This is a genomic window from Planomonospora parontospora (assembly GCA_014647935.1).
Classification (GTDB): Bacteria; Actinomycetota; Actinomycetes; order Streptosporangiales; family Streptosporangiaceae; genus Planomonospora; species Planomonospora parontospora.
In genome coordinates this window covers 107,568-164,863 of record BMQD01000009.1, presented here as the reverse complement: position 1 = coordinate 164,863, position 57,296 = coordinate 107,568, and the positions used below count along the sequence as shown (strand labels likewise).

45 protein-coding genes (2 of these 45 cut by a window edge) are annotated in these 57,296 nt (G+C 73.9%); 20 read left to right on the top strand and 25 right to left on the bottom strand.

Annotated features, from left to right (window positions below):
- Window positions 1-803: the 3' portion of a hypothetical protein gene (locus tag IEZ07_RS16220; protein WP_191895516.1), read on the top strand. The gene continues 580 nt to the left of window position 1, outside the view; 803 of the gene's 1,383 nt are visible here — the last part of the coding sequence; its start codon lies beyond the left edge, outside the window; its stop codon occupies window positions 801-803.
- A gap of 266 nt (window positions 804-1,069) precedes the next feature.
- Window positions 1,070-2,587 carry a glycerol kinase GlpK gene (gene glpK, locus IEZ07_RS16215; protein WP_191895515.1) on the top strand — a complete coding sequence of 506 codons (1,518 nt, stop codon included), beginning with the start codon at window positions 1,070-1,072 and terminating at the stop codon, window positions 2,585-2,587.
- A gap of 33 nt (window positions 2,588-2,620) precedes the next feature.
- On the opposite strand, the gene IEZ07_RS16210 is transcribed toward glpK, so the two are convergent.
- Window positions 2,621-3,274 carry a response regulator gene (locus tag IEZ07_RS16210; RefSeq protein ID WP_191895514.1) on the bottom strand — a complete coding sequence of 218 codons (654 nt, stop codon included), beginning with the start codon at window positions 3,272-3,274 and terminating at the stop codon, window positions 2,621-2,623.
- Window positions 3,262-4,392 carry a sensor histidine kinase gene (locus IEZ07_RS16205; protein WP_191895513.1) on the bottom strand — a complete coding sequence of 377 codons (1,131 nt, stop codon included), beginning with the start codon at window positions 4,390-4,392 and terminating at the stop codon, window positions 3,262-3,264. The genes IEZ07_RS16210 and IEZ07_RS16205 overlap by 13 nt, the downstream gene beginning before the upstream one ends.
- A gap of 131 nt (window positions 4,393-4,523) precedes the next feature.
- Between IEZ07_RS16205 and IEZ07_RS16200 the strand changes: the two genes are divergently transcribed.
- Entirely contained in the window at window positions 4,524-5,408 is an 885-nt protein-coding gene (locus IEZ07_RS16200; RefSeq protein ID WP_191895512.1) for an ABC transporter ATP-binding protein, read from the top strand.
- Window positions 5,401-6,141 (top strand): ABC transporter permease, encoded by a 741-nt coding sequence (locus tag IEZ07_RS16195; RefSeq protein ID WP_191895511.1) that lies wholly within the window; start codon window positions 5,401-5,403, stop codon window positions 6,139-6,141. The genes IEZ07_RS16200 and IEZ07_RS16195 overlap by 8 nt, the downstream gene beginning before the upstream one ends.
- Before the next feature lie 77 nt (window positions 6,142-6,218).
- Here the strand turns inward: IEZ07_RS16195 and IEZ07_RS16190 are convergent, their stop codons facing one another.
- Window positions 6,219-6,515: a putative quinol monooxygenase gene (locus IEZ07_RS16190; protein ID WP_204054433.1), complete on the bottom strand. Its 297-nt coding sequence runs from the start codon at window positions 6,513-6,515 to the stop codon at window positions 6,219-6,221.
- An 87-nt stretch (window positions 6,516-6,602) separates the two neighbouring features.
- Between IEZ07_RS16190 and pdxR the strand changes: the two genes are divergently transcribed.
- The gene (pdxR, locus tag IEZ07_RS16185) at window positions 6,603-8,021 is read left to right on the top strand and encodes a MocR-like pyridoxine biosynthesis transcription factor PdxR (RefSeq protein WP_191895510.1); all 1,419 of its coding nucleotides are present in this window, start codon (window positions 6,603-6,605) and stop codon (window positions 8,019-8,021) included.
- Window positions 8,022-8,155: 134 nt separating this feature from the next.
- On the opposite strand, the gene IEZ07_RS16180 is transcribed toward pdxR, so the two are convergent.
- From IEZ07_RS16180 to IEZ07_RS16165, 4 genes are read right to left on the bottom strand one after another with little or no spacing between them, the layout of a single operon-like run.
- On the bottom strand, window positions 8,156-9,376 hold the full coding sequence (locus IEZ07_RS16180) for an ABC transporter permease (RefSeq protein WP_301549327.1): 1,221 nt from the start codon (window positions 9,374-9,376) through the stop codon (window positions 8,156-8,158).
- Window positions 9,376-10,221 (bottom strand): ABC transporter ATP-binding protein, encoded by an 846-nt coding sequence (locus IEZ07_RS16175; protein WP_191895509.1) that lies wholly within the window; start codon window positions 10,219-10,221, stop codon window positions 9,376-9,378. The genes IEZ07_RS16180 and IEZ07_RS16175 overlap by 1 nt, the downstream gene beginning before the upstream one ends.
- Entirely contained in the window at window positions 10,218-11,339 is a 1,122-nt protein-coding gene (locus IEZ07_RS16170; RefSeq protein WP_191895508.1) for a peptidoglycan-binding protein, read from the bottom strand. The genes IEZ07_RS16175 and IEZ07_RS16170 overlap by 4 nt, the downstream gene beginning before the upstream one ends.
- Complete coding sequence (locus IEZ07_RS16165) at window positions 11,339-11,857, bottom strand: hypothetical protein (RefSeq protein WP_239320188.1); 519 nt, start codon at window positions 11,855-11,857, stop codon at window positions 11,339-11,341. The genes IEZ07_RS16170 and IEZ07_RS16165 overlap by 1 nt, the downstream gene beginning before the upstream one ends.
- A gap of 319 nt (window positions 11,858-12,176) precedes the next feature.
- On the opposite strand from IEZ07_RS16165, the gene IEZ07_RS16160 reads away from it, so the two are divergent.
- Both IEZ07_RS16160 and IEZ07_RS16155 read left to right on the top strand, forming a co-directional pair.
- The gene (locus IEZ07_RS16160) at window positions 12,177-12,833 is read left to right on the top strand and encodes a response regulator transcription factor (RefSeq protein WP_191895507.1); all 657 of its coding nucleotides are present in this window, start codon (window positions 12,177-12,179) and stop codon (window positions 12,831-12,833) included.
- A gap of 100 nt (window positions 12,834-12,933) precedes the next feature.
- A complete protein-coding gene (locus tag IEZ07_RS16155) occupies window positions 12,934-14,181 on the top strand; it encodes a sensor histidine kinase (protein WP_191895506.1) in 1,248 nt (415 codons plus the stop codon).
- 138 nt (window positions 14,182-14,319) lie between these two features.
- Here IEZ07_RS16155 and IEZ07_RS16150 read toward each other — a convergent pair whose 3' ends face one another.
- The gene (locus IEZ07_RS16150) at window positions 14,320-15,420 is read right to left on the bottom strand and encodes an alpha/beta hydrolase (protein WP_191895505.1); all 1,101 of its coding nucleotides are present in this window, start codon (window positions 15,418-15,420) and stop codon (window positions 14,320-14,322) included.
- A gap of 252 nt (window positions 15,421-15,672) precedes the next feature.
- On the opposite strand from IEZ07_RS16150, the gene IEZ07_RS16145 reads away from it, so the two are divergent.
- The 3 genes from IEZ07_RS16145 to IEZ07_RS16135 are packed head-to-tail and all read left to right on the top strand — an operon-like array spanning window position 15,673 to window position 19,369.
- A complete protein-coding gene (locus IEZ07_RS16145) occupies window positions 15,673-16,182 on the top strand; it encodes a PadR family transcriptional regulator (protein ID WP_191895504.1) in 510 nt (169 codons plus the stop codon).
- On the top strand, window positions 16,179-16,880 hold the full coding sequence (locus tag IEZ07_RS16140) for an ABC transporter ATP-binding protein (RefSeq protein WP_191895503.1): 702 nt from the start codon (window positions 16,179-16,181) through the stop codon (window positions 16,878-16,880). Before IEZ07_RS16145 ends, IEZ07_RS16140 begins: the two co-directional genes overlap by 4 nt.
- Window positions 16,880-19,369: an ABC transporter permease gene (locus tag IEZ07_RS16135; protein WP_191895502.1), complete on the top strand. Its 2,490-nt coding sequence runs from the start codon at window positions 16,880-16,882 to the stop codon at window positions 19,367-19,369. The genes IEZ07_RS16140 and IEZ07_RS16135 overlap by 1 nt, the downstream gene beginning before the upstream one ends.
- Before the next feature lie 92 nt (window positions 19,370-19,461).
- On the opposite strand, the gene IEZ07_RS16130 is transcribed toward IEZ07_RS16135, so the two are convergent.
- Complete coding sequence (locus IEZ07_RS16130; protein ID WP_239320190.1) at window positions 19,462-20,772, bottom strand: alpha/beta hydrolase; 1,311 nt, start codon at window positions 20,770-20,772, stop codon at window positions 19,462-19,464.
- Between the two features lie 266 nt (window positions 20,773-21,038).
- On the opposite strand from IEZ07_RS16130, the gene IEZ07_RS16125 reads away from it, so the two are divergent.
- Both IEZ07_RS16125 and ccrA read left to right on the top strand, forming a co-directional pair.
- Window positions 21,039-27,674, top strand: a complete 6,636-nt coding sequence (locus IEZ07_RS16125; RefSeq protein ID WP_191895501.1) for a type I polyketide synthase — start codon at window positions 21,039-21,041, stop codon at window positions 27,672-27,674.
- The gene (gene ccrA, locus IEZ07_RS16120; RefSeq protein ID WP_068902168.1) at window positions 27,671-28,981 is read left to right on the top strand and encodes a crotonyl-CoA carboxylase/reductase; all 1,311 of its coding nucleotides are present in this window, start codon (window positions 27,671-27,673) and stop codon (window positions 28,979-28,981) included. Before IEZ07_RS16125 ends, ccrA begins: the two co-directional genes overlap by 4 nt.
- Before the next feature lie 67 nt (window positions 28,982-29,048).
- On the opposite strand, the gene IEZ07_RS16115 is transcribed toward ccrA, so the two are convergent.
- The 4 genes from IEZ07_RS16115 to IEZ07_RS16100 all read right to left on the bottom strand — a co-directional run bounded on the left by IEZ07_RS16115 (window position 29,049) and on the right by IEZ07_RS16100 (window position 33,724).
- Window positions 29,049-30,302, bottom strand: coding sequence for a PucR family transcriptional regulator (locus IEZ07_RS16115; protein ID WP_239320200.1), 1,254 nt, complete (start codon window positions 30,300-30,302; stop codon window positions 29,049-29,051).
- Window positions 30,303-30,418: 116 nt separating this feature from the next.
- Window positions 30,419-30,619: an EF-hand domain-containing protein gene (locus IEZ07_RS16110; protein WP_189237951.1), complete on the bottom strand. Its 201-nt coding sequence runs from the start codon at window positions 30,617-30,619 to the stop codon at window positions 30,419-30,421.
- A gap of 206 nt (window positions 30,620-30,825) precedes the next feature.
- A complete protein-coding gene (gene secD / locus IEZ07_RS16105) occupies window positions 30,826-33,171 on the bottom strand; it encodes a protein translocase subunit SecD (RefSeq protein ID WP_191895499.1) in 2,346 nt (781 codons plus the stop codon).
- 175 nt (window positions 33,172-33,346) lie between these two features.
- Window positions 33,347-33,724 carry a hypothetical protein gene (locus tag IEZ07_RS16100; protein ID WP_191895498.1) on the bottom strand — a complete coding sequence of 126 codons (378 nt, stop codon included), beginning with the start codon at window positions 33,722-33,724 and terminating at the stop codon, window positions 33,347-33,349.
- 156 nt (window positions 33,725-33,880) lie between these two features.
- Between IEZ07_RS16100 and IEZ07_RS16095 the strand changes: the two genes are divergently transcribed.
- Window positions 33,881-35,542: an alpha-amylase family protein gene (locus IEZ07_RS16095; protein ID WP_191895497.1), complete on the top strand. Its 1,662-nt coding sequence runs from the start codon at window positions 33,881-33,883 to the stop codon at window positions 35,540-35,542.
- Window positions 35,543-35,997: 455 nt separating this feature from the next.
- Here IEZ07_RS16095 and IEZ07_RS16090 read toward each other — a convergent pair whose 3' ends face one another.
- The 7 genes from IEZ07_RS16090 to IEZ07_RS16060 form a co-directional block, all read right to left on the bottom strand.
- Complete coding sequence (locus IEZ07_RS16090; RefSeq protein ID WP_191895496.1) at window positions 35,998-36,852, bottom strand: cytochrome d ubiquinol oxidase subunit II; 855 nt, start codon at window positions 36,850-36,852, stop codon at window positions 35,998-36,000.
- Between the two features lie 151 nt (window positions 36,853-37,003).
- On the bottom strand, window positions 37,004-38,320 hold the full coding sequence (locus IEZ07_RS16085; protein WP_191895495.1) for a cytochrome ubiquinol oxidase subunit I: 1,317 nt from the start codon (window positions 38,318-38,320) through the stop codon (window positions 37,004-37,006).
- 215 nt (window positions 38,321-38,535) lie between these two features.
- Window positions 38,536-40,401: a CASTOR/POLLUX-related putative ion channel gene (locus IEZ07_RS16080; RefSeq protein ID WP_191895494.1), complete on the bottom strand. Its 1,866-nt coding sequence runs from the start codon at window positions 40,399-40,401 to the stop codon at window positions 38,536-38,538.
- 237 nt (window positions 40,402-40,638) lie between these two features.
- Window positions 40,639-42,258, bottom strand: a complete 1,620-nt coding sequence (locus IEZ07_RS16075) for a methyl-accepting chemotaxis protein (RefSeq protein ID WP_191895493.1) — start codon at window positions 42,256-42,258, stop codon at window positions 40,639-40,641.
- A 271-nt stretch (window positions 42,259-42,529) separates the two neighbouring features.
- Entirely contained in the window at window positions 42,530-43,402 is an 873-nt protein-coding gene (locus IEZ07_RS16070; protein WP_191895492.1) for a hypothetical protein, read from the bottom strand.
- A complete protein-coding gene (locus IEZ07_RS16065) occupies window positions 43,402-43,980 on the bottom strand; it encodes an RNA polymerase sigma factor (RefSeq protein ID WP_191895491.1) in 579 nt (192 codons plus the stop codon). Before IEZ07_RS16065 ends, IEZ07_RS16070 begins: the two co-directional genes overlap by 1 nt.
- A gap of 208 nt (window positions 43,981-44,188) precedes the next feature.
- Window positions 44,189-45,859, bottom strand: a complete 1,671-nt coding sequence (locus tag IEZ07_RS16060) for an FAD-binding dehydrogenase (protein WP_191895490.1) — start codon at window positions 45,857-45,859, stop codon at window positions 44,189-44,191.
- A 332-nt stretch (window positions 45,860-46,191) separates the two neighbouring features.
- Between IEZ07_RS16060 and IEZ07_RS16055 the strand changes: the two genes are divergently transcribed.
- Window positions 46,192-46,791, top strand: coding sequence for a hypothetical protein (locus IEZ07_RS16055; protein WP_191895489.1), 600 nt, complete (start codon window positions 46,192-46,194; stop codon window positions 46,789-46,791).
- 88 nt (window positions 46,792-46,879) lie between these two features.
- Here the strand turns inward: IEZ07_RS16055 and IEZ07_RS16050 are convergent, their stop codons facing one another.
- On the bottom strand, window positions 46,880-47,716 hold the full coding sequence (locus IEZ07_RS16050) for an NAD(P)H-binding protein (RefSeq protein WP_191895488.1): 837 nt from the start codon (window positions 47,714-47,716) through the stop codon (window positions 46,880-46,882).
- A 125-nt stretch (window positions 47,717-47,841) separates the two neighbouring features.
- On the opposite strand from IEZ07_RS16050, the gene IEZ07_RS16045 reads away from it, so the two are divergent.
- Entirely contained in the window at window positions 47,842-48,783 is a 942-nt protein-coding gene (locus IEZ07_RS16045; RefSeq protein ID WP_191895487.1) for an AraC family transcriptional regulator, read from the top strand.
- Window positions 48,784-48,821: 38 nt separating this feature from the next.
- Here the strand turns inward: IEZ07_RS16045 and IEZ07_RS16040 are convergent, their stop codons facing one another.
- The 3 genes from IEZ07_RS16040 to IEZ07_RS16030 form a co-directional block, all read right to left on the bottom strand.
- On the bottom strand, window positions 48,822-48,971 hold the full coding sequence (locus tag IEZ07_RS16040) for a hypothetical protein (protein WP_191895486.1): 150 nt from the start codon (window positions 48,969-48,971) through the stop codon (window positions 48,822-48,824).
- Window positions 48,968-49,345, bottom strand: a complete 378-nt coding sequence (locus IEZ07_RS16035; protein WP_191895485.1) for an ATP-binding protein — start codon at window positions 49,343-49,345, stop codon at window positions 48,968-48,970. Before IEZ07_RS16035 ends, IEZ07_RS16040 begins: the two co-directional genes overlap by 4 nt.
- A 140-nt stretch (window positions 49,346-49,485) precedes the next feature.
- Window positions 49,486-49,773, bottom strand: coding sequence for a hypothetical protein (locus tag IEZ07_RS16030; RefSeq protein ID WP_191895484.1), 288 nt, complete (start codon window positions 49,771-49,773; stop codon window positions 49,486-49,488).
- 246 nt (window positions 49,774-50,019) lie between these two features.
- Between IEZ07_RS16030 and IEZ07_RS16025 the strand changes: the two genes are divergently transcribed.
- The 4 genes from IEZ07_RS16025 (at window position 50,020) to IEZ07_RS16010 (ending at window position 55,793) form a co-directional block, all read left to right on the top strand.
- On the top strand, window positions 50,020-50,877 hold the full coding sequence (locus IEZ07_RS16025) for a helix-turn-helix domain-containing protein (protein WP_068902196.1): 858 nt from the start codon (window positions 50,020-50,022) through the stop codon (window positions 50,875-50,877).
- Window positions 50,870-51,076, top strand: coding sequence for a DUF397 domain-containing protein (locus IEZ07_RS16020; RefSeq protein ID WP_191895483.1), 207 nt, complete (start codon window positions 50,870-50,872; stop codon window positions 51,074-51,076). The genes IEZ07_RS16025 and IEZ07_RS16020 overlap by 8 nt, the downstream gene beginning before the upstream one ends.
- Window positions 51,077-51,248: 172 nt before the next feature.
- Window positions 51,249-54,290 (top strand): DEAD/DEAH box helicase, encoded by a 3,042-nt coding sequence (locus IEZ07_RS16015; protein ID WP_191895482.1) that lies wholly within the window; start codon window positions 51,249-51,251, stop codon window positions 54,288-54,290.
- A 243-nt stretch (window positions 54,291-54,533) separates the two neighbouring features.
- Window positions 54,534-55,793 (top strand): MFS transporter, encoded by a 1,260-nt coding sequence (locus tag IEZ07_RS16010; RefSeq protein WP_239320202.1) that lies wholly within the window; start codon window positions 54,534-54,536, stop codon window positions 55,791-55,793.
- 23 nt (window positions 55,794-55,816) lie between these two features.
- Here the strand turns inward: IEZ07_RS16010 and IEZ07_RS16005 are convergent, their stop codons facing one another.
- Window positions 55,817-56,935 carry an FAD-dependent oxidoreductase gene (locus IEZ07_RS16005; protein ID WP_191895481.1) on the bottom strand — a complete coding sequence of 373 codons (1,119 nt, stop codon included), beginning with the start codon at window positions 56,933-56,935 and terminating at the stop codon, window positions 55,817-55,819.
- A gap of 52 nt (window positions 56,936-56,987) precedes the next feature.
- Between IEZ07_RS16005 and IEZ07_RS16000 the strand changes: the two genes are divergently transcribed.
- Window positions 56,988-57,296, top strand: the 5' portion of a protein-coding gene (locus tag IEZ07_RS16000) for a TetR/AcrR family transcriptional regulator (protein ID WP_189237976.1). It continues 270 nt past the right edge of the window; only the first 309 of its 579 coding nucleotides appear in the window; the start codon lies at window positions 56,988-56,990; its stop codon lies beyond the right edge, outside the window.

Below are 57,296 nucleotides of genomic sequence, written 5' to 3'. Positions count from 1 at the left end.
CCGTCGCCGCGGCGCGGGCCACGGGCCTGCGGGTCTGGCTGGACACCGAGCTGGCCGACGACTGGAAGGCGGGTCCCGCGGCCTTCGCCGCCGCGGTGAAGAGGATCGGCGCCCTGGCCGCTCGCCCCGAGGTGGCCGGGATCAGGTTCTCCACCCAGCTCGGCTACGACACGACGTTCACCACCCACGAGGAGGTCACGGCCTTCGTCGCCGCCGCCTCCGCCGCGCTGCGCCGGGCGGCCCCCGGCAAGCAGCTCGGTGTGCACACGGTCGTGCCGGAGTTCGCCTGCGGCGCCGTCGAGGCGTGCAAGACGGAGACGGCGAAGAGGTACCCGCTGCTGGCCCCGGAGTGGATCGAGTCCTACCTGAGCACCGGGGGCGTCGACCAGCTCACCCTGGACGGCGGGCTGCTGCGCGGCGGCTACACGGCCTGGGGGATCGACGCGAAGACGGCCCGGCGCAACCAGTCGATCCAGCTCCGCGCCCGCGCCTGGGACGTGCTCACCCGGGTCGCCGCCGAGGAGGCCGGCCTCGTCGGCGACGTGAGCGCGCAGGAGGTCGCCGACCGGGTCGCCACCCCGCTCCGCGACGGCGCCGCCCAGCAGGTCAACGTCTGGACCCGGCTCCAGGACGCCCAGGGCGGAGTCGAGCGCCTGACCGCCTGGGACGCGTTGAAGAGGCTCGCCCCGCTCCAGCGCCGGATGGCCGCGGTCTACGACCCGGCCACGCCCGAGACGGACCCGGCCGCCGACCTCAAGAAGCTCGCCGAGGTCTTCGGCCAGGTGTACCTGACCACCGCCTGAGGATCAGCCGGGCACCCGGCTGATCCGGCGAGGCACGGTGCCGTACCGCGTCCCGCCGTCCGTGCCGACTGTCGATACCGGACGCCGATGCCGGTCGTCCACGCGTGTCGCGCCGCGCGCCGCCCACGGGCGCCGTGCCGCGCGGACGCCGGAGGGTCCTTGTGGCCCGCTGCGCGCGGGCCGAAGATGATCCGGGGACCGCGCGTGCCGGCTGGGGCGCGTACGGAGTCGTCCGAGAAGCCGATCCCGCCCGAGGAGTGCGATCCATGCCCGATTTCGTCGGAGCCGTCGACCAGGGGACGACGAGCACCCGCTTCATGATCTTCGACCACGGCGGCAACGAGGTCGCCCGGCACCAGCTGGAGCACGAGCAGATCCTGCCGCGGGCCGGCTGGGTGGAGCACAACCCCACCGAGATCTGGGAGCGCACCAGGGCGGTGATCGAGACCGCGCTGAACCGGGCGGACCTCACCGCCTCCGACCTGGCCGCGCTGGGCATCACCAACCAGCGGGAGACCACCCTGGTGTGGAACCGCAGGACCGGCAGGCCGTACTACAACGCCATCGTCTGGCAGGACACCCGGACCGACCGGATCGCCGCCGCGCTGGACCGCGACGGCCGGGGCGACGTCATCCGGCGCCGTGCCGGGCTGCCCCCGGCGACCTACTTCTCCGGCGGCAAGATCCAGTGGATCCTGGAGAACGTCGACGGCGTGCGCGCGGCGGCGGAGGCCGGCGACGCGCTCTTCGGCAACACCGACACCTGGCTGCTGTGGAACCTCACCGGCGGCCCCGACGGCGGCGTGCACGTCACCGACCCGACCAACGCCAGCCGCACCATGCTCATGGACCTGGAGACCCTGGACTGGGACGACGAACTGCTCTCGTTCTTCGGCGTCCCCCGCGCGATGCTCCCGGAGATCAAGCCGTCGTCCCACCCGGGCCTGTACGGCGTGACCCGGGCGGCCGGGCCGCTCGGCGGCGAGGTCCCCCTCTCCGGCGACCTCGGCGACCAGCAGGCCGCGACCGTCGGGCAGGTCTGCTTCGCCCCCGGTGAGGCCAAGAACACCTACGGCACCGGCAACTTCCTGCTGCTCAACACCGGCCAGGAGCTCGTCCGCTCCGAGCACGGCCTGCTCACCACCGTCTGCTACCGGTTCGGCGACGACAAGCCGGTCTACGCGCTGGAGGGCTCGATCGCGGTCACCGGATCGGCGGTGCAGTGGCTCCGCGACCAGCTCGGCATCATCTCGGGCGCGGCGCAGAGCGAGGCGCTCGCCCGGCAGGTGGACGACAACGGCGGCGTCTACTTCGTGCCCGCCTTCTCCGGCCTGTTCGCGCCGTACTGGCGCTCCGACGCCCGCGGCGCCATCGTCGGCCTGTCCCGCTACAACACCAACGCGCACCTGGCCCGGGCCACGCTGGAGTCGATCTGCTACCAGACCCGCGACGTGGTCGAGGCGATGCAGCAGGACTCCGGCGTCGTGCTCGACGTGCTCCGGGTGGACGGCGGGGTCACCGCCAACGACCTGTGCATGCAGCTGCAGGCCGACATCCTCGGCGTGCCGGTCTCCAAGCCCGTCGTGTCGGAGACCACGGCGCTCGGCGCCGCCTACGCCGCCGGGCTGGCCGTCGGCTTCTGGTCGTCGACCGAGGAGTTGAGGAGCAACTGGCAGGAGGACCGCCGCTGGGAACCGGGCTGGTCCGACGGGCAGCGCTCCCGCGGCTACGCCGGCTGGCGCAAGGCCGTCACCCGGACCCTGGGCTGGGTCGACGTCGACTGAGGTCCGCGGCCCCCGTCCCACGACGCGGGCCGGTCAGGCGAGGCCCGCGTCGTGGGCGAGGAGCGCGATCTGGGTGCGGTTGTCCAGGCCGAGCTTGGTCAGGATGCTGGAGACGTGGGCTTTCACGGTCGTGACGCCCATGGCCAGATCGGCGGCGATGTCGGCGTTCGTCCTGCCCAGAGCGATCGCCAGGGCCACCTCGTGTTCGCGCGGGGTCAGGGCGGCCAGCGCGGCGCGGGCGCGCTCGTAGGCGCCGGCCTGGGCGACCGTGCGCTCCATCAACCGCCGGGTGATGCGCGGGGACAGTATCGGGTCTCCGGCGGCGACCCGGACGACCGCCTCCACGATCTGCGGCGGCGGGGTGTCCTTGAGCAGGAACCCGGCGGCGCCCGCACGGAGCGCGTGCAGGACGTTCTCGTCGGTGTCGAACGTGGTCAGCACGATCACCTCGGGCGGCCGGGCGCGGGCGCGCAGCCGGCGGGTGGCGGTGATGCCGTCCACGCGGGGCATGCGCAGGTCCATCAGGACGACGTCGGGGGCGTGGGCGTCGGTGGCCGTGACGGCTTCCTGGCCGTCGGCCGCCTCGGCGACGACGGTGATGCCGGCGGCGCCGTCGAGCATCATGGACAGTCCGGCGCGGACCAGGGCGTCGTCGTCGACCAGCAGCACGCGGATCACGCGGGCCATGGTAGCCGGGCCTGCAGCCGGAACTCCGCGGCGGTGCCGTGGTGGTCCAGCTGCCCGCCGGCCAGCCGTACCCGCTCGGTGAGCCCGATCAGGCCCAGCCCGCTGCCGGGTGCGAGGGGGACGGCCTCCGCCGGGGGCGGCGGGTTGCGGATGTCGATCAGCAGGGGCGTGCCCGGAGCCCCGCGCAGCAGCACGTCGACCGGCTGGCCGGGGGCGTGCTTGCGGGCGTTGGTGAGCCCCTCCTGCACGACCCGGTAGGCGGTCCGGGACGCGGCCGGCGGCAGGGCGGCGGTGTCGGCGACCTCCTCGTGCAGCCGTACCGATTGGCCCGCCCGCCGCGCGTCGGCGATCAGGTCCGGCAGGTCGGCCAGGCCCGGCAGGGGTCCGGCCCCGTCCAGGTCGTCGTCCTGCTCCCGGAGCAGGGTGATCACCTGGCGCAGTTCCTCCAGCGCCTGGTGGACCCCGGTGCGGACCACCCCGGCAGCCGTGGCGAGCCGGTCGGGGGAGGAGTCCGGCCGGTATTCCAGGGCTCCGGCGTGGGTGGCCACCAGAGACAGGCGGTGGGCCAGCACGTCGTGCATCTCCCTGGCGAGCCGGCGGCGTTCGGCCATGCGGGCCTCGGCGATCCGCCTGCCCTGTTCGGCCTCGGCGCGGTCGGCGCGCTCACGCAGGGAGGTGAGCAGGGCACGGCGGGAGCGGGCCAGCGCGCCCCAGCCGAGCAGCGCGCCGTAGGCGGCGCAGATCAGCAGCCACCACCATGACAGGGAGATGCCTGAGTTGGGCCGCCACAGCCCCTGGACCAGGTGGGCCGCCATGCCCACGGCGGTCACCGCGGCCGCGACGGGCAGACGCCGGCGCTGGGCCACCTGCAGCGCCCCCGCCGTCGCCGCCGGCGTGGCCACCGGGGAGAGCGCGGCGAGGAGGGTGGCGGCCAGCGCCCCGTGGACCGGCCACCACAACTGGGCGAGTGCGGCGACCAGGCTCACCGCCGCGATCGCCACGTCCAGCCCCCAGGTGGGCCGGCCGGCCTGGCCCCACAGCGCCACCGTGGTCAGCACGCCCATCCCGACGGCCATGCCGGCCACCGCGAACGGGTGCGGAGATCGGATCTCGCTCATCGGCTCAGGCTAAACGGCGGTACGGCGGACCCGTCACCTACCAAAGTAGGACCCGTACCCCACCGGGGGAGGGCGTGGCGCGACCACGCGCCCGATGCGGCGGAGCGGGCCGCCGGGCGAGGCTGACCGGCATGAACACTTCTCTCGCCCGAGCGATCGAGGTCACCCGCCGTTACGGCGACGTGCTCGCGCTCGACCGCGTCTCGCTCGACATCCGGGAGGGCGAGCTGATCGGGCTGCTCGGCCCGAACGGCGCGGGCAAGTCCACTCTCATCAACCTCCTCGCGGGACTGCGCCGGCCGACGTCGGGCACGGTGGAGCTGTTCGGCGGCTCGCCGCTGGACCCGGTCGTGCGGCGCGGCATCGGCGTGACGCCGCAGGAGACCGGACTGCCCGCCTCCCTGCGCGTCGGCGAGATCACCGACTTCGTATCCGCGCACTTCCCCGAGCGCGTCGGCACGGCGGAACTGCTGGACGGATTCGGTCTCGGTGATCTGGTCAGGCGGCAGGTCGGAGGGCTGTCCGGCGGGCAGCGGCGGAGGCTGGCGGTGGCGCTGGCCTTCGCGGGTCGGCCGCGGCTGGTGTTCCTCGACGAACCCACGACCGGGCTGGACGTCGAGGCCAGGAGGGCACTGTGGGACGGCATCAGGGCCTTCCACGACGAGGGCGGCACCGTGCTGCTCACCAGCCACTACCTGGAGGAGATCGAGGCCCTGGCCGAACGCGTCCTGGTGGTCGGTCACGGCCGCGTGCTGGCCGACGACAGCGTGCGGGCCGTCCGCGGCATGGCGGGCACACGGCGTGTCTCCCTCGTCGCCGAGGACCTGCCCGAGCTGCCGGGCGTGCTCGGCGCCGAACGCACGGACGGCCGGATCGACCTGCTCGTCACCGACCCCGACCGGCTGGTCGTGGAGCTGGTGCGCAGCGGGGTGCCGTTCTCCGGCCTGGAGATCAGACCGGCCACGCTGGAGGAGGCCTTCCTCGCCCTCACCTCGAAGGAGTCCGCCCGTGCCTAGCCTGATCCTCGCCCACACCCGCTACCTCGTGATCGAGCAGATCAGAGTCCCGATCGGGATCCTGGCCGGCACGTTCTTCCCGGCCGTCACGATGCTGGCGTTCGTGGTGCCGTTCACCGGCCAGGACGCGGCGACCGCGACGACGGCGACGGGCTCGCTGGTGTTCTTCGGCGCCATGTCGTCCGCGCTGACCGGGCTCGCCACGGCGGTCTCCCAGGACCGCGAGCTGCCGTGGGACCCGTACCTGCGCACGCTGCCCGCGGGTCCGCTGCCGCGCTTCGCCGGGCGGATCCTGTCGACGCTCGCCGCCGTGCTGATCTCGGTGGTCCCCGTCCTGGTGATGGGGGCGCTGCTCACGGAGGCGGCGATCACGCCGGCCAGGCTGCTGCTGGGGCTCGGCGCGCTGGTCGTGGGCGTCGTGCCGTTCATGCTGATGGGGTTGTTCGTCGGCTTCACGCTGGTGTCGAAGGCCGCGATGGCGGTCTCGCAGCTGCTGTTCTTCCCGATGGCCATCCTCGGCGGGCTGCTGCTGCCGCCGCAGGTCCTGCCGGAGCCGGTGCAGGCCGTCTCGCCGTACGTGCCCACCAGAGGCGCGGCCGAGCTGATCTGGTGGGCGATCGCGGGCGTCCGTCCGGACGCGGTGTCGCTGGTCATGCTGGCCGTCTGGACCGGCGCCATGGCGGTCGCCGCCGCATGGGCCTACCGACGCGACGAGGGCAGGCGTTTCTCCTGACCCCTCCCGGCCCGCTGCAGCCGGGTGGCGGACCCGGAGCCGCCGGCCAGGCCGAGGCTCCGGAGTCCGTACGGGCCCTACGCGAGGAAGTGGACCTCCAGGTCACCGTCGAGCAGGTCCGCCGCCTGGCCGAGGAAGCCCGTGATGTGCGGAGCCTCCAGGTTGGCGGCATGGTCCTCGCGGCGGCGCCACACCTCGTAGAACCAGAACCGGGCGGGCTCGCCCACCTCGGTGTGGAGGTCGTAGGCCAGGCAGCCCGGCGCCTGCCGGGTCGGGGCGACGAGCGCCGTCAAGGCGTCGTGCAGGGCGGCTTCGCGGCCGTCCTTCGCGCGCATCCGCGCGATGACCGTCAAGGGGGTGTTCGTCGATGTCACGGCGTTCTCCTCGGTGGTACGGGCCCTGCGGAAGAGGGCCGGTCCAGAGGCTAGGGGCGAACTGGTCCGGTGATACAGTCCACTTGCATGCCGCAGAACCGGACCAATCGCATCACCGGTCTCCTCCTCGACGTGCCCGACGACGGACGGGCGCTGCACGAACGCCTGACGGCCGCGATCAGGGCCGCCGTCCTGGCGGGCCGCCTGGGACCCGGCGACGCACTGCCCCCGAGCCGGGCGCTCGCCGAGGAGCTGAGCTGCTCGCGCTGGGTCGTCAACGAGGCCTACGCCCAGCTCGTCGCCGAAGGGCACCTCACGGCGCGGCAGGGGTCGGGCACGCGGGTGGCGCCGGAGGCGTCGACGCGACCGGCCGCCCCGCCGGCCGTACCCGCCGCGCGGGCGCCCTTCCCGGTCGTGGCCGACCTGCGGCCTGGCGCGCCCGACGTGGCGCGCTTCCCCGCCGCCGCCTGGAGCCGGGCCGTCCATCACGCCCTCGTGACCGGCGGGGGCTCGGACGTCTTCCCCCCGGCCGGGGGCGTACGGCGGCTGCGCGAGGTCGTGTCCGGCTACCTGGGACGGACCCGGGGGGTGGCGGTCTCGCCCGAGGAGGTGGTCATCACCTGCGGCACCACGCACGCGGTGGGGCTGCTGGCCGGTGTCCTGGCCCGGCGGTCCGCGTCGCGGCTGGCGGTGGAGGACCCCGGCTGGAGCCGGCTCGGCGACGCGGCCGCCCACGCCGGGCTGTCGGTCGAGCCGGTGGCCGTCGACGGCGAGGGAATCGACGTCGGGCGGTTGCGGCGGACGGGCGCGGACGCGGTGCTCTGCTCGCCCGCCCACCAGTTCCCCACCGGCGCCGCCCTGTCGGCGGGGCGGCGCCGGGCGCTGCTGGCGTGGGCGAAGGAGCGCTCGGCCGTCGTGCTGGAGGACGACTACGACGCCGAGTTCCGGTACGACCGCAAGCCGATCGGGGCGCTGGCGGCCCTCGACCGGGACAGCGTCGCCTACCTCGGCTCCGTGAGCAAGACCCTGCACCCGGGCCTGCGGATGGGTTGGATGGTGCCTCCCGCACGCCTGAGGGACCCGGTGACCGAAGCCCTCGAACGGTCGGGCGCGGGTCCCGGCGTGTTCGACCAGCTGGCGCTCGCCCGGCTCATCGACGCCGGCGACTACGACAGGCACCTGCGCCGCGCCCGCACGCTGTACCGCGAGCGCCGGGAGGCGGTGCTCGCGGCCCTGCGCGGCCACCCCGTCATCCGCGACGGCGGTCCCGCCGGCGGGATCGCCGCGGGGCTGCACCTGGTGCTCCCGCTGCCGTCCGGGCATGACGACCGCGACGTCGCCGACCGCCTGGAGCGCCGGGGCGTGGCCGTGATGCCCCTGTCGCGCTACGCCCGCCGCCGTCTCAGGCCCGCCCTGGTCATCGGGTACGGCCGGCTCTCACCGGCCCGGGCCCCCTTCGCCGCGGCGGAGATCGCTGCGGTGCTCGAAGGCCGTCCCCGCCGGTAGCGGGCGGTCTACGGCGCGGCCGGTGCTTCGGTCGGGGAGAGCCGGGCGGTCTACGGCGCGGCCGGTGCTTCGGTCGGGGAGAGCCGGGCGGTCTACGGCGCGGCCGGTGCTTCGGTCGGGGAGAGCCGGGCGGTCTACGGCGCGGCCAGCGCCTCCGTCGGGGAGAGCCGGGCGGCGCGGACCGCGGGGTAGAGCCCGGCGAGGGCGCCGATCGCCAGGGTCGCCGCGAGGCCGCCGGCCGTCGCCCAGGCGGGCACCACGACCGGCCAGCCGGCCTGCAGCGCGTACCCGGTGGTGGCGGCGGCGCCCAGGAGCACCCCGCCCGCCCCGCCCAGCGCGGACAGCAGCAGTGACTCGGCGAGGAACTGCGTGCGGATCTGGCCGCGGGTCGCGCCCAGGGAGCGGCGCAGGCCGATCTCCGCCCGCCGTTCCAGCACCGAGACGACCATGGTGTTGGCCACCCCGACGCCGCCGACGAGCAGCGCGACGCCGCCGACGCCGAGCAGCAGCCCGGTGAAAGCCCGGCCCGCGGCCTGCTTGGCGGCGAGCGCGTCGGACGGGCGGGAGACCTCCACCTCGTTGGGCGCCTCCGGACTGGCCGTGGCGGCCAGGACCTCGCGGACGGCCTCCAGCCGCGCCTCCTCGCAACGGGTGTAGAGGATCGTCGGGTGCCCGTCGAAGTCCAGGACCTCCTCGGCCACGGGCCAGCCGACCAGCGCGGCGGCGTCCAGCTCGGCGGCGAGCGGCACCGGGTCCAGGACGCCGACGACGGTGAACCGCTCGCCGCCGACGACCACCTGCACGTCCGGCCCCGCGGCGCCCACCCCGAGCCGTCGCGCCGCGGTCGCCCCGAGCACCACGGCCGGGTGGCGCAGGGTGGCGCCGTCGAGCCAGACGCCGCTGCGCACCGTCGCGCCCACCGCGGCGAGCAGGTCCGCGCGGGCGGCGTACACGGAGATGCCGCCGGTCTGCTCCTCGGGGATCTCCTCGCTCCGGTACACCTGGGCGCCGTCGACGCGGCCGACGGCGGAGGCCGACTCCACGGGGCCGATCCGCTCGATCATCGCCTCGGCGTCCGGCGGCATCTCCGCCTCCTCCCCCAGGAGGGTGCGGCCCGACGAGACGGTGAGCAGGTTGGTGCCGAGCGCCGAGAGCGTGCGGTCGAGCTCGGCCCCGGAGGAGGACGAGACGCCGACCACGCCGACCGTCGCCGCGATGCCGATGGCGACGCCGAGCGCCGACAGGAACGCCCGCAGCGGGCGGGTGCGCAGGCCGGCCGCGCCCACCCGCAGCACGTCGCGCGGACGCATCCGGGCCGGGGCCGGCTCGGGCCGTTCCGTACGGCTCGCCGCCATCACGCCGCCTCCGATCCGGGCACGGCCCCGGCAGCGGGCCGCCCCCCGGAGTCCCCGGAGTCCGTGGAGCCAGTGGGGTCACTTGGGTCAGTGGGTTCACTTGGGTCAGTGGGACGAGTGGGCTGATTGGAGCGAGTGAGGTCCGAGGGGTGGGAGGGGTGCGAGGGGTCCGCTGCGGAGTCGGAGACGATCCGGCCGTCGCGCATCCCCACCCGCCGGGGCAGGCTCGCGGCGATCTCGCGGTCGTGTGTGATGATCACGATGGTGGTGCCCGAGGCGTTCAGGTCGTGCAGCAGCTCCATCACCCCGGCCCCCGACACGGAGTCCAGCGCGCCGGTCGGCTCGTCGGCCAGGAGCAGCGGCGGATCCCCGGCCACCGCCCTGGCGATGGCGACCCGCTGCCGCTCGCCGCCCGACAGCTCGTGCGGCTCGTGGTCGAGCCGGTGCCCGAGCCCGACCCGCTCCAGCGCCGCCGCGGCCCGCCGCCGCCGCTCGGCCCGGCCGAGACCGCTGTAGAGGAGGCCGCCGGCCACGTTGTCCAAGGCCGTGACCCTGTCCGCGAGGTGGAAGTGCTGGAAGACGAAGCCGATCGTGGTCGCCCGCAGCGCGGAGAGCCCGCGGTCCGACAGCGCCGGGACGTCGTACCCGTCGATGCGCACGGTCCCGGACGTGGGCCGGTCCAGCGTGCCGATGACGTTGAGCAGCGTCGACTTGCCCGAGCCGGAGGGGCCGGCGATCGCGATGAGTTCGCCGCGCGCGATCTCCAGCGAGACCCCCGCCAGCGCGGTCACCCCGCCGGGATAGGTGCGGCTCACATCCACCAGGGAGACCGTGGGAGGCGTCATCTCGGCATCCCCACGATCGTGCCCTCGGCGATCCCTGCGCCGGAGACCTCGACGCGCCCGCCCGCGAACAGGCCCGTCTCCACCGCGGCGTAGCGGGTCTTGGAGCCCTCGACGACCTCGACGCCGAACCCGCCCTCCCGCAGCGCGACGAGCGCGGCGACCGGCACGGTCAGCACGTCCTCGCGCCGGGAGGCGGTGAAGGTCACGTCCACCGCGGCCCGGTCCAGGCCGGGTGCGGCCTTCCGGCCGAGGGAGACGAGCACCTCCAGCCGGGTCTCAGGCTCCGCGCCCTGCCCGTCCCCCGGCTCTATGACCGTGGAGACCTCGGTGACCCTGCCGCCCGCGCGCTTCCCGTCCGGCAGCGTCACCGACACCTTCGTGCCCTCCTTCGCCATCCGCTGGTCCCCGGGGTCCAGCCGTACGGTGACCACCTTGGCGGTGCCGGTGCTGGTGAGCACAGCCTGACCCGGTGCGGTGGGCCGGCCGGTCTCGGTCTCCAGGCTCTCCACCCGGACCGGGCCGTCGGCGAAGACGACCCGGCCCAGCTCGACCACCCCGGTCTCCGCGAGGCCCCGGTCCTCCTGCCACTCCATGACCGCCGCGGCCGTCGCGTAGGTGTACTCGCCGTCCACGGTGAAACCGTCGTAGCCCAGCTCCTCCAGGTTGCGCTCCAGGGCCTCCACGTCCCGGCCCTCGGAGCCGATCCGCAGGTCGCGGTAGGCGGGGGTGGAGCCGTACATCAGCACCACCGGGTCGTCGTCGGCCCGGTACAGCGGCCTGCCGCGGGTGATCCGGGCGCCGCTCTCCGGGAGCCAGGTGATCGTGCCGGGCCTCCGGCTCACCACGGTGGCGGCGGGACCGTGGCCGAGTTCGCCGTCGGCCTCGTGCGTGTCGTGGAGCGTCTCCCGGGTCACCCGGGCGGTGGCCGGGGGCGGCGGCGCGGCGGCCCGGTCCTCCCCGGCCCCGCCGCCCAGGACGCCCGTGGCGCTCACCGCCACGGCGGCCGCGCCGGTGAGGGCGGCCACGGCGAGCAGCCCGGCGGTCCTCCCGCCGCGACGGCGGCGCGGGCGGGCGGCGGGGTCCGCGCCCGTCCTGTCGTCGAGGGTGGCCGCTCCCATCAGGAACCCCCGGCGTCCAGGCGGCACTTCTGCTGCGCCGCCTCGAAGTCCGGGTCGTCGGCGACGCCCTTGCCGATCCGGACGAGGCCGTCGGGCTGCGGGTCCGGGAACTCCGGCACGCCGTTGTCGCGCATGCACCGGGCGAGCTCGCGCATCCGCTCGGAGTCCTGCGCGGCGCCCGGCCCGTCGCCGCCCGCCGGCGCGTACTGCTTGCAGGCCTCCTGGGCCTTCTCCATGACGGCTCTGTCGCCCTTCAACTTGATCATGACGCCCTTGCCGGGCTCGGGGTCGGCCATGTCGACGCCGTTCTCGCGCATGCACCGGGCGAACCGGAGGTTCCTCTCGTCGCGGTCCAGGGCCGGGGTGGCGCTCGCGGCGGGCGCGGTGCGGTCTCCGCCGGAGCCGCTCGCGGACGCCACCTCGGGGCCGCCCGGGTCGGCGGCGCATCCGGCCAGCGGCAGGGACAGGGTCAGGGCGAGCAGCAGCGGGGCCGCCGCCCGCGCGTCGGGGATTCGCACGGTCTTCTCCTCTTCCGGTCCTCCGGCGGCCGGGCGTCCACCCGGCCGTTCGAGGGGAGATGCAACCGGCCGGCGCGTTTCCGGGCCGTTTCCGTCCGCGCTAACGCGGAGCAAACACCCGGTGCGCCACCATCGCGGCAGGTGCCGGGCCGCACCCGGGAGTCCGTACGGGTGCCGGGCCGCACCCGGGAGTCCGTACGAGTGCCCGTGGGTCCGTGGCCTGCCGGTCCGCGGGCGATGGTCCGCGGGCCGGAGGTCGAGGGGTGGCCTTGACCGGTCCGCGGGCCGGGGTGCGGGTGGGAAGGATCGTGGAGGCGGGATGCGGGTGCTGGTGGTGGAGGACGAGCCGATGCTCGCCGACGCGATGGCCGAGTGGCTGCGCGAGGAGACGCACGCGGTCGACACCGCGCACGACGGCGCGGCGGCGCTGGAGCGGATCGCAGTCAACGACTACGACGTGATCGTCCTCGACCGTGACCTGCCGAGGGTGCACGGTGACGACGTCTGCCGGGAGCTGGTCGGGTCGGAGTCGGCCGCGCGGGTGCTGATGCTCACCGCCGCCGCGGAGATCGATGACCGGGTGGCCGGGTTGTCCCTCGGTGCGGACGACTACCTGACCAAGCCGTTCGCCTTCCCCGAGCTCGCCGCCAGGGTCCAGGCGCTGGGCCGGCGCGCCCGGCCGGCCGTTCCGCCGGTTCTGCGGCGGGCCGGGATCACCCTGGACCCCGCGCGGCGGGAGGTGTTCCGGGACGGCCGGTACGTGCCGCTGTCGAAGAAGGAGTTCGCCGTCCTGACGGAGCTGCTCCGAGCCGACGGGGCCGTGGTGTCCGCCGAGCACCTGCTGGAGAAGGCCTGGGACGAGCACGCCGACCCGTTCACCGGGGTGGTGCGGCTGACCGTCCTCAAGCTGCGCCGCAAGCTCGGTGACCCGCCGGTCGTCGGGACGGTGCCGGGATCCGGGTACCGGATCGCATGAGCCTCCCGCCGAAGCCCGTACCGGCCTCCGAGCCGGCCTCCGTACCGGTCCCCGCGCCGGCCTCCGAGCCGGAGCCCGCAGCCGCCCCGTGGCGAAGCCCGTGACGGGCCCTCCGGGCAGCGGTGCGCCGGGGCGCCGTTCGCCCACCCTGCGGGCACGGCTCACCCTCGTGTACGGCACGCTGTTCCTCCTCGCCGGACTGACCCTGCTCGGCGTCACCTACCTGCTCTTCGACCAGCAGCTGACCGCCTCCTTCACCGACAGGTACGGCGGGGACGAACCGGGGCGGCTGCCGAGGAAGATGACCCTCATCTCCCGCAACGGCGACGTGCTCGTCGGTCCCGAGGCGCAGCGGTTCCTGCTCCAGGAACAGGAGTCGCTGCGCGATGCGGCGGTCACCTCGCTGCTCACCCAGGGGGCGGTCGCGCTGGTCGTGGTCGGAGCCGTCGCGGTGGCGCTCGGCTGGGTGGTCGCGGGGCGGGTCCTCGCCCCGCTGCACCGGGTGACCGAGACGGCACGGCGGATCTCCGCCGCGCCGGTCGCCGACCACGGCCTGCGCGAGCGGATCGCGCTGGACGGCCCGGCGGACGAGGTGAAGGAGCTCGCCGACACCTTCGACACCATGGTCGAACGGCTGGACCGCTCCTTCGACGGGCAGCGCCGGTTCGTCGCCAACGCCTCGCACGAGCTGCGCACCCCGCTGACACTGAACCGGGCGCTGGTCGAGCTGGCCATGCACCGGAAGACGGCCTCACCCGATGTCAGACGGCTCGGCGAGAGCCTGCTGGAGATCAACGCCAGGCACGAGCGGCTCATCTCCGGGCTGCTGTTGCTGGCCCGCTCCGAACACGAGATCGCCGACCGGTCGCCGGTGGACCTGGCCGACGTAGTCTCGCACGTGGTCGCGCAGACCGCCGGGGAGGCGCGGGAGGCGGGGATCACCGTGCACGAGAGCGCGGGCCCGGCGCCCACCGCGGGGGACGCCCTCCTGCTCGAGCGGCTGGTGCACAACCTCGTGGAGAACGGGATCCGGCACAACACCGGTGACGGCGCCGGCTGGGTGCGGGTCGCCAGCCGTACGGTGCGCGACGGGCCGGGCGGGCGGGGCGGGCACGTCGAGGTGGAGGTGAGCAACACCGGGCCCGCCGTGCCGCCCTACGACATCCCGCGGCTGTTCAAGCCCTTCCGCCGCCTCGGCGCGGACCGCGTGGTCACCGGGAAGGGCACGGGCCTGGGCCTGTCCATCGTCCGCTCCGTGGCCCTCGCCCACGGCGGCGACGTCACCGCCCGCCCGCGCGAGGGCGGCGGCCTGGTGGTGACGGCGGTCCTGCCGCGCGGCGAGGAGTGAGGGGACGCCGTGTGACGAGGCGCGGGGGGACGTCGTGTGACGAGGCGCGGGGGGACGCCACGCGACGAGGCGCAAGGGGGCGTCGCTCGGCGGGAAGCGAACGGACGCCGCGCGGCGAGGGGGGGACGGTGCGGCGGGTCACCCGCCCTGTGGTAGACCGAGGGCGGTCCTGATCATCGGGAGGGATCTGGTGAACTCGCGCTCCCAGTACGGCCAGCTGTGGGTGCCGTTCCGGTAGAGGTTCACCGTCGGCTTGATCCCGTACAGGCGCAGCTTGGCGACCAGGTGCCTGGTCGTGTAGGCCGACACCGGTTCACCCAGGTGGGCCGGGTCCCAGTCGGCGCCGGGCGGGTCGAGCTCGCCGTTGAGGCTGGTCGTGCCGCTGGAGATGTAGATGCTGACGCCGCGCAGGTTCCTGGCGTGCGCGGCGGGGTCGTTGTCCCTCCAGACCCGCCAGTCCCTGATCGGGTCGCCCCACATCGCCTTCGGGTCCTGCCCGGCCTTCTTCTGCGTGTACATGATGATGTCGGGCACGCCGGGCAGCCGGGTGGACATGATGCCGCTGTGCGCGCCGACGAAGCGGAACATGCCGGGGTGGCGCGCGGCGTACTTCATCGCGCCGTAGGCGCCCATGGACAGGCCGGTGACGGCGCGGCGGGTCCCGGCCCGGTACCCGGACTCCAGCACGCCGGGCAGTTCCTCGGTGTGGAAGGTCTCCCAGCCGGGCGGGCCGCCCTTTCCGCCGTTGTGCCAGTCGCTGTAGTTGCCCGATCCGCCGCCCTCGGGCATCACGACGATCGCGTCCAGGTCCTCGGTGAGCTCCTCGACGCGGGTCATCCGGGTCCAGGAGGTGTAGTCGTCCACGCCGCCGTGCAGCATGTAGAGCACCGGCCAGGTGCGGTCGGCCTGCTTCGACCAGCCCTCGGGCAGCAGCAGCCGGACCGGGAGCCGGGCGTTCACCGCCGGGGACGAGATCGTGAGGTCGAGCGTGCGCGGGCCGAGCCGGTTCTCCCCGACGACCTGCGGTCCGCCGGGCAGCGCGGCGGGCCAGGGCGCCGAGGCGCTCCCGCGGGTCGCGGAAACCGGGGCCGCGGCGGCGCGGGCGAGGGCCACCGGAACCTGCGCGGGGGCTGCTTCCAGCGGAGCCCGAGCCTGCGCGGGAGCCGCGTACGCCGCGGCCGGCAGGCCCGCGGCCGCCGCGGTCGCGAGCGCCAGGAGTCCGTGTCGGGCAGATCGCATGGTCGTCCCTTCCGTCCGGCCGGATACGGAGGCCGTGGCAGGCGACCTTAGGCCGGTGACCGAGCGGTCGCCACACCCGTCCGGCGCGAAACGGCGGCGGCCGTTGTGCCCCGCGGATGAATTCGCCGCATCTCGCGGGCGGGGCGTGGGCGAATCCGCTCGATCCGCGGAGCCGAGGCGGGATCGGTACCGACCTTGCATCCGCGGCGAACCCCTTGAGGATCGCATACTGAGTATGCATACTTAGTATTTATGCCAGTCAGGCACGGATTGCTTGCTCTGCTCAGCGGAGGCCCCCGGCACGGCTACCAGCTGCGGGCCGAGTTCGAGGCGTCGACAGGGGCGATCTGGCCGCTCAACATCGGCCAGGTCTACACGACGCTCTCCCGCTTGGAGCGCGACGGCCTGGTCGAGCAGGAAGAGTCGGACGAGCAGGGACGGGTCGTCTACACGATCACCGCGGCCGGCCGGGAGGAGACGGCACGATGGTTCGGCACCCCCGTCGTCCAGTCCGACCGGCCGCGGGACGAGCTGGTCATCAAGCTGGCCATGGCCGTCGCGGCCAAGGAGGTGAACGTCGCCGAGGTCGTCCACCGGCAGCGGACGGCGACCATGCAAGCCCTCCAGCAGCTGACCGTGGCCAAACGGGCCGCCGCGGAAGACACGGCCCGACGGCTCGTGCTCGATTCCATGATCTTCCAAGCCGAAGCCGAGCAACGGTGGCTGGACCACTGCGAGGCCGTCCTCAAGGAGGAGAGATGACGTTCGTACGGCTGGCCGAGGTGGCCAGGATCCATGGTGAAGGGGCGACGGCCGTACACGCTCTGAAGGGTGTGAGCCTCGAGATCGGCGAGGGAGAGCTGGTCGCGGTCATGGGTCCGTCCGGGTCCGGCAAGTCGACCCTGCTCAACCTCGCGGGAGGGCTCGACCGGCCCACGTCGGGGACGGTGCACATCGGCGGGCGGGACCTGGCCGCGGTGCGCGACCTGGCGGCACTGCGGCGCCGCAGTGTCGGCTACGTCTTCCAGGACCTCAACCTGATCACGTCGCTGACGGCGGTGGAGAACGTGATGCTGCCGCGTGAGCTCGACGGTGTGCGGTCACGCCTGGCCCGGCAGGAGGCCATGGCCGTGCTGGCGGAGGTCGATGGGGCGGACCTGGCCGACCGCTTCCCCGAGGAGCTGTCCGGTGGACAGCGCCAGCGGGTCGCGATCGCCCGCGCCCTGGTCGGCGATCGGCGCCTGCTGCTGGCCGACGAACCGACCGGCGCGCTCGACACGCGTACCGGCGACGAGATCCTGCAGACGTTGCGGGCCCGCTGTGACGCGGGCGTGACGGTCCTGCTGGTCACCCACGAGCCGCGCTACGCCGCCTGGGCCGATCGTGTGGTGTTCCTCCGCGACGGGATGATCGCGGACACCACGGACACCACGGACACCACGTCGGTGAGGAGCGCCTGATGAGCGTCGTACCGGCCGCGCTGCGCCTCGCCCGCCGGAACGCGTGGCGTTCCCGGGGGCGAAGCGCACTCATCATGGTGATGATCGGCCTGCCCGTCCTGGTGATCACGGGGGTCCTCACCCTCACCGAGACCATGAGCGTCACGCCGAGGGAAGGGCTGGTGGCCGAGTTCGGCTTGGCCGACGCCCGCCTCGTCCGGATACCCGAGGGCACGGTGATCCGGCAGCAACCGAACGGGGGGAGCTGGACCACGGGCGACGGCGACGGAGCGGCCGGTCCCGAGCTCGGCGCCGCCGAGGCGGCGGCCCTGCTCGGGCCGGGCACCCGGTTGGTCCCCTTCAGCACCGGCGTGCTCCGGCTGGGCGCCGACCGGGTCGACGCGTTGGAGCTCGACCTGCGCGATCCCCTCACCAGGGGGATGCGGACATTGAGCGAGGGCAGGTTTCCCGCCGCCCGCGAGGTCGCGGTGACGCCCGCACTCGGCCTGCACCCCGGAGACCTCCTGCGTCCGTCCGGCGCGGCGCCGCTGACGGTGGTGGGCGTGGTCGAGCACCCGCACCGCCCCTCTCTCCGCGAGGTCGTGGGTCCGGACCTGCCGCTGGCGCCCCTGGACGGCTTCTGGTCCCCCGGCGAGTACGGCCCCGGCTGGCTCGCCGACACCGCGAAGCCCGTGTCCTGGGCCGACGTGCCCGCGCTGAACAGGGCCGGCCTGTACGTCAGCTCCCGCGCCGCCGTCCCGGACCCGTCACGCGCCCCGGTCCGGGATGTCCAGCACACGGTCGGGCTCGGCACCATGGCCGTCATGGTGGTGCTGGAGACCGTGCTGCTGGCCGGGCCCGCCTTCGCGGTCGGGCTCAGGAGACGGCGCCGGGAACTCGCCGGGATCGCGGCTCAGGGTGGTTCGGCCGGGCACCTGCGGACGATCGTGCTGGCCGACGGACTGATCCTCGGCGGTACGGCCACTTTCGTGGCGACGGTGCTGGGTATCGGGGCCGGAGTGCTGGGCGCCCCGTTCGCGGCGCGCTGGGGAGGGCAGGTCGGCCCGCCGGAGGTGCCGTGGCCGCAGGTTCTGGGTGTTGCCGCGCTGGGCCTGACCGCCGGGATCGTGGCGGCGCTGGTGCCTGCCGTGCAAGCGGCCCGGCAGGACACCGCGACCGTGCTGGCCGGCCGAGCTTCCCCGGTGGCAGATCGGCCGGGCCGGCCCCTGGCGGGGACCGCGCTGGTGCTGGCCGGGCTGGGGGCGACCGTGGTGGCGCGGCGCCAGGCGGGTCCGGTGTGGGTGTGGGCCTCCGCGGTGCTGGTCATGATCGGGCTGGTGGCGTTGACGCCATGGCTGGTCCACTTCACGGGACGGGTGGCCACGCGGTTGCGGCTTCCGCTGCGGATGTCCGTCCGTGACGCGGTCCGTCACCGATCCCGGACGGTGAGCGCCGTGGCGGCCGTCATGGCGGTTACGGCCACGGTCGTGGCGATGGGCATCGGCGCCCATAGCGAATCCACGGACCGGCGCAACGCCTACACCTCGGCGCGGCCGACCGGCATGCTGGCGATCTGGGGCGGCAGTATGAGCGACGCGACCTGGAGCCGGATTCGCGCCGAGACGGGCCGCCGGTTGCCGGGCGTGCCGCTGGCCGCCGGCCATCAGGTGAAGGACGCACAGGGCCGCCGTTACGCGCTGCGGTACACGGTGCGATGGAACGGGACACGGACGCGCCGTACGGTGGCCGTCGGAGACCAGGATCTGCTCAGGCTCCTGCAGGGGCGCCATGATCCGCAGGCGGCCGCGGCGCTGGCGAGCGGCAAGGCCGTGGTGTTCGACGCGGCCGCGGTGCGGAACGGCAGGCTGGCGCTGCGGGCGAGCTCCACGTCCGGTCCCGCGCGCAGGATCGAAGTGCCGGCGGTGCCGGCCGCACCCGCCGACGAGCACCAGGGCGGGGCCCTGCTGCCGCGTGCCCTGGTCGAACAGGCCGGCTTCTCGACGGCGGAGCGTCAGCTCTACGCCATGCACCGGCTGCCGGCCGACTCGACGCTGTGGCGCGATCTGCACAAGGTGACCCCCCGCGTGACGGTCGCCTCCGAGGAGGGCTACCGCAACATGCCCGACCCGGACCTGTGGGGCTGGCTCGGTGGCGCTCTCATTCTCGTCGTCGGCGGCACGCTGGCCGTCACCCGTCTGGCGGCCGCCGACATGCGGCCTGAGCGGGCGGCGATGGCGGCCATCGGCGCACCGTCGGGGACGTTGCGGATGGTCGTGGCCGGCCAGGCCCTCTACGTCTCCGGGCTCGGCGCGCTGGTGGGGCTGGCCGCGGGAACGGTGACGGGCGCGGCGCTGAGCCGGCCGATGACGACGCACGGCGTCGGAGATCCCGCCACGATCGCCATACCCTGGCCGTTCGTGATCGCCGTGGTGGTGGGACCGCCCGTTCTGGCGACGATGGCGGCGCTGATCACCCGGACCGGGCCGCCCCTCGTCCGCCGGCTCCCGTGACCCGGGTCCCGGGTTGCTCGCGACCACCACAGGAGCGGGGTGACGGTTCGCCGCGTCACCCCGGACGGCGCCGCCCGCCTCCGGCCGGAGGGTCACGAGCCCGGAGCGACGGTCTCCTCCGGGCCGTCCTCGGGTGAACCGGATCGGGAGCCGGCGGAGGCGAGCTCCGAGATCGGGGCGGGGTCGTCCTCGCCGGGCGGGGACGGCCGATCGTCCCGGGACAGGCCGAGGGCGGTCAGGATCATCGGGTAGGAGCGGGTGAACTCGCGCTCCCAGTACGGCCAGCTGTGGGTGCCGTCCTTGTAGAGGTGGACCACGGGCTTGATCCCGTACCGGCGGAGCCTGGCGACCAGGTCCTTGGTGGTGTAGGCGGAGACCGGCTCGCTCAGGTGGGCGGGCGACCAGGGGGTGCCGGGCGCGTCCAGCTCGCCGGGGAGGCTGGTCGTGCCGCTGGAGATGTAGATGCCCGTCCCGCGCAGGTTCCGGGCCAGGTGCGCAGGGTCGTTGGCCTTCCAGACGTTCCGGTTCCGGACCGGGTCGCCCCACAGCGCCCTGGGATCCGCGCCCTCGGCGGCCTGGGCGTTCATGATCAGATCAGGGATGCCGGGCAGCCGGGTGGACATGACCCCGCTGTAGGCGCCGACGAAGCGGAACATGCCGGGGTGGCGCGCGGCGTACTTCATCGCGCCGTAGGCGCCCATGGACAGGCCCGCGACGGCGCGGCGGGTCCCGGCCCGGTAGCCGCTCTCCAGCAGGCGGCGCAGTTCCCCGGTGTGGAAGGTCTCCCAGCCGGGCGGGCCGCCCTTCCCGCCGTTGTGCCAGTCGCTGTAGTTCCCGGCCCGCCCGGCCTCGGGCATCACGACGATCGCGTCGAGGTCCTCGGTGATCTCCTCGATGTCGGTCATCCGGGTCCAGGAGGTGTAGTCGTCCGCGCCGCCGTGCAGCAGGTAGAGCACCGGCCAGGTGCGGCCGGCCCGCTTCGACCAGCCGCTGGGGACCAGCACCCGGACCGGGAGCCGGGCGTTCACCGCCGGGGACGAGACCGTGAGGTCGACCATGCGCAGGCCGAACCAGCGCTCCTTCACCACGCGCGCCCTGCCGCGCAGCGCCGCCGGCCAGGGCCCCGACGGGCTCCGGCCCGCCTTCGCGGCGGAGGCCGGTCCCGCGGACGGGCGCGGGGACGCGCTCGGGTCCGGGCTCGGCTCGGCGGAGGCACTCGGCTTCGCCGCCGGGGCCGCCGCGTGCGCGGTCGCCGGCGGTCCGAGGAGCAGCGAGGCCGACAGCGAGATCACCAGCGCGACCGACAGCGGGACCGACAGCGGGACCGGCGAGACCGACAGCGGGACCGGCGGGACGGACAGCGGGATCGAGGGGATCGGGAGTCCGCGTCGGGCAGGGCGCATCGTCATTCCTCCACCGGCCCGGAGCGGTGAGGGCCGTGGGAGGCGACCTTAGGTCGGGCGGCGGGGCGCCGATATGGGCGTCCGCAACGAATCGCCGGGCCCGCTTGAGCTCCGGCGACAAACCCGTCCGCACCCCGGGCGCCGTACCGGCCCGTTGTCACGCCCATGACAAAACGCCCTGGTGGATTGTGGTCCGCCAGGGATCCCTCCCGGCGACCCCCTGGGTAAGTTGGCCGATCACCTCGGCTGTTCTCAGGAGTCGCCCCGTGGACCTGCTCGGTGAAGACGACATCCGCCGCTTCCTCTCGGAGCGGATCGCCGCACGCTGCCGGCTGCCCCTCGCCGACGTCGACGCCGACCGTCCCCTGGAGGAGTTCGGGCTGTCCTCACGTGACGCGGTCGCCGTGGCGGGGGAGCTGGAGGCGCTGCTCGACAGGGCGCTGGGCCCCACGCTGGTCTGGGAGTACCCCACGATCGACCGGCTCGCCCGGGGCCTCGCCGCGCGGACGGCGGACCCGGTCTCGCAGGCCGTACGGCGGGCGGCCTCGGGCGAGCCGGTGGCGGTGGTCGGCCTCGGCTGCCGCCTGCCCGGCTCCGTCCGCGGGCCCGGCGACCTCTGGCGGCTGCTCCTGGCGGGCGGCGACGCGGTCGGCGAGGTCCCCGAGGGCCGGTGGGAGGAGTTCGACGACGGCTCCCCCCGCACCGCCGAGGCGCTGGCCCGGACCACCAGGCACGGCGGCTTCCTCGACGACGTGGCCGGGTTCGACGCCGACTTCTTCGGGATCGTCCCCGGCGAGGCCGAGACCATGGACCCGCAGCAGCGGCTGCTGCTGGAGACGGCCTGGGAGGCGCTGGAGCACGCCGGGATCGCGCCGCGCTCGCTGCGCGGCAGCCGTACCGGGGTGTTCGCCGGCGTCTCCGGCCACGAGTACGCCTACCTGACCACCGCGGACGTCTCCCGGGTGGACGCCTGGACGGCGACCGGGGCGGCGTCCAGCATCGCCGCGAACCGGCTCTCCTACCTGCTCGACCTGCGCGGGCCCAGCCTCGCGGTGGACACGGCCTGCTCCTCGTCGCTGGTGGCCGTCGACCTGGCCGTGCGCAGCCTGCGGGAGGGGGAGAGCGACCTGGCGTTGGCGGCCGGGGTGAACCTGCTGCTCTCGCCGGTGGTCACGATGGCGTTCGACCGGGGCGGCGGGACCGCGCCCGACGGCCGGTGCAAGGCGTTCGACGCGGCGGCGGACGGGATGGTCCGGGCCGAGGGCTGCGGCGTGGCGGTGCTCAAACGCCTGTCCGACGCGCTGCGCGACGGCGACCGGGTGCTGGCCGTGGTCCGCGCCACGGCGGTGAACCAGGACGGCCGCTCCAACGGACTGGTCGCGCCCAACCCCGAGGCCCAGGAGGAATTGCTGCGCGCGGTCTACGCGGGGCTGGAGCCGCCGGACTACATCGAGGCGCACGGCACCGGCACCTTCCTCGGCGACCCGATCGAGGCGCGGGCGATCGACGCGGCCCTGCCGCCGGGGCACCGGGTCCTGCTCGGTTCGGCCAAGAGCAACCTCGGCCACCTGGAGGCCGCCGCCGGGATCACCGGCCTGATCAAGACCGTCCTCGCCCTGCACCACGGGGTCGTCCCGCCCAGCGCGCACTTCCACCGCCCCAACCCGCACATCCCCTGGGACCGGCTGGAGGTCGTCACCGCCCCCACCCCCTGGCCGGGCGGGCCGGGCGCACGCCCGCGGGCGGGTGTCTCCTCCTTCGGCTTCGGCGGCACCAACGCCCACGTCGTCCTCGACGCCGCCCCCCGGGAGCCCGCCGTTCCGCCCGGAGCCGAAACCGGAACCGAGCCCGCCGTGCCGTCCGTAGCCGGACCCGAGCCCGTGCCCGAAGCCACGTCCGAAGCCGATCCCGAAGCCGGACGCGGGTCCGGGGCCGAAGCCGCGGCCGGAGGCGGGCCCGGAGCCGAGCCCGAGGCCGGGGCGCGGGGCGCGCGGGTGTTCCTGCTGACGGACGCCTCGGCCGACCGGGTACGGGAACACGCCGGACGGCTCGCCGAGTGGATCGGCGGCGCCCCGGCCGGACTGGACGACGTCGCCCGCACGCTCGCCCGGCGCGCCGGGCGGGGCCGGGCCGGGGCCGCCGTGGTCGCCCGGGACGCGCGGGAACTGGCCGCCGGGCTGCGGGCCGTACACGAGGGACGGCCCGCGGGCACTGCGGTGGGCACTGCGGTGGGCACTGCGGCCGGTGGACGGGGGCCCGTCTGGGTGTTCGGCGGGTACGGCTCACAGTGGGCCGGGATGGGAGCGCGCCTGTACACGCTGGAGCCCGTCTTCGCCGGCGTGATCGATGAGCTGGACCCCCTCTTCCGCCAGGAGGCGGGCATCCCGCTCAGGGAGGTCGTCGCCGCGGGCCGCGACCCCGGGGGAGTGGCCACCGCCCAGCCGCTGATCTTCGCGGTGCAGGTGGCGCTGGCCCGGCTGTGGAACTCCCACGGCGTACGGCCCGCGGCGGTGGTCGGGCACTCGATGGGCGAGATCGCCGCCGCGGTGGTCGCGGGCGGGATCGGCCTGCGGGACGCGGTCCGGGTGGTCTGCCGCCGGGCCCGGCTGCTGGGCACCCTCGGTGGCGGCGGCGCGATGGCCGTGCTGGAGGTGGCGGCCGAGGAGGTCCCGGCCGATCTGCACGTCGCCGTCCACTCCTCGCCGAGGCAGTGCGTCGTCACCGGGGATCCCGGCCGGGTGGCGGCCTTCGCCGCCGAGGTGGAGGCGCGGGGCCTGCTGTCCCGGCTGCTGACCGCGGAGGGCGCCGGGCACTCGCCCCAGGTCAAGCCGCTCCTGCCGAGGCTGCGTGCGGAGCTCGCCGGGATCGAGGGGGGGAAGCCCGGCATCCCCTTCTACTCGACCGTGTTCGACGACCCCCGTGAGGTGCCCGTCTTCGAGCCCGCCTACTGGGCCGCCGGGGTCCGCCGCCCGGTCCGGCTGATGGCCGCCCTCCGGGCCGCCGCCGAGGACGGGCACACCGTCTTCACCGAGATCGGCCCGCACCCGGTCCTGGCCGCGGCGCTGCGCGACACCCTCCCGGCGGGCACCGTGGTCACGCACTCGCTCCGCCGGGGGCACGACGAGGAGTTCACCGCCCAACTGGCGGCCGTGGCCGTGGCGCTGCCCTCATCTGAGCTGGCCCCGTACGGCGCCGTCACCGACCTGCCCCTGCCCGCGTGGCGGCACGAGCGGCACTGGGTCTCCCCCGCCCGGCGCGCCGCGCTCCCGCCGGGGGCGCACCCGCTGCTCGGCACGCACGTCGAGAGTCCCGCCGGGCACGTGTGGACCGCGACCGTCGACGACCTCGCCGATGCCCCCTGGCGGCTGGACCCCGCGCACTGGCGGGTCCACGGCCTGCCGGTGCTGCCGCTGGCCGCGGTGGCCGCCCTCGCCCAGGCCGCGGCCGCGCAGGCCTGCGGCCGGGCCGAGCTGACCGACGTCGTCCTGGAAGGACTGCTCCCGCTGCCCGCCGAGGTCGTCACCACCGTCACCCCGTGCGGCGAGGTGGAGATCGACGCGAGGAACGCCGCGGGGACCTGGATCCGGTACGGCACCGCGACCATCGTCACCGACGCGCCCCCGGCCGGAGCGGTCCCGAGCCCGGCGGAGCTCGCCGCCCGGCTGCACGGCCGGGCGGAGGAGGAACCGGGCGGCGGACGGGCCGGGACACCAGGCGGCGGGGCGGGCAGGACACCGGACGGTGGGGCGGTCGGCGGGGTGAGTGGTGGCCCGGCCGGGACACCGGACGGTTGGGCGGGCGGCGGAGCGGGGGCGGAGCAGGGCGTGCCGGTGCCCGTCGAGATCGGGTACCTCGGTCCGGACGGTGCCCCGGAGGACGTGCGGGTCCGGTGGGTCCCGGCCACCGCCGTGCCGGTCCCGCTCGCGGCCAAGCTGGTCGCCCGTGAGTGGGTGGAGGCGCCGGAGGCCGGGATCCCGGACGTGTCCGAGGCGGATGCGGGCCCCGCCCGGTCCTGTGCGGGCCCCGCCCGGTCCTGGCTCCTCGTGGCGGCGGAGGGGGACCCGCGGACCGGACGGCTCGCGGCGGGTCTCACGGGCGCGGGCCACACCGTCCACCACGCGCCCCTGCCCCTGCCCCTGCCCCTGTCTCTGTCTCTGTGCCCGCCCCGGATGCGGCCCGCGCCCCCTCGCCCTTTCCGGGCCCCGAACCTCGTCCCGCTCCAGCGTCCCGCTCCTCACCCGGCCGGGGCCGTCGGCCCCGTGCCGGTCGTGGAGGGACTGGAACCGGTGCGGGTCGTGGAGGGGACGGAACCGGTGCGGGCCGCCGAGGAGGCGGGCCCGGCTCCGGGCGCCGACGAGGTGGTGGTGCTGGTCCCCGCCGGGCTGGACCCGGCCGGGGCCGAGGGCGTGGTGCTCGCGGTCACCCGCCTCGTCCGCGACCTCGCCGGGACCGGCGCGCGGCTGCGGCTGGCCACCGAGCGGGCGCAGGCCGTACTGCCGGGGGAGCGCGCGGATCCCGGGGCGGCGGCCCTGCGCGGCCTGGTCCGGGTGCTGGCCTTCGAGCATCCCGGCCTGCGCGCCTGCCTGGTCGACGCCGACGACCCGGCCGCGCTCCTGACGGAGCTGACCCGCGGTACCTCCGGTGCATCGAGCACGTCCGGCGTACCCGAGGCACACGCCATGTCCGGCATGCATGACATGTCCGGCATACGGAATGTTTCAGGCATGCGGGGCGTCTCCGGCGGCTCCGACGACGAGGTCGCCTGGCGCGGCGGCGTCCGCCGGGCCGCGCGCCTGGCGGCTCTGCCCCTCCCCGCCGCACCACCGCCCGGTACGGCGAGGCCGGTGGTGCGGCGGGGCGAGAGCTACCTGATCACCGGCGGGTACGGCGGGCTGGGGCTGGTGGTGGCCCGCTGGCTGGCCGAGCGGGGGGCCGGGCGGATCGTGCTCGGCGGCCGTTCGGGGCCCGGGTCCTCGGGGATCGCCGCCATCGAGGAGTTGCGGGACCTCGGGACGGACGTCCGGTTGGTGATCGGGGACCTGGCCGCGCCGGGGACGGCCGGGCGGATGGTGGACGCGGCCGTCGCGGGGGGCCTGCGGCTGCGCGGGGTGGTGCACGCCGCTGGCGTGCTGGACGACCGGCTGGTCGCCGACGTCGGGGCCGCGGACCTGCACCGGGTCTGGTCGGCGAAGGTCCACGGCGGCCTGGCGCTGCACGAGGCGACCCGGGGGTCCGGTCTGGACTGGTGGGTGGCGTTCTCGTCGGCCGCCGCACTGCTCGGCTCGCCGGGGCAGGCGGCCTACGCCGCGGCGAACGCCTGGCTGGACGCCCTCTGCGAGCTGCGCCGGGCGGAGGGGCTGCCCGGGACGACGGTCGCCTGGGGCACCTGGGCCGAGGTCGGCGGGGCGGGGCGGGCGGCGCTGCCCGCGGTCGCGCCGATCACCCCCGACGAGGGCGTCGAGGCGCTGGAGGCCCTGCTGGCCAGGGGCGTGTCCGCGGCCGGGGTGGTCCGCCTGGACGCGGCGGCGGCCGTGGCGGCCTTCCCCGGGATCGCGCGCATGCCGTACTTCGCGGAACTGGCGGGTACGGCGGGCGGTTTCGGGGAGGGCGCCGGGACCGGTTCCGGACGGCCGGGCGCGGAGGCGCTGGAGGACCTGGACCCGGACGCGGCCGTGGCGGCGATCACGGCCAGGCTCACCGAGCGGACGGCCGCCGTGCTGGGCTTCGAGCGGGACCGGCTCCGGGAGGGCACGGTGCTGACCGAGGCGGGGCTCGACTCGCTGGCGGCGACCCGGGTGCGCGGCGCGGTGGAGCTGGACTTCGGGGTGACGCTCCCGGCGGCCCTGCTGCTGAACGGGGCGACGCTCGGCGACCTCGCCGCGGCCGTGGCCGCGGAGCTCGGCGTGCGCGCCCCGGAGCCGCCGGCCGGGCTGCGGCGGGCCGATCCCGCCCGGCACACCGGGGACGCCGGGGACGCCGGGGACGCCGGGGACGCCGGGGACGCCGGGGACGCCGGGGACGCCGGGGACGCCGGGGACGCCGGGGACGCGGAGGAGACCGCGCGAGGCGTCGTCCGGCCGCTCAACCTGGCGGCCCGCGCCCACCTGGCGGGGGAGACCGGGACGGGGACGCCGCTGTTCCTGGCGCACGCGGCGGGCGGGACCACGGAGGTCTACGCGCGACTGGTGGAGCTGCTGGGCCCCGGCACGGCGGTGTTCGGGCTGGAGCGGCTGGACGGGCGGGGGGTGGCGGAGCGCGCGGAGCGCTACGCGGAGGAGATCAGGAAAGTGCGGCCGGAGGGGCCGTACCGGCTGGGCGGCTGGTCGTTCGGCGGGGTCCTGGCCTTCGAGACCGCGCGGCGGCTCGGCGAGCGGGACGTGGAGCTGGTGGCGATGATCGACTCCGGCCTGCCGGACGAGACCGGCCCGGGGGAGCGCACCCGGATCACCGCCCGCCGGTACGCCGACTTCGCCGTCTACCTGCACCAGACGTACGGCGTGCCCGTCGAGCTCGGCTACGAGGAGCTGGCGGTCCTGGACGAGGACGGGCAGCTCGCGCTCACCGAGGCGCGCGTCGCGGCCTCGGGGGTGGCCGGACTGCTGGGCGAGGCGATCCTGCGCCACCAGGTCACCTCGCACGCCGACACCCGGGCGCTGGAGGCCTACCGGCCGGGGGTCTACACCGGCCGCGTGATCCTCTACCGCTCCACCGAGCCAACCCCCTGGGCGGTCCACGACGTCCGGTACGTCCACGACGGCGACCCCGCCCGGGGCTTCGGCCCGTACAGCCCGGCCCTGGAGGTCGTCACCGTCCCGGGCTCGCACCACCTCGACCTGCTCGACCCGCCCCACGTCGAAGTCATCGCCGCTCACCTCGCCGAACACGCTGGAGGCCAGCCATGACCCTCGCCCAGGCCGTCGTCGACGGCGCCGACCCCGAAGAGCTCGCCCGCCTGGAGGTCCCCTCCTCCTTCCGGGCGGCCCACACCCGCAAGGACCAGGTCGGCGTGTTCGGCCGGGTCCCGCACGGCACCGACGGCGTGGACAAGGACATCACGAAGTCGGTCCACGTCGGCGAGGTGCCGATGCCCGAGCTCGCCCCCGACGAGGTGCTGGTCGCCGTCATGGCGAGCGCGATCAACTTCAACACCGTGTGGACGGCCATGTTCGAGCCGATCCCCACCTTCGCCTTCCTGGAGCGGTTCGGCCGCACCGACCCCCGGCACGACCGGGACTTCCACGTGCTCGGCTCGGACGCCTCCGGGGTGGTCGTCCGGATGGGCGCGGCCGTACGGCACTGGCGGATCGGCGACCGGGTCGTCGTCTCGCCCGCCTACGTCGACGCGCAGGACCCGATCACGCACGCCGACTCGATGCTCGGCGAGGACCTGCGGGCCTGGGGGTTCGAGACCAACTACGGCGGGCTGGCCGAGTTCGCCGTGGTCAAGGCCACCCAGCTGCTGCCCAAGCCCCGGCACCTGAGCTGGGAGGAGGCCGCCTGCAACATGCTGTGCGCCTCCACCGCCTACCGGATGCTGGTCAGCCCGCGCGGCGCCCGCATGAAGCAGGGCGACGTGGTGCTCGTCTGGGGCGCCGCCGGCGGGCTCGGCGCGTACGGCGTGCAGCTGGTGCGCAACGGCGGCGGCATCCCGGTCGGCGTGGTCGGCTCGGAGGAGAAGGCGGACCTGCTGCGCAGGCTGGGCTGCGAGCACATCGTGGACCGCTCGCAGTTCGAGCACCTCGACGACGAGAAGGCCTGGCGGGCCTTCGGCGCGGAGATCCGCCGCCAGGTGGGCGAGGACCCGCACATCGTCTTCGAGCACACCGGCCGGGACACCTTCGGTGCGTCCGTCTACGTGGCCCGGCGCGGCGGCTCCGTCGTCACCTGCGGCTCCTCCAGCGGGTACGCGCACTCCTACGACAACCGGCACCTGTGGATGAAGCTGAAGAGCATCGTCGGCTCGCACGGCGCGAACTACCAGGAGTGCCACGAGGTCAACCGGCTGCTCTCGCTGGGCATGCTGCAGCCGACCCTGTCGGCGGTCTACCCGCTGGCGCGGACCGGCGAGGCGGCCCGCGCCGTGCAGCTCAACCGGCACGTCGGCAAGGTCGGCGTGCTGGGACTGGCCCCCGCCGAGGACCTCGGGATCGAGGACCACGCGCTGCGCGAGCGCATCGGCGAGGACCGGATCAGGACGTTCCGGAGCTGACGGGCCGGTGCGGGGCCGGAGGCGCCGACCGGATCGGCGGGCCCGCCGGACGGGCCGGACGCGCGGGTCAGGCCGGGCGGGAGCCGACCGCCTGCCGGGCGCGCAGCACGATCTCCAGCTCGAAGCGGATGTCGGGGTCGGAGAGCTGGTCGCCGTAGAGCTCCTCCAGCTGCCGCAGCCGGTAGCGCACGGTCTGCGGGTGCACGTGGAGCCGCGCGGCGACCTCGCCGGCGCCCCGGCCGTGCCGCAGCCACGCCAGCAGCGTCTCGGCCAGCCGGTCCTGCTGGCTGGGGCGCAGGTGGGCCAGGGGGGCGAGCCGTACCTCGGCGAGGGCGTTGACCAGTTCCTCGTCCCTGAACACGACCAGGGTGGCCATGTGGTCGGAGCAGCGGACCAGGCCGCGCCTGCCGGAGAGCACGCCGCGCCTGCCCAGCTCCAGTGTCTCGCGGGCCCAGCGGAGCGAGGTGGCGGCGGCGGACAGCGGTACGGCGGGACCGATCGCCGCCTTCCAGCCGCGCAGCCCGGTCTCCAGGGTCTGCGCCCGGCCGGGTCCGCCGGGGTCGGGCACGATCAGGCAGGGATCGGGCCGGTCGAGCCCGGCCAGCACGTCCGGCGGGAGCGAGGGCGGGCGGTAACCGCCGCACCGCTCGTCCAGCGCGACCCCGGCGACCGTCCTGGGCAGCCGCCAGCCGGCGGTCCTGGCCAGGTCCGCGATGGCGTCGGGGGAGGCCGGGGGCCGGCTGAGCAGCAGGTTCAGCAGGCGGTGGCGGCGGCGCTCCATCTCGCCCGCGGCGCGCGCCCGGGCCTCGTCGAAGCCCTCGGCGGCGGCGTCGGCGAGCTGGTCGAGGTAGACGAAGATGGCCTCGCCGAGGTCGTACAGCTGCTGGGGGGTGAGCCCGAGGTCCTCGGCCTGCTCGGTCAGGCGCCGCCAGGCCACCCGGGCGCCCAGGCGCATCGCGGTCTGCAGCGGGTCGAGGTTGCGGCCCTCGTTGGCCTCGCCGCGCCCGATCGTGCGGAACACGTCGGCCTCCAGCGGTCTGCTGGGGTTCTCGATCCGGTCCACGAACTGGCGCAGCGCCTCGTCCACGGCCAGCCGTACGATCTTGACGTACGTCTCGTCGGCCGGCCGGGAGTATTCGGGGATGCGGAGGACGATCTCGCCGATCACCTGCTCGGCGATCCGGGACAGGCCAGGCCGGAGCAGTCTGGCCACCGCGGACGGGGTGGAGCCCCAGAGCCTCTGGTCGGATACCGGGTCGTCCGGTCCGCCGCGGCCGCCCGGTCCCCGGACCGCGATCCTCGTGTGTTCCTTCGTCGCCACAGACCCTCCCGTCGGAGTGCGCCTCATGTTCTGACGTGATAACACCTGGCAGTAAGCAAACGCTTGTTAGTGTCGCAGGCGCAACACCTGGCGCATCCGGCGGGAGGGATTGAGACCTATCCGAGATAGGCGGCGAACTCGTCCAGGGAGATGAGCCCGTCGCCGTCCTCGTCCATCCTGGAGATCGCCGCGGCGGCGGCCTCGGGGGTGAGGGGCTGGCCGAGCACCTCCATGAGACGCGCCAGCTCGACGGCCGAGATCAGGCCGTCGCCGTCGACGTCGACCATGCTGAACGTCAGCGCGTAGTCGTTGGCCATGGGTGGATCCGCCTTCCGGATGCGGAGGAATCAGACGGATGCACATTAGCGGCCCGGACCCGGGATCCCGGCGGGTCTCCCGGGATCCCGGGCCGGACAGACCCCGCGCGGGCGCCCCGGGGGCCGAGCCCCGGAGCGTCCGCGCGGATCCCGGTGCGGCGGGCGGTACGGCCCCGCCGCCGGTCTCGGATGGCCGCCCCGGAACCCTAGACGACCGCCCCGGAACCCTCCCGGGGACGGGCGGTCCGCTTCAGCTTCGGCTGCGGCGGCGGGGCCGGGTTGCGCTTCTCGAACCGGATCGCCAGCGGCGCCGCGACGAACGCCGACGACAGGGTGCCGACGATGACGCCGATCAGCAGCGCCACCGCGAAGTCGGTGAGCGACGAACCGCCGAGCACGGCCAGCGCGGCCAGGATGAAGATCGCGCCCAGACCGGTGTTCACCGTACGCGGCACGGTCTGCAGGATCGCGGTGTTGGCCACCGCGGCGAACGGTTCCTTGCGCCGCTCCCCCCACAGCTCGCGGACCCGGTCGAAGACCACGACCTTGTCGTTGACCGAGTAGCCGATCACCGTCAGCATGGCCGCCAGGAACACCCCGTCGATCGGCTTGTTCAGCCACGCGAACGCGCCGACCACGACCGACGCGTCGACGGCCAGGGTCAGCACGGCCGCCAGGCCGAAGGTCCAGCGGAACCGGAAGGCCAGGTAGGCCAGCTGCGCGGCGAGCGCCACGGCCAGCGCGATCAGGGCGTTGCGGCGCAGCTCCGCGCCCATGCTCGGGCCGATGAGCTCGTCGCGGACCTTGTTCACCTGCCCGGCCCCGCGCTCCAGCGACGCCTCGATCCGGTTCACCTCGGCGTTGCCGATCTGACCGGTCCGCACGGAGATGTCCTTGCCCGAGGTCTGCACCACGGCGCTGGGGAACCCGGCGTCGGCGACCAGCTCGCGGGCGGTGTCGGCGGTGATCGCCTGAGTGGTGGAGTACTCGACGATCCGGCCGCCGGTGAACTCCACGCCGTAGTTCAGCCCGCGCACCGCGAGCCCGGTCAGCGCCGCGACCGCCACCACGGCGGCCACCACGAGGTAGGCCACGTGGTGGCGCATCAGGTCGGGGCCGTGCTCGTTCAGCCAGGTGCGGAGTCGCCCGATCCCGGCGATGCCGGTGATCGCCGGCCGGGAGGCGACGGCCCGGCGGTTGACCGCCCACTGGGCGATGACCCGGGTGATGACCATCGCGGTGACCATGGAGGCGAGCACGCCGATGGAGAGCGTCACGCCGAAGCCGCGCACCGGCCCGGAGGCCAGGAAGAACAGCAGCCCGGCGGCGAGCAGCGTGGTGATGTTGGAGTCGGCCACCGCGCTCCAGGCGTTGCGGAAGCCCTTCTCCAGAGCCTGCCGGAGCCTCGTCCCGCCCCCGGCCGCCGCGGCCTCCCGCCGCTCCCCGGCCTGCTTCGCGGCCGCGGACCCGGTCCCGGGCCGCGACCGGGCGGCGTACTCCTCCCTGGCCCGCTCGAAGACCAGCACGTTGGCGTCCACCGCCATGCCGATCGCGAGCACGAAGCCCGCCAGGCCGGGCAGCGTGAGGGTCGCGCCGAGCGCCACCAGCGCCGCGTAGGAGATCAGCCCGTAGGTGGCCAGCGCGAAGGCGGCGACGAGCCCCACCAGCCGGTAGGTGATGACGATGAACAGCGCGGTGAGCGCGACGCCGATGACGGCGGCCTGGGCGCTGGCGGCGATCGCGGCGGCGCCGAGGGTCGGGCCGACGGTCCGCTGCTCGACGGTCACGACCGGGACCGGAAGCGAACCGCCCTCGATCAGCACGGCCAGCTCCTTGGCCTCCTCGGCGGTGAAGGAGCCGGTGATCTGGGTGGAGTTGCCCGGCAGGCCCACGTTGCAGGCCACGTCCTCGTTCACCTGGGGCGAGACGAGCACCTTGCCGTCGAGCACGATGGCGACCCGCCGCTTGGGGTCGCCGGAGGGGTTGCAGGCCGCCTCGCCGGTCAGTTTCGGCCACTCCCGGGTGCCCTTGCCGCGGAAGTCGATGGTGACGAACCAGCCGCCGCCCGACTGCGGGTCGATGCCCGCCTCGGCGGCGCCGACGTCGTCACCGCTGAGCCGGGCCGGGCCGACGAGGATGCGGGAGCCGTCCTCGTCGGCGATGACCTGCTCGCCCTTGCCGGGCTTGGTGTTCGCGTCGGCCACCGCGATGACGGGGTGGATGGTCAGCTGGGCGGTCTTGCCGATGACCTCGGCCGCCTTGCTCGGGTCCAGCACACCGGGCAGCTCGACGATGATCCGCTGCTCACCGGAGCGGGCCAGGGTCGGCTCCGACACGCCCAGCGCGTCGACGCGCCGGCGGAGCACCTCCAGGGTGCGGTCGGTGGTCTCGGCGTCGGCCTTGACCGTCGGGGAGTCCCTGGTCTCCAGGACGATCTGGGTCCCGCCGCGCAGGTCGAGACCGAGGGTCGGGCGCATGGTCAGGGCTACGTAGAGAGACGCGGCGATCACGGCGAACGCCGCTATCGCGCGTATCAGCGGGGCACGCGACATGGAAGCCTCCACAGGCTCGGAGAGGATGAGGAGCGGTCCCGCGCACGGCCGGGCGCCCCGGCGCGGGCCCGCGGGACTCCGCCGGGTACGGCGGAGCACCCGGAGGACGGGTCCGGGGGGACGTCGGTCGGACGGGTACGGCGCAGCACCCCGGAACGCGGGAACGCGGGGTGCCTCAGCCGCCTGTGGAGGGAGGCGCGCGGCCGGACCTGACGAGCAGGGCCGCGAGCGGGCGGGGGTCGTCGTCCCGGGCCGGGCGCGCGGCCGGACCGTGGGAGGACGGCGGATGCGGCAGCGCGCGCGGCGGCGGCGCGGCCGGGTGGCCGCCTCCCGCGCCGGTCCCGGTGAAGGCGGAGGCGGCCGAGAGATGCCGCTCGCCCAGAGGGGTCTGGCGGGAGAAGGGGTGGTGGTCGCCGGGGGCTTTGGCGACGGACGGCCGGTGCTGCGCGCCGTACGACAGGGCGGCGGGCGCGTTCAGCCCGCCTGAGACGAACAGCGGGAGCAGCAGGGCGAGCAGCCAGCCGAAGGGCGCACCGCACCTTCGCTGCCGCATGACGCCCTCCGGTGGACCGGGACCACCCCGTGTGATCCCACCCACCATAACCGGTCACCGCCACGACGGCCGGGACACGCTCCGGCCGACGGGCCGCGGCGGGTCGCGATGCCGCCGCATCCTCATAAAAACCCCACGGGAGGGTAGTGCGCCCGCATGCGACTGACCTACACCGGAGACCTGTGGTGGAAGAACGCCGTGGTCTACTGCCTGGACGTCGAGACCTACAAGGACGGCAACGGTGACGGCATCGGCGACTTCCGGGGCCTGACCCAGCAGATCGACCATCTCGACCGCCTCGGGGTGACCTGCATCTGGCTGATGCCGTTCTTCCCGACCCCCGGCCGCGACGACGGCTACGACATCACCGACTACTACTCCGTGGACCCCCGGCTGGGCACCCTGGGCGACTTCGTGGAGTTCGTGCGGACCGCCAGGGACCGGGGCATCCGGGTCATCGCCGACCTGGTGGTCAACCACACCTCCGACGAGCACCCGTGGTTCAAGGAGTCGCGCTCCAGCCGGGACTCGGCCAAGCGCGACTGGTACGTCTGGCGGGACGAGCCGGAGCCCTTCGACCCGAAGGCCATCGTCTTCCCGGACGAGGAGGACAGCCTCTGGGAGCTCGACGAGGGGACCGGCCAGTACTACTACCACAGCTTCTACCGCTTCCAGCCGGACCTGAACACCGCCAACCCCGAGGTCCGCGACGAGATCGCGCGCATCCTCGGCTTCTGGATGGAGCTCGGCCTGTCCGGCTTCCGGGTCGACGCGGTGCCGTTCCTGATCGAGGACATCGACGGCGGCCCGCACGAGTTCCTCGCCGACCTGCGGGCCTTCATGAACCGGCGGGACGGCACCTCGATCCTGCTGGGCGAGGTCAACCTGCCCTACCCGGAGCTGACGGAGTACTTCGGCGACGGCAACGGCGACGAGGTCACCCTGTGCTTCGACTTCGTCGCCATGCAGCGCTTCCATCTGTCCATGGCCCGCAAGAACCCGAAGGCGCTGGCCGAGGCGCTGCGCGAGCGGCCCAAGGCGCCCGACGACGCCCAGTGGGCGATGTTCATGCGCAACCACGACGAGCTGACCCTGGACAAGCTCACCGAGGCCGAGAAGCACGAGGTCTTCGACGCCTTCGGCCCGGACAAGGACATGCAGCTCTTCGACCGGGGACTGCGCCGCCGCGTGCCGCCGATGCTCGGCGGTGACCTGAGCCGCCTCAAGCTGGCCTACAGCGTGCTGTTCTCCCTGCCGGGCACCCCGGTGCTCTTCTACGGCGAGGAGATCGGGCTGGGCGAGAACCTCGAGGCCAAGGGGCGCATGGCCGTGCGGGTGCCCATGCAGTGGGCGCCGAGCGGAGGCTTCTCGCGGGGCGAGGTGCGCACCCCGGTGCCGCCGGTGACCGGCGAGTTCGGCCCGCGCCACGTCAACGTCGAGGACCAGCGCCGCGACCCCGACTCGCTGCTGCACTGGGTGACGATGCTGATCGAGCGCTACCGGGAGTGCCCGGAGCTGGCCTGGGGCGACTACGACGTCCTGGACGCCGGGGACGAGGCCGTGCTGGCCCACCGGGCTGACGCCGAGGGCGGCACCGTGGTCGCCGTGCACAATTTCGCCGACCGCGAGGCGGAGGTGGAACTGGTCCTGGAGGGCCTGGGCGACCCGTGCGTCCTGGTCGACCTGCTGGTGGACGGGACGCTGGACGTCGGGCCCGGCGGGCGGGTGGGCTTCACCATGGGCCCGTACGGCTGCCGCTGGTTCCGGGTGGCCGAGCCCGACGAGTTCCCCGAGGACGCCTCGGCCAAGGGCCACTGACGATCCGGCTCAGCCTCCACCGGCGATATCGGCCATCTCAATGGGCCGGCTCGCCGGTTGCAGTGTCCCTCGGGAGCCCGGGATTCCCTCAAGCCCGTATGCTACGGGCCGATATTGTCATCGACCCGGTTCCCCCAGAGAAGGAAGTTCACCGTGTACAAGGAGTTCGCGATCGAGGCCGTGGTGTGGCTGATCCCCGTGGCCGTGCTCCTCGGCCTGGCCTGGATGATCACGGCGACGGCCTGATCTGGACGGCGCCGCGATCCGGGCGCCGAAGCAGGGGACGACGGGTCCTTCTCGAGACCTCATGATCTCCGCGACACGGCCGCGTCCCGCCCTCCGGCGGGGCGCGGCCGTTCCGTGTCCGGCGGTGTCGGTGTCGGTGTGCCCGGTGTTCCAGGCTTCGGCCGTGGGCCCGGCCGGGTCCTCCCACCGCCGGACGCGTTGGGCGAGGGTCATGACGTCGCGATCGCGGTCTCCCTCGCCGTCCTCGACCCGGGGTGTCCGAGGACCCGCCAGAGCCACACCTGCGTTCCCACCAGCAACGGCGTGAGGATCGCGGCGGCGGGGGTGAGCAGGGCGAGCGTCGCCGGGTCGGCGAGGTGCTCTGCCAGCGGCAGGCGGGATCCGGCCGCCAGCCCGGCCGACACGATGGCGGCCGAGGCCAGGGCATAGGCGGCGTGCTCGCCCAGCGCGCCGAAGGGCCGCCTCGCCCGCCGCCACGGCATCTCCGCCTCCCCGCCGGACGCCTTCTCGGCCTCCCCGCGCAGCGTCTCCCCGCCGGATGCCTTCCCTGTCTCTCCGCGCGAGGTCTCCCCGCGCAGCCGGAGCGCGGCCAGCGCCAGTCCCTGGGCGCAGAACAGCCCGGCGGCGGCGACGACCGCCGCGACCAGGACCGGTGGCGCCGCTCCCGCGCTCCCCGCCAGGACGAACCCCCAGCTCAGTGCCACCGCCCAGCTCCCGGCGACCACGGCCGCCTCGCACCCGGTCCGCCACGCCGCCCGGTCCGCCCGTCGCCGCAGCAGGATCCCCGCGTCCCGCGCCACCCAGCCGAGCAGCAGCACGGTGAACGCCGCGTAGTTCTCCGCGAGGAACTCGCCCTCCAGGACGGGGAAGGCCCCGGCGAAGAAGCCGACCGCGACGACCAGCCAGACCTCGTCGGCCAGGAAGAACGGCGTGATCGCGTCCAGCACCCGGCCGCGCTCGCCGGGGGAGCGCCCGAGGTACGGCAGGAGCATGCCGATCCCGAAGTCGGCCCCCGATAGCACGAGGTACCCGGCGGTGAAGAAGGCGAGGAGGGCGATTTCCATCGTGGTTCCTTCGTGGTTCCTTGTCGGGAAGGGTGGGGACGCCGGAAGGCGGCTCGGCGCACGGCCGGCGCACGGCCTCCCGGACGCGGCCTCCGGAACACGACCGGGACACGACCGGGACGCGGCCTCCGGAGGAGGCTCGGGACGCTGCTCAGAAGACGGCCGCCGGGATCGGCTCGTCCCGGGCGGCGGAGGAGCCGGACGGGAGGTCCGGAGCGCCGTCCGCCGGGCCGTCGGCCGGGTCCGGGCCCCGCCGGGCGGCACGGGCGAGCATCCAGACGTTGACCGCGACCAGGACCGCGAACAGCACGGTGAAGGCGGCCAGCGAGAACCGGAGCAGGCCGGGCGGCAGGTCGCTCAGCGCCTCCTCGGTGGTCAGCAGCCCCTGCACCGCCCACGGCTGGCGGCCCGCCTCCCGCAGCACCCACCCGCCGAGCACGGCGGCGAACGGCAGCGGGACCGCCGCGGTCAGCAGCACGTGCCAGGCGCGCAGCCCCCGGACCGCCCGGGAGGAGAGCGCCAGCGGCACGCTCACCAGCGAGACGAGCGCCATCACCCCGAACAGCCCCAGCATCACGATCCCCCCGGCCTGCACCGGGAGCGCGGGCGGCACGTGGTCCACGAGGCCCGCGGCCCCTCCCACGCTCTCCCGGACCGCCTCGTACGCCGCCGCGGCCTCCGCCCGGAGCCGCTCGATCTCCGCCGCGTCCCCCTCGAAGACGGCCCACTTCATCGGCTGCACCGTGGAGAAGCTCAGCTCGCCGAAGGCGAGGACGGCCGCCAGGCCGGGCAGGCCGGTGAACACGCCGATCCGCAGCGAGCGGCGGAAGAACTCCTGCTCGGCGGTCCGGCGGCGCAGGTGGTGGGCGCTCACCCCGGCCAGGAAGAACCCGGCGGCGACCAGCGAGGCGGCCAGGACGTGCCCGAAGGCGGTGAGCGCCGCCGGGTTGGCCAGCACCGCCGCCGCGTCGGTGAGCCGGAGCGTCCCGCCGGAGAGCTCGGCGCCGACCGGGTTCTGCATGAAGCCGTTGGCCACCAGCACCCAGTAGGCCGAGGCGTAGGCGGTGAGCGTCACCACCCAGAACACCGCCAGGTGCGCCCACCGGTTCAGCCGCCCCCAGCCGAAGATCCACAGCCCCAGGAAGGTGGACTCCACGAAGAACGCGACCAGCGTCTCCATCGCCAGCGCCGCCCCGAAGACGTTGCCGGAGAAGTGCGAGAGCCCGTTCCACGCCATCCCGAGCTGGAACTCCATCACCAGTCCGGTGACGATGCCCATCACGTAGTTGATCACGTAGAGCCGTCCCCAGAACCGCGTCATCCGCTCGTGCACGGCGGAGCGGGTCAGCGTGGCCCGCGTCTGCACGACCGCGATGAGCGTGGCCAGGCCGAGGGTGAGCGCGACGAACAGGAAGTGCGTCCCCGCGGTGAGGGCGAACTGCAGCCGGGCCAGGTCGAGCGTGTCCATGGCCTCAGCGTCCCGGTACGGCCCCGCCCGCGCGTCCCCCCGGGGATGGCGCCCGCCGTACCCCACCGGTTGCGGTCTCCCGCGGGCCGTCTACGCCGGCGGCACTCCCGCACCCGCCAGGTGTCGGCGGACCGCAGCCGCAGCCACAGCCGCAGCCGCGGTCCGGCCCGATATCCGGGCCGCGGTCCGGTCCGCCGCCCGGCTCAGTGCTCGGCTCAGTGCTCGGCCAGGACGATCACCGAGTCGCCGGGGCCGAGGCGGACCAGGCGGGACTTGTCGGGGTTGAGGACCACGCCGAAGTGCGGGGCCTCGCCGACCCGGTCGGCCAGGCGGTAGCCGATCGCGGTCTCGCCCCGGCGGGCGGCCGACTCGATCACCGTGGCGAAGCTGACCGGCGCCCCGGAGCGGACGTACCGCTCGGCGGGGCGGGGGTAGATCTCCGAGCCGCGCGAGTCGAAGAGATAGCCGAACACGTCGGCCAGGTGCCGGTTCTCGGTGAGCTGGGCCAGGAGCAGGCCGATCACCGTGTCGCTGATCACGATGTCGTCGGCCCGGGTGACCTCGGCCAGGGCCCGGTTGTTCTCGTCGTGCATCTCGCTGACGATCGAGTAGCGCTCGCCGAGCGAGGTCTGCATGTCGCGCAGCTGCAGCAGGGTCATCAGCGTCCGGGTGTCGGCGTGCCCGGCCTCGTAGCGGTCGTCGGACAGCACGATGACGTGCTGGTAGACGCCCAGGCCCAGTGACTCCAGCGCGTAGCGGTCGGTGGTCTCGCAGTCCTTGACGTTCACCGTGAGGTTGACCAGGCCGTCGACGCCGGTCGCCGCGTCGGGGTGGTCGGAGGCGACGTCCAGGATCGAGCCGGGGGCGGCGTAGCCGTCCAGGCAGCGGACGATCTGGCGGCCCCGGCCGTTCCAGTTGAGCACCAGGGTCCGCTCGGGTCCGGGCACGGGGTGCGGGGTCATCACGATCGCGTCCTCCTGGGCCTTCGGCATGCCGTCCGCCAGGCGGATCATCGAGTCGTCCTGGGCGATCACGATGATCTCGTCCTCGGCCTCGACCACCGTGTCCGCCGGCGGGTTCAGCATGGTCCGGCCGCCGCGGCGCAGCCCGATGACCGTGGCCGCCTGGTAGGCGTGGAGCGCCCTGCCGTACGGCGTGCCCGCCAGATCGGGGTCCGAGCGCAGGTAGATCTCGCCGCCGGCGAAGTCCAGCAGGTCCATGCAGACCACCGACGTGCCCGACTGGCGGGAGGACTGCACGATGAGCCGGGAGGCGGTGTCGTCGGAGTCGACGAGGTGCACGTCGGGGCCGCCGGCGAGCCGGGCCGCGGCCATGTTGGCGGTGTCGGCGATCGCGGCCACCACCGGCGGGTGGTCGCCGGCGCGCTTGTCCAGGGCGAGCAGCGTCTTGATGACGTGCGCGTCGGGGTCGTCGCCCTGCGGGGAGAGCACGACGACCGAGCGGGCGGAGTCGAGGTTCATCAGGTCGAGGTCGGCCGGTTCGACGGGCCGCCCGGTCCGGCAGACCACCTTGGTCGCGCCGGTGTCGCCCACGTGCGTGCGGAGCGCGTCCTCCATGGCGACCTTGTCGAGGTCGGCGAGGATCGCGATGACGGAGCCGCGCTGGCTCGCGTGCGCCTGGACCAGCTCCCGGACGATCGTGAAGACCTGGTCTGACCAGCCGAGGATCACCGTGTGCCCGCGCTCGATGATCCGCGACCGGCCCTTGCGGAGCTGCTCGAACCGCTCCTTGAGCCCGTTGGCGAGCACGCCGACCAGGGCGCTGACGATGAAGAGGCCGCCCAGCGACGCGACGAACATCAGCGCCACGAACGGCGCGCTCCCGGTGTCGCTGGCCACCTTGCCGGGGCTGAGCGTGCGCATCAGCGTCGCCCAGAGCACGCCCGCCACGCCGTGGTGCTGCGCGGCCTCGACCGGCGTCAGCCAGAGCACGAGCCCGGTGACCACGGCGATCAGCGCCGCGGAGATCGCCGCGAGCCACCCGATCAGCGCCACCGTGCCCCGCGACATGGTGTTGTCGAACCAGTAGCGGACCCGCTCCCGGCGCGTCGGCCTGGACACCGGCATACCTCCCCGTTCGGTGAATCCCGATCAACGATCGCACAAAAAGTACATGTCGCTCAGGTGTTCGCACATCCGGGTCCGCCGGTACGGCATGCGGGCAGGTGGAGGCCTCGGCCTCCCGTGGGGGAGCCGGTGTTCCCGCAGCGGGGAGACGGCGCGGGGCCGGGAGCGCACCGCGTGCGCCCCCGGCCCCGGGAGGGTCGTGCGCCGGCCGGACGGCCGGTCGTGCGGTGGTCAGACGCGGAAGCGTCCCACCAGCGCGTTGAGGTGCGTGGAGTTCTGCGCCAGCTCCTCCGACGCCCGCCGCACCTCGCCGATGCTGCTCACCATCGCGTGCGCGGTGGTGGCGATCTCCTGGACGCTGTGCGCGATGGCGGTCGCGCCGGTGGCGGCCTCGGAGATGTTGCCCGCCATGCTGTCGGTGGTGCTGCTCTGCTCCTCCACCGCACCGGCGATGCTGCCCTGGTGGTCGTTGACCTCACCGATCACCTGCGCGGTCGTGGAGATCGACGCCACCGCCGCGGCCACGTCCGCCTGGATGGCGGTGATGCGCGCGGTGATGTCCCCGGTGGCCTTGGCGGTCTCCTGGGCCAGGTCCTTGACCTCGGAGGCGACCACGGCGAAGCCCTTGCCGGCGTCGCCTGCGCGGGCCGCCTCGATGGTGGCGTTGAGGGCCAGCAGGTTGGTCTGCTCGGCGATCGAGTTGATCAGCGCGACCACGCTGCTGACGGCCTCGGACGACTCGCCCAGCCGGGTGATCGCGGTGCTGGCCTCGGCCGCCCGGCTCACCGCGGCGTGGCCGGCGGTGCTGGCCTCGGCCGCGCTGCGGGAGATCTCCCGGATCGAGGCGCCCATCTCCTCGCTGGCGGTGGCCACCGTCTGCACGTTGCCGGAGACCTGCTCGGCCGTGGCCGCGGCGTTGGTGGCCTGAGCCGAGGCGTTCTCGGTCTGCTTGCCGATCTCCGCGCTGATCGCCGACAGCTCCTGAGCGGCGGCCGAGGAGGAGGCCGCCGAGTCGTTGATCTGGCGGACCAGCTCGGCGACGTTGCCGATGAACTGGTTGAACAGCCGGGCCAGGGTGCCGATCTCGTCGCGGCGGGAGGCGTCCACCCGCTGGGTCAGGTCGCCGTCGCCCTCGGCGATGTCGCGCAGCCGCCGGGCCAGCTCGTTGACCGGCCCGGTGACGCCGCGGGTCAGGAACCAGGCCAGGCCCAGCAGCGCGATCACGGCCAGCGAGGTGCCGAACAGCACCACGTTCTTGGTCGTCGACGCGGTCGCCTCGGCCTCTTCGGCGCGCACGGTCAGCAGGCTCGCCTCGGCGTCGCGCATCTCGTCCAGGGTGGCGCGGATCTGGTCCATGGTCGCCTTGCCTTTGTTCGACAGCACGACCGCGCGGGCGGCCTCGAAGCCCTCGGCGCGGCGCAGGTCGACGGTCTGCTGCATCTCGGCGAACTTGGCGTCGACCAGCGGGCGCAGGGTGTCGATGTGCTTCTGCTGGGCGGCGTTGTCGGAGGTGAGCTCGGCGGTCTCGTCCAGCAGGTCGCCGACGGCCTTCTTGGCCTCGGTGTAGGGGCCGAGGTAGGACTCCTCGGCGGTGATCAGGTAGCCGCGCTGGCCGGTCTCGGCGTCCTTCAGCGTCGACAGCACGCCGTCGAGCTTGTTCAGCACCTGGTGGGTGTGGGCCACCCACTTCTCGTTCTCGACCAGATCGACCGTGTTGCTGTAGGACACGGCACCGATGACGCCCATCATGACCAGCGCGGCCACGAAGCCGGCGGTCAGCCGGCGGCCGATGGTCCAGTTCCAGCGGGCACCGGCGGTCGTCTTCCCCATCCGGTCAGGCATGTCGTTCATGGCGTGCTCTCAATTTTCTAAGCGTCGAGGTCTCCGTCGATCCATCCATCGGCCGCGGCACGGGATTTCCAAGCTTTCCGGCCGGCGAAGTGTTTCTTTACCCGAGACGGCGACCCGAGCCCGCGGCGCGCTCCCTCGGCCGTCGGTGACGGCGTCCTCCCCGGCCGTCGGCGCGGGGCGGCCCGCGGTGACCGGGGGACGCGCGGGAGGCCCGGCGGGACCCGGCGGGGCCCGGTCACGGGGTCCCGCCGGGCCGTTCACGGCGCGGTGGTCACGATCCCTTCGGGCAGAACTCCCCGACCGGGCGAGGGTTCGGCGCGGGCTCGGGACCGGTCAGGACGATCGCCTCGCCCGCCGCGCTCATCACGCCGTCGTGGACGTACCAGTGCCCGGGGGGCACCCGGCCGGAGGCGGTGAAGGAGGTGAGCTCCGGCTCCACACCGCGCTCCCGCAGCATGGGCACGACCTCGGCGACGGTCTTGTTGACGTACTCCACGCAGTGGAGCGGCTCACCGGGCATGTCGATGATCGGCCGGATGACGTACGCCTCACCGGGCCGGGCCTCCCTGCCGAGAGTGACCTCGGCCTTCTTCGCGTAGTCCACCGGGACCTTCAGCCCGGTCGGACAGCCGCCGAGCCGCTCGCAGGGTCCGGGCGCCTCGATCGTCGTGATGGGTCCGTCGGCGGGGACGGGCTCGCCGGCCCTGAGCCGGTCGACGTCGTTGAACACGTAGATGCCCCGCGCCCCGCCGGGGGAGGTCGGGACGAGCTTGAGGGTGATGTCCAGACCGCGGGCCTTGAGTTCGCGCTCGTACAGTTCCGGCTCGGCGAACAGGTCCTTCACCGTGATGACGTAATGGTCGCCGTCCCGCTCGATGTCCAGGGTGGCGGAGGCCGGGGCCGGCCCCAGCCCGCCGGGGAGCGACCAGCTCGCCAGCACCGCCGCGGCCGTCGCGACGCCGATGGCCGACAGGACGGCCCACCGGCGGCGCCGCGGGATCCCGCTCCGGAGGAGCCCGGCGGGCCGGCCGGGTGCGGCGGCCGGGGCGGTGGTGATCTCCTCGAACAGCTCCATGGCTCCCGGGGTCATGCCGGGGCCTGGATCGGGGGCGATACCCGCCACGAGGCGGTCGACGTCGTGCATCACGCTTCTCCCTTCGCCAGCGCGACCGCGCGCGAGCCGTACCTGGCCAGATCCAGGCCGGCGGATTCGAGTTCCCGGGCGAGCCGCTTGCGCGCCCGGTGCAGCCGGAGACGTACGGCGCCGCGCGAGCAGCCCAGCACGGTCGAGATCTCCCCGGGGTCCAGCCCTTCCCAGCTGACCAGCGCGAGCAGTTCCCGGTCGCCGGCGCTCAGCCGCCGGAACGCCTCCCGCACCCCGTCCGGATCGTGCCCGGCGGTGTTCTCGGAGGGCCCGGCGGTGTCGGCGCGCTCGGCCCAGACGGCGAGCTCGGCGCGGAGCCGTACGGCCAGCTCGGTCCGGCGGTCCGCGGCCCGGCGGCCGTTGGCCAGCACGCGCCGGGCCGTGCCGTACAGCCAGAGGCGGGCGGCGTGCCCCTCGGGGACGTCGTCCAGGCGGCGCCAGGCCGTGGTGAACGTCTCGGCGAGCGCGTCGGCGGCGTCGTCCGGGGAGTGGGTGCGGCGGCGCACGTAGGCCAGGAGGTCGGGGTAGTGCGCCGTGTAGATCTCCTCGAAGCGCCGCTGAGGGTCAGGGGGGCCCACATCGGTTCCTTCCGTCGGGGACTCGTCATTCCCGTACGTGTCCGGCAACGGAACCGCGTTTCCCGGCGATCCGGTTCTTCCGGGCCGTGCGGTCGGTCGGGGTGTCCCCTCCGATTCCGGACCGTGCGGTGCGTCGGGGATCTCTCCTCCGCTTCCGGGCCTCCGCTTCCGGGCCTCCGGGTCGGAGCCGCCGGGCCGGGCCGCCGGGTCAGATCCGCCGGGCGGCGGCGCGGCCCGCGGTACGGCCGGACAGCAGGCAGCCGCCCAGGAACGTCCCCTCCAGGGCGTTGTAGCCGTGCACCCCGCCGCCGCCGAACCCGGCGACCTCTCCGGCGGCGTACAGCCCGGGGACCGGCTGCCCGTCCCGGTCCAGGGCGCGGGAGTCGAGGTCGGTCTGGATCCCGCCGAGGGTCTTGCGGGTGAGGATGTGCAGCTTCACGCCGATCAGCGGCCCGGCCGCCGGGTCGAGGATCCGGTGCGGGGGGACGGCGCGGCCGAGGCGGTCGCCGACGTAGCGGCGGGCGTTGCGGATGCCCTGGACCTGGACGTCCTTGCCGTAGGGGTTGGCGACCTGCAGGTCGCGGGCCTCGATCTGGGCGCGGATCGCGGCGGCGTCGAGCAGCGGCTCGTCGGTGAGCCCGTTCATCCGCTCCACCAGCTCCTCCAGGGTGCGGGCCACCACGAAGTCGGCGCCGTTCCGCTTGAACGCCTCCACCGGCGCGGGCGCGCCCTTGCCGAGGACGCGGGAGCGCAGGAACGCCCTGCGGTCCTTGGCGGTGATGTCGGGGTTCTGCTCCGAGCCCGAGAGCGCGAACTCCTTGGTGATGATCCGCTGGTTGAGGATGAACCAGGAATGGTCGTGGCCGGCGATGTCCGGGGTGGTGCGCAGGTGCTTCAGCGTGCCCAGCGTGTCGTAGCCGGGCAGGCACGGCTCGGGCAGCCGCCGGCCGAGGGCGTCGAACCACAGCGACGACGGGCCGGGCAGGATGCGGATGCCGTGCCCGGGCCAGATCGGGTCCCAGTTGTGCAGGCCCTCGGTGTAGTGCCACATGCGGTCGCGGTTGACCAGCCGTACTCCGGCGCCCTCGGCGATGTCGAGCATCCGCCCGTCGACGTAGGCCGGGACGCCGGTGACCATGTGCGCCGGGGGCCGGCCGAGCCGCTCGGGCCAGTGGCGCCGCACGCGGTCGTGGTCGGCGCCGATCCCGCCGGTCGTGACGATCACCGCCTGGGCGCTCAGCTCGAACTCGCCGACCGCGTCGCGGTTGGAGGCGACCCCGCGGGGGGAGTCGTCGTCGGCCAGCACCGTGCCCCGCACCCCGGTGACGGCGCCGTCGGTCATGACCAGCTCGTCGACCCGGTGCCGGTGGTGGAAGCGGACCAGTCCGGCCGCGGCGGCCCGGTGCACGGACAGGACGAACGGCTCGACCACGCCGGTGCCCGTGCCCCAGGCGATGTGGAAGCGGGGCACGGAGTTGCCGTGCCCGCCGGCGCGCAGGGCGCCGCGCTCGGCCCACCCGACGGTCGGCAGGAACGTGATGCCGTGCCCGGCCAGCCACGACCGCTTCTCCCCGGCGGCGAACTCCACGTAGGCGCGCGCCCACTTGACGGCCCAGGCGTCCTCGTCGTCCAGGCGGTCGAACCCGGCGCTGCCCGTCCAGTCGCTCCACGCCAGTTCGAAGGAGTCCCTGACCCCCAGGCGGCGCTGCTCGGGCGTGCCGACCAGGAACAGGCCGCCGAAGGACCAGAACGCCTGCCCGCCGAGGTTGGCGGCGTTCTCCTGGTCGACCAGGACGACCTTCCTGCCCGCCGCGGTCAGCTCGTGGACGGCCACCAGACCGGCCAGGCCCGCGCCGACGACGATGACGTCCGCGTCCATGGGGGTGCTCCTCACTGCCGGATGTCGCCGGACATTCCGGGACATCGGGTACCGATGGGCGCCACCGTATTCGCTCTGCGGGAGCTCCGACCAGTGGTCCCGGGCGCGGCCGCCCCCCTCCGCGCAGGCCGTCGCTCTCGTAGGGCTCGATCCGCTATTAATGTGAATTATCCACCTGTATATGTTTCTTCCCATTTAGGGGCGGGGTGAATGAAGGGATGCGGGTTTTTTGCACGGATGTCCTTGCCTTTCCGGAGCCCTCGATTGATCATGAAAAGGATTTCCGCACTGGTAACGGGAATCTCCGGCGTCATATTCGGGGGATATCGATGATGAGACTCGTCAAGAAGAAAGCCGCTCTGGCGGCGCTGGCCGCCGCCGCTGCCGCCTTCACCGTGGTTCCCGCCCAGGCGGCCTCGGCGGTGACGAACCCCTACAAGCCCGAGGCGGTGTGCGGCTCCGGCTTCAAGAAGGTCCCCGGGGGCGTCCGCCCGATGCGGGCGGGCTTCCCCGGAGGGGTCGTCGGTTACCTCTACCTGCTGTACAACGCCGACACCAGGCAGCACTGCGTGCTCACCATGAAGGCGACGTCCCTCGGCACCGCCACGACGACCCAGGTGGCCCTGGAGGTCGACTCGGAGAACGGCGGCGGACGCGGCTACAACCAGGCGATGCAGGGCAAGTACCGGTACTACGCCGGGCCCGTCAAGCTGACGACGGAAGGCAGGTGCGTCCGCTACACCGGCATGATCTACAGCGTGGACGGGACCATGCCGGCCTACGCCGAGGGCACCCACGGCTGCGAGGGCCGCCAGAACTGGGGATTCCCGGGATCCCCGCTGGGCCAGGGCGGACAGGGCAGCCCGTTCGCCCCGATGGACGGCAACGTCCCCGCGATGCCCGGCCTCGTCCCGCCCGCCCTCGGCGTCTAGCCGGGCCCGCCCGGCCGGGCCCCCGGCAGAACGATCCGCACGACGTACGGCGCCGCGGCCTCCGGCGAGGAGGCCGCGTCCCGCCGGGTCAGGACCAGGCGCCGGCGGCGGCGGCCCGGGCGGCGTAGTCCTCGAAGGAGGCCGGCTCGCGGCCGAGCACCTGCCGCACCCCGTCGGCGACCCCGGCGAGATGCCCGCCCCGGTGCACCTCGAACAGCGCCCCGAGCATCCGGACGGCGGCCTCCGGATAGCCCTGGCCGAGCAGTTCCCGGTGGTACTCCTCCGGGGTCAGCTCCACGTACCCGATCGTCCGGCCCGCCGCCCGCCCGATCGTCTCCGCCGCCTCGGCGAAGGTCAGCGCGCGCGGCCCGGACAGCTCGTACACCCGCCCGGCGTGCCCGTCCTCCGTCAGCAGCGCCGCCGCGACCTCCGCCACGTCCTCGACGTCGACGAACGGCTCCGGCACGTCCCCGATCGGCAGGGCCAGCCGCCCGGCCCGCAGCGGTTCCAGCCACAGGTCCTCGTCGAAGTTCTGGTCGAAGTTGTTCGGCTGAATGATCGTCCACTCCACGCCCGAGCCGCGTACGGCCTGCTCGGCGGCGACCATCCCCTGCCCGAAGTCGCCGGTCACGTGCTCGATGCCCCGCCCGGACAGGGCCACGAACCGGCGGACGCCCGCGTCCACCGCCCGCTTGACGAAGTCGTGGACGGGCGCGGGGTCCTCCGGCGCGACGAGGTACACCGCCGAGGAGCCCTCCAACGCGGCGGCCCAGCTGTCCGGCTCGGACCAGTCGAACCGCACCTCGCCCGAGCGGGACGCCGCCCGCACGGCCACGCCCGCCTCCCTGAGCCGCCGCACCACCCGCCGCCCGGTCTTGCCGGTGCCGCCCAGTACGAGGATCCGATCCGCATGTGTCGTCGTCATGCCGCCGAGTCAACCGCCCGGCGCCGGCCCCGGGACATGGCCGTCCGTACGGCGTGCATGCGCGATCGTCCGTCCGGGGCTTCCACGCGGTGTGCGGGCCGTACGGCGGGCTTATGGTGACGGTCATGGACCCGTTCGACGATCTGCTCCGGGGCGTGCGCGCCGACGGCGCCGTCTTCGGCCGGTCGGTGCTGTCGCCGCCGTGGGCGCTGCGCTTCACCGACGGCGCCTCCATGACGCTGTGCGTGCCGCTGCGCGGGGAGGGCTGGATCATCCCGCCGGGCGACGGGGGAGACGGCGGGCGGCCGCACGCCGTACGGCTGGGCGAGGTGGCGATCGTGCGCGGGCCGGAGCCCTTCGTGTTCGCCGACGATCCCGGGGCCGCCGCGCGGCCGCACCCGCCGCTCGACGTGCGCTGCGGCCGGGAACAGGGCGGCCGTGGAGGGTCGGGCGGGCGCGGGGAGCTGGACGGCCGGACGGTGCTGATGGCCGGGGCGTACCACGTCCGGGGCGAGGTGCCCCGGCGGCTGCTGCGGGTGTTGCCGCCGGTGGTCGTGGTGGCGGACCACCACGACTGCGGACCGCTGCGCGACTACTTCGAGACGCAGCTCGCCGCAGAGCGGCCGGGCCGGCAGATCGTGCTGGACCGCCTGCTGGACTGGCTGCTGGTCTGCACGCTGCGGGAGTGGTTCGACCGGCCCGAGTCCGTCCCGCCCGCCTGGTACCGCGCGCTCGGCGACGACGTGGCGGGCCCGGCGCTGCGCGCCATGCACGAGGCGCCGGACCGGCCGTGGACGCTCACCTCCCTGGCCGCGGAGGCGAGGGTCTCCCGCACCACGCTGGCCAAGCGCTTCACCGAGCTGGTGGGCGAGCCGCCGCTGGCGTACCTGACCGAGTGGCGGATGGCGCTCGCCGCCGACCTGCTCACCGAACCGGCCACCACGGTCGACTCGGTGGCCCGCCGGGTCGGCTACGCCGACGCCTTCGGCTTCAGCACGGCCTTCAAACGGGTCCGGGGCATGAGCCCCACCGCGTACCGCAAGGAGGTTACGGCCGTCGGCGCGTAGCCGCGGCGCACCGGCCCGCAGCCCCTCCGGGACCGCCGTCACGAAGGACGATCCAGCCCCTCCCGGAGCAGTTCGTCATGCCGTTCGGAGACATCGCCGCGTCCAGAGGCTCCCCGGCCGATGAACGACGGCTTCCGCTGTACGGTTTCGGGGGCCGAAGCCTCGGCGAACACGGTGGTCAGCCTCATATCGCTGTCTCCTCGCAGACCTGGAACCAGACCGCGGTGCCGGTCTCCTCGTCGTGGTGGACGCTCCACTTCGCGGCCAGCAGGTCCACCAGGGCCAGGCCACGCCCGTTCTCGCCGTCGGGGGTCGCGGCGCGGAGGAAGGGCATCGTCGTGGCCGACCCGTCGTCGATCACCTCGACGTGGGCCAGGCCGTCGAGGGCTCCGAGGTAGACGGTCACCGTCCCGCCCGGGACGCGGCCGGAGTCGGAGTGCACCACGGAGTTGGTGAACACCTCGCTGAGCAGGAGCAGCGCGACGTCGAGGGTGTCACCGGAGACCTGCCCGGTCAGCAGGTCCCGCGCCCACGCGCGGGCCTCAGCCACGGATGCGGGCACGCCGGGGAACTCACGGCGCCGGAGCACTTCGAGTACGGCATAGCGTGCCTCGTCGGGTTTCCGCGTCCCCGAGGTTTCACCCGATCGCCGGGTCCCGCCGACTCCACCGGGCTCCTCCGGTCGGACCCGCTGTGGTGCACTCATGCGATCACCTCCGCGACGATTATGTCCGCCGCGTTGTCCGCCTCGGCGCAGACCGAGGCACCCCGCCGCCAGCACCGCGCCCACCAGGGCCGCCAGGTGAACACCCACTCGCGGCCCCGCCGTACGGCGGTGATCCGGACGCGCGTCTCGCCGCCGGACATGACCTCCAGCACCGGTCGGCCGGTGACGGGGAGGACGAGCGCGGTGCCGACCCCGAGGGTCCGCAGATCCCACCCCAGTCGCAGGAGGTGGATGAACTGCGCCTGCGGATTGTGCGTACTCATCGTGTCGAACCTCCGGAGCGGGCCGTACTGCGGACGTGGTCTGCGCGACGTGGAGCGAAAGGAGGACCAGCGTGCGCTATGTCCATGTTTTTCTGAGTTTTTCTGACTTTCAGTGATGGCTTGTAGCGCACGGTGACGTCACGGCCATGATGATTTGCTCTGTGCATGATGTCAATGCACTGTGCAGATTCTGTTCGGGTCGTGCATTCAGGCGCGGAGAGTGGGCTCCTTCGGCACACTGACCACATGTCACCGACCCACAGCCCCACGGTCCGGCTGAGGCGCCTCGCCCGTGAGCTGCGCAGGATGCGGGAAGAGAGCGGGTTGCGCCCCGAGGACGCCGCGGCGCGCCTGGGATGGAGCCGCAGCAAGGTGAGCCGCATCGAGACCGGCCGCACCCGCGCCGGTCTCACCGACGTCGCGAGCATCTGCGACCTGTACGGCGTCGGCTCGTCGGCCCGCGCCGGACTGCTCCAGCTCGCCAAGGAGGCCCGTCAGCGGGGATGGTGGACGGCCTACGCGGACGTGTTCACCGGCTCCTACATCGGGCTCGAAGACGAGGCGGCGTTGATCCGCCAGTGGGAGGTGCAGCTCGTCCCCGGCCTCCTGCAGACCGAGGAGTACGCGCGCACGGTCATCAGGGCCGGGCGGCCGGAACCGCACAACGCCGATGACATCCAGCGCCGGGTCATGGCCCGCATGGCCCGGCGCACGCTGCTCAGCCGACCGGACGCGCCGGAGCTCCACGCGGTGCTGGACGAAGGGGTCGTCCGCCGTCCGATCGGCGGCCGGGAGACGATGCGGGAACAGCTGGAGGCGCTGCTGGCCGCCGCCCGGCGGCCCAACGTGACGATCCGCATACTGCCGTACAGCGCCGGAGCGCACGCGGGCCTGGAGGGAGCGTTCACCGTCCTGTCCTTCCCCGAGGAGATCGACCCCGACGTCGCCTACGTGGAGGGCACGGCGGGTGACATATACGTCGAGAGCTCGGAGCAGGTGGATCGCTATAGTCTGGCCTTCGCCCGCATCTGCGAGGTGGCTCTGTCCCCGGAGGACTCCGTGGGGCTGATCGTCGAGGCGAAGGAGCGTCTTCCCCGTGACTGATCTGTCGGGCGCCGTCTGGCGCAAGAGCAGCCTGAGCGGCAGCGGCAACAACTGCGTCGAGGTGGCCGACAACCTCCCCGGCCTCATCGCCGTCCGCGACAGCAAGGACCCCGACGGCCCGGTCCTGACGTTCTCCCCGGACCAGTGGAGGGCGTTCACCGGCGGCGTCAAGAACGGCGAGTTCGAGGCGCGTCCCTGAAATCCGGTCGGTCGACGACGGTGATGCATCGCAGATGGAGACAGCCGCCGGAGCAGACCGGCCCGGCAGCGATTCCCGTCCCGAATCAGGGGCCGGGCATCCGACAAGACGACGCATCCCGGACGCTGTGTCCTCCGCCGGATGCCGGGGAGGATGTCTAGGGTTCTGACCTATGAGTGATCTCGCGCCCGGTGCGTACGAGAAGATCATCACCCAGGCGCTCGGCCGCCGTCTGAGTGTGGTCGCAGACGAGCTGGTGGAGAAGAGCCGGATCGAGGACGGGGCGGCCGAGGACTATCTGATCAGGCATCTCGCCGGCCTGGCTCGGCATGCGTTGCGTGCCGCCAAAACCTCCGAGGAACAGATCGACCGGGCCAACCGCATCGCCGAGTTGATCATCGAGGAGTTCCTCGACCCGGAGGACGGAGGCGAACGGGTCGCCCAGCCCGGTCAGCTGCTCACCGCCGTGCGGCAACCATCAGGTGCGCCGGGCCGACCGGAGCCGCTGGTCCGGCCACGGATACCGCTGGCCACCAGTGCGCTCCTGGTCAACGGGCGGGATCAACCGAGCATCGGCACCGAGGTCATGCGCGAATTCGCGACCGCCGATCGGGTGGATCTGATCTGCGCCTTCATCAAGTGGTACGGCCTGCGCCTCATCGAAGAACCGATCAAGGAGTTCATCGCCAGGGGTGGTGAACTGCGGGTCATCACGACCACCTACATCGGTGCCACCGATCGTGTGGCGCTGGACCGACTGGTGGCTCTGGGCGCGCAGGTCAAGATCTCCTACGAGACGCACAGCACCAGGCTCCATGCCAAGGCGTGGATGTTCCACCGGCTCTCCGGGTTCTCGACCGCGTACGTCGGCTCGTCGAACCTTTCCAAGGCCGCGCAACTCGACGGCCTCGAATGGAACGTACGGCTCACGGAGGTGGAGCAGACCCACCTTCTCTCGACGTTCACCGCAACCTTCGAGCAGTACTGGGCCGACCCCGCCTTCGAGAGTTACGACCCGGAACGCGACGGCTCCCGGCTGGCCGAAGCGCTTCGTAGGGAAGGCGGGGCAGGACCGGCCGATCTGCCGTTGGAGATCGCCGCGCTAGACGTGCTACCGCGCTGGTACCAGGCAGAAGCGTTGGAAGAACTGGCGGCTGAACGTGAAGTGCACGGCCGCACGCGCAATCTCGTCGTGATGGCCACCGGCACCGGGAAGACCGTGGTCGCCGCGCTCGACTACCGGCGGTTGCGTTCCGAGGGCAAGGCGGACAGCCTGCTGTTCGTCGCGCACCGGGAGAGCATCCTCCAGCAGAGCCGCGCGACCTTCCGACAGGTTCTCCGCGATGGGACGTTCGGTGAGCGGCTGGTCCGTGGTGAGCGACCGAAGAAGTGGAGACACGTCTTCGCCTCGGTCCAGTCGCTGAAGAACATCGTCGATGAGATCGACCCCTCCCGGTTCGACATGGTGATCGTGGACGAGTTCCACCACGCCGACGCCCCGACTTACCGCCGTCTGCTGGAGCATCTCCGACCTCGCTACCTCCTCGGTCTGACCGCCACCCCCGAACGGTCTGACGGCATCAACGTCGTCACGGAGTTCTTCGATGACCGGATCGCCTACGAGCTCCGCCTCTGGCAGGCCCTCGAACAGCAGCATCTCGCTCCGTTCCACTACTTCGGCATCCACGATGAGGTCTCCCTGGCCGCCGTGGCGTGGCGGCGCGGCAGGTACGACGAGGCCGCCCTCAACCAGCTCTACACCGGCAACCACGCTCGGGTCCGACTCATCCTCCAGGCCGTACAGGACAAGATCGCCGACCCCGGGGGCATGCGTGCCCTGGGGTTCTGCGTGGGGGTTCAGCACGCCCGGTTCATGGCGGAGCAGTTCACCCGCCACGGCATCCCCGCCCTGGCCGTGACCGGTGAGACCTCGCCCGACGAACGGACGCAGGCCGTGAGACGGCTGATAGATCGAGAAGTCAACGTGCTGTTCACCGCCGACCTGTTCAACGAGGGCGTGGACATCCCCGAAGTGGACACGGTCCTTTTCCTGCGTCCCACCGAGAGCGTCACGATCTTCCTCCAGCAACTCGGTCGAGGACTGCGTCGCGACCCGGGCAAGACGTGTCTCACGGTCTTGGACTTCGTCGGTCACCAGCGCGCGGAGTTCCGCTTCGACCTCCGGCTGCGTGCTCTCACCGGAGTGCCGAGGCGGAGGCTTCCCGACGTGCTGCCCAACCCGCCGCTGCCCGCGGGCTGCCACCTCCAGCTTGACGACGTGGTGACCGAGATGGTCCTCGACAACGTGCGCCGAGCCATCCGGGTGTCATGGAAGGACCTGGCCGCCGACCTGAAGTCGATGCCTGAGGCTTCTCTCGCGGAGTTCCTCGCCGAGACCGGTCACGAGCTGGAGGACCTCTACCGGTCGGGGAAGGGCGGATGGACCGAGTTGCGCCGCCTGGCCCAGGGTCGTTCCGCGCCCGAGGACGATGCCGACCGGAAACTGGGCCGTGCGATCGGGCGCCTGCTCCATGTGGACGACCCCGTACGGCTGGCGTACCTGCGTGACGGCGTCATGGAGGATCCGCGTCTGCTCGCGATGCTGCACGTCGCACTGGTCGGAGGAGATGTGCCGTTCGATTCCGGGGACGCGGTCCTGCGGCTTCTGGACGCCCATCCGGAACGGCGCGAAGAGCTTCGAGAGGTGGCCTCGGTGCTGGAAGAGCGCATGCACCGGGTCACCCATGCCGCCGGTGGCCTGCCGTTACGGGTTCACGCCCGCTACACCAAGAACGAGGCCCTGGCGGCGTTCGGAATCGACCGTCCGGGCAACGTCCGTGAGGGGGTGAAGTGGGTGCCGGAGGCGGGAGCCGATGTCTTCTTCGTGACCTTGCGCAAGACCGAGGGATTCTCGCCCACGAACATGTACAACGACCGGGCGATCAGTCCCACGCTCTTCCACTGGGAGTCCCAGAGCACGACCCGCACCGGTTCGGCGACCGGACAGCGGTACGTCACCGGTGGCTCGACGGTGCACCTGTTCCTGCGCGAGACGAAGACCCCGGACGGCTCGCTCGGCGCACCGCCGTTCCTCTACGCCGGGACGATGACCTTCGTCTCCTCCGAGGGCGACCGGCCGATGCAGATCCTGTGGGAACTCGACCGCCCGCTACCCGCCGACGTCTTCCACCAGGCGAGTCTCCTCACCACCTGATCCCTCCAGAGGCCGGTGTCGAAGGCGATGTCGTCCGGACGCCGCTCCTCGCGGTGGTTCTCCCGGTAGCGGACCTCGCGCAGGCTGTAAGCCACCGGCCGCGGCCGAAGGCGTCGCTCTCGAAGATCCTGTGGGTGAGGAGATAGACTCCGCGCCGGACAGCCCGTCGGCGCGGGATCCCCTGGCCGGAGGCGACGCCTCCGACTGGGCGAACAGTGCTCCGGCAGTCGAGGAAGACACTTCGTGACCGACATCGTCCCGCTGCGCAGGAACGTGCGCTTTCAACTGCTGTGGCTCGGCAGCGCCGTCTCCCAGCTGGGGTCGGAGCTCACCCGGCTCGCCATGCCGCTGCTGGTGCTGGCGCTCACCGGTTCGCCGGGGCTGGCGGGCGTCGTCGCGGGGGCCCGCACCGTCGCCTTCGTCCTGGTCCAGATGCCCGCCGGCGTCTGGGTGGACCGGTGGGACCGCCGCCGCACGCTGGTCACCGCTCAGGGGTGCCAGGCGGTCGTCTCGGCGCTGTTGGCGGCGCTGATCCTCACCGGCCGGGCGCAGGCCTGGCACTTCGTCGCGTTGGCGGTGATCGACGGGCTGTGCGCCGCGTTCATCGGCCCCGTCCAGGACACCGCGATCCGCGGGATCGTTCCACCGGGCCAGCTGCACGCCGCCTACGCGCAGGAGGAGGCCCGCACCCACGCCGCCGGGCTGATCGGCCCCCCGCTCGGCGGCCTGCTGTACGGCCTCGGGCGGGCGGTGCCCTTCGTCGTCGACGCCGTCACCTTCCTCGCCGCCACGCTCTGCTACGTGCTGGCGAAGGTGCCGCGCCGCCCGACGGACCGGCTGGACACCTCCCCGGGGGAGGACGGAGAGGGGCGGCGGCCGGCCCGGCGGGGCATGCGCCGGGAGGCGGGTGAGGCCGTCGCCTGGCTGTGGCGCCGGAAGGGCCTGCGGGAGGTCACCGCGGCGGTGATGGTCCTCAACCTGCTGGGCGGGGCGTTCCTGATCCCGCTGATCGTGCTCGTCGGCGAGCGCGGCGGCGACGCGTTCACCACCGGCGCGGTCCTGGCCGGCCTCGGCGTCGGCGGCCTGGTCGGGTCGCTGCTGTCGGGCCGGATCAGCAGGCTCCTGCCGCCCGGCAGGCTGCTGCCGGCCGTCGTGGCGGTCTTCGGCGCCGCGCTGGCGGCCACGGCGCTGCCGTGGGGGGCGTGGTGGCCGATGGTCCCGCTGGTGTTCGTCACCCTGTCGACGCCCTCGCTCAACGTGGTGATGAACGTGGCGGTCGCGCGGATGGTGCCCGAGGAGATGCTCGGCCGGATGGGCGCCGTCCTGAGCACGGGCGGGATGGCGTTCAAGCCGCTCGGGCCGGTCCTCGGCGGGGCGCTGGCGGCGGCGCTGGGCGGTGCGGCGGCGCTCGTCGTGCTGGGCGGGCTGCTCGGGCTGACGGCCGCCGCGGCCGTGCTCAGCCCGGAGCTGCGCGGCTTCACCGGGGAGGCCTCCCGCGGATGAGGGCGGCACCGCACCGGCCAGGGTCAGGCGGTGCTGCCGAGGTAGGTGCTGACGCGGCGGAGCCAGGCGGTGTAGCCCGCGGTGACCAGCTTGTCGGGGAGCAGCCGCATCAGGGTCGGCGGCCGGTACCTGTCGGTCTGCTCGGTGGCCGCCAGGTCGGCGGCCCGGGCGGCGCGGCGGGAGCGGATCCGCTCGTAGCGGCGGAGCCGTTCGGTGACCGGGCCGGGGCCGTCCAGCTCGCGGGCCAGCGTCCAGCCGTCCTCCAGGGCCTGGTTCGCGCCCTGGGCCATCGTCGGGGGCATGGAGTGCGCGGCGTCCCCGGCGAGCGTCGCGCGACCGCGGCCCCAGACCTTCGGCACGCGGTGGCGGTGGTGGGTGAAGCGGTCGATCCCGTCGATCGCGGCGAGTACCTCGGGGACGGGCGCGGCCCAGCTCCCGAAGCGTTCGGCCAGCGCCTCGGCGGGGGAGGCGGGCGGCGGCTCGCGGTGGTCGACCCGGTGGTCGAACCACCACAGCAGCAGTCCCTCGCCCGCGGGGATCAGGCCGCAGAGCCCCTCCCGGCCGACGATCATGATGGCCCGGTGGGACGAGACGAGGTCGAGCGGGCGCCTGATGAAGCCCTGCCAGGTGACCCACTCGGTGAGCCGGGCGGGATCGGCGCCCCACAGGTGGTCGCGCACCGCCGAGGAGCGCCCGTCCGCGCCCACGACGACGTCGCCGCTCACCGTGGTCCCGTCGGCGAGGACGAGCCCGGCCCGCTCGGGGTCCACCCGCGTGCAGGCGGAGCCGAAGCGCAGCGTGCCCTCGGGCAGGCCGTCGGCGAGGCGCTCGACCAGCCGCTGCCGGGGCAGGTGCACGTTCGGCGTGCCGTAGCGGCGGGCCACGGCGGCGATGTCGACGGTGACCAGCAGCCGCCCGCCGGACGACCACGACTCCATCGCGTCGATGCGCCGCCCGACGCCGGTCAGGTCGACCCCGAGGTCGCGCAGGATCCCGGTGCTCCCGCTCCAGAGCGTCACCGACCCGCCCACCGTGCGCAGCGCGGGCGCCCGCTCGTGCACCTCGACCTCGTGTCCCGCCCTGACCAGGCCGCGCGCGGCGGCGAGTCCGGCGACGCCCGCACCGGCTACCAGTACTCTCATCACGCCACCTCAATCTTGATACTCCCAGTATCTGATATCGAAAGTATCATATATGTCGACATCCCCGTCCCCCCGAGGCCGCCGGCCGGACCCGGCCGTCGACGCGAAGATCCGCGCCGCCGTACTGGAACTGCTGCTCCAGCGCGGACTGGAGATGACGATGGACGAGGTGGCCGCGCACGCCGGGGTGGGCCGCGCCAGCGTGTTCCGCCGTTACCCGACAAAGCGCGACCTGCTGCTGGACGCGCTGACCCAGGTGCTCGACGTGCAGGTCGCCATCCCCGACACCGGCTCGCTCGCCGGTGACCTGAGGCAGGTGGTCGCCGACACGCTGGCCGTCTGGCGGGACGACCGGCTCGCC

Excerpts from the sequence above, each read along its gene's own strand:
- glpK (WP_191895515.1), top strand. The coding sequence starts at position 1,070 with ATGCCCGATTTCGTCGGAGCCGTCGACCAGGGGACGACGAGCACCCGC.
- IEZ07_RS16210 (WP_191895514.1), bottom strand. The coding sequence starts at position 3,274 with ATGGCCCGCGTGATCCGCGTGCTGCTGGTCGACGACGACGCCCTGGTC.
- IEZ07_RS16205 (WP_191895513.1), bottom strand. The coding sequence starts at position 4,392 with ATGAGCGAGATCCGATCTCCGCACCCGTTCGCGGTGGCCGGCATGGCC.
- IEZ07_RS16200 (WP_191895512.1), top strand. The coding sequence starts at position 4,524 with ATGAACACTTCTCTCGCCCGAGCGATCGAGGTCACCCGCCGTTACGGC.
- pdxR (WP_191895510.1), top strand. The coding sequence starts at position 6,603 with ATGCCGCAGAACCGGACCAATCGCATCACCGGTCTCCTCCTCGACGTG.
- IEZ07_RS16180 (WP_301549327.1), bottom strand. The coding sequence starts at position 9,376 with ATGGCGGCGAGCCGTACGGAACGGCCCGAGCCGGCCCCGGCCCGGATG.
- IEZ07_RS16175 (WP_191895509.1), bottom strand. The coding sequence starts at position 10,221 with ATGACGCCTCCCACGGTCTCCCTGGTGGATGTGAGCCGCACCTATCCC.
- IEZ07_RS16170 (WP_191895508.1), bottom strand. The coding sequence starts at position 11,339 with ATGGGAGCGGCCACCCTCGACGACAGGACGGGCGCGGACCCCGCCGCC.
- IEZ07_RS16160 (WP_191895507.1), top strand. The coding sequence starts at position 12,177 with ATGCGGGTGCTGGTGGTGGAGGACGAGCCGATGCTCGCCGACGCGATG.
- IEZ07_RS16150 (WP_191895505.1), bottom strand. The coding sequence starts at position 15,420 with ATGCGATCTGCCCGACACGGACTCCTGGCGCTCGCGACCGCGGCGGCC.
- IEZ07_RS16145 (WP_191895504.1), top strand. The coding sequence starts at position 15,673 with ATGCCAGTCAGGCACGGATTGCTTGCTCTGCTCAGCGGAGGCCCCCGG.
- IEZ07_RS16140 (WP_191895503.1), top strand. The coding sequence starts at position 16,179 with ATGACGTTCGTACGGCTGGCCGAGGTGGCCAGGATCCATGGTGAAGGG.
- IEZ07_RS16135 (WP_191895502.1), top strand. The coding sequence starts at position 16,880 with ATGAGCGTCGTACCGGCCGCGCTGCGCCTCGCCCGCCGGAACGCGTGG.
- IEZ07_RS16130 (WP_239320190.1), bottom strand. The coding sequence starts at position 20,772 with ATGCGCCCTGCCCGACGCGGACTCCCGATCCCCTCGATCCCGCTGTCC.
- ccrA (WP_068902168.1), top strand. The coding sequence starts at position 27,671 with ATGACCCTCGCCCAGGCCGTCGTCGACGGCGCCGACCCCGAAGAGCTC.
- IEZ07_RS16110 (WP_189237951.1), bottom strand. The coding sequence starts at position 30,619 with ATGGCCAACGACTACGCGCTGACGTTCAGCATGGTCGACGTCGACGGC.
- secD (WP_191895499.1), bottom strand. The coding sequence starts at position 33,171 with ATGTCGCGTGCCCCGCTGATACGCGCGATAGCGGCGTTCGCCGTGATC.
- IEZ07_RS16100 (WP_191895498.1), bottom strand. The coding sequence starts at position 33,724 with ATGCGGCAGCGAAGGTGCGGTGCGCCCTTCGGCTGGCTGCTCGCCCTG.
- IEZ07_RS16095 (WP_191895497.1), top strand. The coding sequence starts at position 33,881 with ATGCGACTGACCTACACCGGAGACCTGTGGTGGAAGAACGCCGTGGTC.
- IEZ07_RS16090 (WP_191895496.1), bottom strand. The coding sequence starts at position 36,852 with ATGGAAATCGCCCTCCTCGCCTTCTTCACCGCCGGGTACCTCGTGCTA.
- IEZ07_RS16085 (WP_191895495.1), bottom strand. The coding sequence starts at position 38,320 with ATGGACACGCTCGACCTGGCCCGGCTGCAGTTCGCCCTCACCGCGGGG.
- IEZ07_RS16075 (WP_191895493.1), bottom strand. The coding sequence starts at position 42,258 with ATGAACGACATGCCTGACCGGATGGGGAAGACGACCGCCGGTGCCCGC.
- IEZ07_RS16070 (WP_191895492.1), bottom strand. The coding sequence starts at position 43,402 with ATGCACGACGTCGACCGCCTCGTGGCGGGTATCGCCCCCGATCCAGGC.
- IEZ07_RS16060 (WP_191895490.1), bottom strand. The coding sequence starts at position 45,859 with ATGGACGCGGACGTCATCGTCGTCGGCGCGGGCCTGGCCGGTCTGGTG.
- IEZ07_RS16055 (WP_191895489.1), top strand. The coding sequence starts at position 46,192 with ATGAGACTCGTCAAGAAGAAAGCCGCTCTGGCGGCGCTGGCCGCCGCC.
- IEZ07_RS16050 (WP_191895488.1), bottom strand. The coding sequence starts at position 47,716 with ATGACGACGACACATGCGGATCGGATCCTCGTACTGGGCGGCACCGGC.
- IEZ07_RS16045 (WP_191895487.1), top strand. The coding sequence starts at position 47,842 with ATGGACCCGTTCGACGATCTGCTCCGGGGCGTGCGCGCCGACGGCGCC.
- IEZ07_RS16040 (WP_191895486.1), bottom strand. The coding sequence starts at position 48,971 with ATGAGGCTGACCACCGTGTTCGCCGAGGCTTCGGCCCCCGAAACCGTA.
- IEZ07_RS16030 (WP_191895484.1), bottom strand. The coding sequence starts at position 49,773 with ATGAGTACGCACAATCCGCAGGCGCAGTTCATCCACCTCCTGCGACTG.
- IEZ07_RS16025 (WP_068902196.1), top strand. The coding sequence starts at position 50,020 with ATGTCACCGACCCACAGCCCCACGGTCCGGCTGAGGCGCCTCGCCCGT.
- IEZ07_RS16015 (WP_191895482.1), top strand. The coding sequence starts at position 51,249 with ATGAGTGATCTCGCGCCCGGTGCGTACGAGAAGATCATCACCCAGGCG.
- IEZ07_RS16005 (WP_191895481.1), bottom strand. The coding sequence starts at position 56,935 with ATGAGAGTACTGGTAGCCGGTGCGGGCGTCGCCGGACTCGCCGCCGCG.